The organism is Enterobacter sp. WP_7_1 (genome assembly GCF_003688535.1).
Taxonomy (GTDB): domain Bacteria; phylum Pseudomonadota; class Gammaproteobacteria; order Enterobacterales; family Enterobacteriaceae; genus Enterobacter; species Enterobacter asburiae.
The window spans coordinates 979,230-1,036,040 of the sequence record NZ_REFK01000001.1 but is presented as its reverse complement, the minus strand read 5'-3'; the positions used below and the strand labels follow the sequence as shown (position 1 = coordinate 1,036,040).

Below are 56,811 nucleotides of genomic sequence, written 5' to 3'. Positions count from 1 at the left end.
ACGTCATCACCGATAACCTCGATTATCTGCTGTGGGGACGCGCGGCAACGGGTGAACCGGGGGGCGTATTGCTCTCGTTAATGATGGCTGCCGGGGCCGCCATCATCGCTCTGCCCGGAGGGATAGCGCTCGCGTGTCTGGCCTGGCGCTTTACCGGGCTTGTGCGAAAGGCCCTCTTTTTGTGGGCAGAGCTGATTCGCGGTATCCCGCTCATCTTCGTGATTTTCTGGATGTGGTATCTCCTGCCGCTTATGACCGGAGGCGATCTGCCGGGGGCGCTGACCGTCACGCTGGCCCTGGCCTGGTTTACCGCGGCAACGGTGATGCACTCGGTACTGGCAGGGCTTAACGCGCTACCGTCCGGACAATATGAGGCCGCACTGTCTCAGGGATTCAGCACGCAGCAAACCCTCCTGCGCGTGCTGCTGCCGCAGGCGCTGAGGAATATTCTGCCGTCGCTGGTGGGGATTTTTATCAGCCTGCTGAAGGATACGTCGCTGGCGTTTATCGTGAACGTACCGGAGCTGACCACGGTGGCGGGACAGGTCAACAACCGGGTGCAAATCTACCCGGCGGCCATTTTTATCTTTACGGGCGTGGTCTACTACCTGCTCTGCTGCTCGCTCGAACAGCTTGCGAAACGCTGGCGCATTACCCGGCCAGCGCTTTAACCACCGTTTCCATCGCTTCGGTTGTCAGTTCACTGCGTTTAACGCGCTGGTTCGCCAGCGCGGTACGCAGGACTCCGGCAATGACAATATGCTTTGGCTCCTGCCCTAAATCACGCATCTCAAGCACCACCTTCCCGACCACCCGGCACATCTCCTGGTACAGCGCTTCATCTTTGGTCACGTTACCCATCGTCATCACTCCATTGCCTTTTAAACGTTGAGCTTAAATGATTCTCCTGCCGGATACAAAAAAGAAGCCCGGCGAGAGACTCGCCGGGCTTCATCTGAAAAATCAGTAAATTAGTTGTTTACTGGGATGACCGCGCCTTTGTACTTAGTGCGGATCCAGTCCTGAATCTCTTTCGAGTGCAGCACGTTCACCAGCGCAACGATATCTTTCTTCTTCTCGTCACCGCGATGCACGGTAATGATGTTGGCGTACGGGTTATTTTCACCGCTCTCTACCGCAATCGGGTCGTGAACCGGATCCAGACCGGCGTCAATCGCGTAGTTGGCGTTAATCACCACCGCGTCGCCTTCGTTGTTGTTGTACATCTGCGGCAGCAGAGAGGCTTCCACGTTCGGCGTGAACTTCAGCTTTTTCGGGTTCTCAACGATGTCGCTGATGCGCGCGGTCACTTTATCGATGCCCGGCTTCAGCTTGATCACGCCCTCTTTCTCAAAGATGGAGAGAATACGCCCCTCTTCAGAAACCGCGTCACGCATGATGATCTTGCCACCTTCCGGCAGGTCTTTCAGCGACTTGTATTTTTTGGAGTAGATGCCGATTGGCTCAATGTGGATCGCGCCCGCGCTGACAAAATCGTAGTCTTTATCGCCCGCATGATCCTTCAGCACGCTGTTCAGGTAAGGAATGTGCTGGAAATAGTTCGCGTCGATGTCATGACCCGCCAGCGCGGTGTTCGGCAGAATGTAGTCCTGGAACGGTTTAATCTCCAGGTCGATACCCTGCTTCGCCAGAATCGGCTTAGCCTGCTCCAGAATTTCAGCGTGCGGCGTATTGGATGCGCCCACGGTCAGGGTGTCGGCCCAGGAGGCGAAGCTCAGTGCGCTCAGGGTTGCGGCGGCGATCAGTGTCAGTGTTTTTTTCATGAGGTGGTTCCTGTGTGTATTTATTAGCGTTTATCTAACAGTGAAGTAATGACATCGCCGCAGAACTGGATAATGAAAACGATGATCAGAATGGTCACCGTTGCCACCAGCGTGACGTCACCATGGTTGCGCTGGAATCCTTCCAGATAAGCCAGATTTCCCAAACCACCGGCGCCAATCACCCCCGCCATTGCGCTGTAGCTCACCAGCGCAATGAGCGTCACCGTAATACCCGATACCAGTGCGGGTGATGATTCCGGCAGTAAAACCCGAAACACTAACGTGCTCAGTCGTGCGCCCATCGAGCGCGTTGCTTCGATGACGCCTTTATCCACTTCACGCAGGGCGATCTCCACCAGGCGTGCGTAGAACGGTGCCGCGCCCACAATCAGCGCCGGCAGCGCCGCGTTGGCGCCAAGAATGGTGCCGACGACGGTCTTGGTGAACGGGATCAGCAGGACAATCAGAATGATGAACGGAATAGAGCGGAACACGTTCACCACAATCGAAATCACGCTGTAAACCGTGCGGTTGTGGAACAGCCCGCCGCGTGCGGTTAAAAACAGCGCCAGCCCCAGCACGATGCCCAGCACAAAGGTCGCCACGCCGGACAGCGCGGTCATGTACAGCGTCTCCAGCGTCGCCGCCCAGAGCTGATCCCACTTGAGATGCGGAAAGAGATTCTCAGCCATGTTTAATCACCTCGCCTTCAATATCGCTGTGCTGCAGGTCGGCGAGGATATTGTTCAGTTGTTCATCGGATGCCACGACATGTACCCAGAGCTGACCAAACACCCCGTGGGCGGTTTGCGTCATTTTCCCGTGCAGGATGTTAAACGGCAGGCCGTAGCGCAGGGTCAGTTCACCCACAATCGGCTTATGGGTGCTGTGCCCGGTAAAGGTCAGCCTGATGACCGTGCCTTCCAGATCCTTTGCCAGTTCGGTATTGAAGGTTTCCTCCTCGGCGTACTGGCTCACCTGGCGGACAAACTGCTGCGTAATCGGCTGCTGCGGATGGGTAAAGACGCTCAGCACGTCGCCTTCTTCAACCACTTTACCGTTCTCCATCACCGCCACGCGGTCGCAGATTTTACGCACCACGTGCATCTCGTGGGTGATCAGCACGATGGTCAGCCTGAAGCGGCGGTTAATATCCAGCAGCAGATCGAGGATCTGATCGGTGGTCTGCGGGTCGAGCGCGGACGTGGCTTCATCGCAGAGCAGCACGTCAGGGCTGTTAGCCAAAGCGCGCGCAATACCCACGCGCTGCTTTTGCCCGCCGCTCAGCTGGGACGGGTACGCATTCTCGCGCCCCTTCAGGCCGACCAGATCCACCAGCTCGGCGACGCGCGCCTTGATGCTGGCTTTTGGCACACCGGCGATTTGCATCGAGAAAGCGATATTCTCGCTCACCGTGCGCGACCACAGCAGGTTGAAGTGCTGGAACACCATGCTGATTTTCAGGCGCGCCTGGCGCAGCGCTTCACCCTTTGCCGCAGAGATATCCTGCCCGTTAATGGTCACGCTTCCGGCGCTGGGTTTTTCCAGACCGTTCAGCAGACGAATCAGCGTGCTTTTCCCGGCTCCGCTGTAGCCAATAATTCCGTAAATCTGTCCCTGCTCTATCGTCAAATTGACGTTATCAACGGCAGTCAGCGCGACCTTTCCGTTGTCAAAAACCTTCGAAATATTCCTGAGTACGATCATTCTTATTCTTTATCCGTTTCGCGCATGGCTGTTTAGCAGTATGGATGTCCAAACGATAGTAAACAGGCGTTATCAGCTTTCAAATGAACAAAAAAGAATTTGTTATAACTTTGGGAAATAAACAGCGGATTTACAGGGTGGGAAGCATTTAGATCAATTTCAGCAATGATTATCTGCCGGATGCATATCTGCTGATAAATGCCCGCTAAAAACGGTCATTTTTTCAGCATTTCATGCCGATATAGCCATCCTCACATCCAGACAACTTTACGTCTTGCTGTCCTGACATCCAAATATGGCATTTATATTCTTTTCTGTTCTAAAGAGCAGTGAATGGTTCTTTATTGCGAAAATTTCGCCGCTCTATCATCCCGTCATGACATCCAGAAAGGAAAACATCATGACGATTTACCACTCCGTCACCGAACTGATTGGCCGTACTCCGCTTATCCAACTGCACAAGCTTGATACCGGCCCCTGCTCGCTGTTCCTGAAGCTGGAAAACCAGAATCCGGGCGGCTCTATTAAGGATCGCGTTGCGCTGTCGATGATTAACGAAGCGGAGCGTACCGGCCAGCTGAAGCCGGGCGGCACGATTATTGAGGCAACGGCGGGAAATACCGGTCTCGGCCTGGCCCTGATTGCCGCCCAGAAAGGCTACTCGCTGATCCTGGTGGTGCCGGACAAAATGAGCCGCGAGAAGATTTTCCACCTGCGCGCGCTGGGTGCCCAGGTGGTGCTGACCCGCTCCGACGTTAACAAGGGCCACCCTGCCTACTACCAGGATTACGCCCAGCGCCTGGCCAACGAGCTGCCCGGCGCGTTTTACATCGACCAGTTCAATAACGAAGCCAACCCGCTGGCGCACCGCACCACCACGGCACCGGAACTGTACGAGCAGCTTGACGGCCAGATCGACGCCATCGTGGTGGGCGTCGGCTCAGGCGGTACCCTGGGCGGCCTGCAGGCGTGGTTCGCCGAGCACTCTCCGCACACGGAGTTTGTCCTGGCAGACCCGGCCGGATCGGTTCTCGCCGACCAGGTGGAAACCGGACGCTACCACGACGCGGGCTCCTGGCTGGTTGAGGGTATTGGCGAAGACTTTATTCCGCCGCTGGCCCACATCGAAGGGGTGAATCGCGCCTGGCGCATTACCGACCGCGAGGCCTTCACCACCGCGCGCGATCTGCTGAAAACGGAAGGCATTCTGGCGGGCTCCTCCAGCGGCACGCTGCTGGCGGCCGCGCTGAAATATTGCCAGGCGCAGACCGCGCCGAAGCGCGTGGTGACCTTCGCCTGCGACAGCGGCAATAAGTATCTCTCGAAGATGTTCAACGACGACTGGATGCGTCAGCAAGGGCTCATTACGCGCCCTCAGGCCGGCGATCTCTCCGACTACATCGCCCTGCGCCACGATGAAGGCGCCACCGTTACCGCCGCCCCGGACGACACGCTCTCCACCGTACTGGCACGCATGCGCCTGTATGACATCTCCCAGCTGCCGGTGCTGGAGAACGGCAAGGTGGTGGGCATTATCGACGAGTGGGATCTCCTGCGGCATATCGGCGGCGACGGCGATCGCTTCTCGCTTCCGGTGACGGCAGCCATGACGCGCCAGGTGGAGTTTCTTGATAAACACGCCCCGGAAAGCGCCCTGAACGCCATCTTCGACCGCGGTCTGGTGGCCGTGATTAATGACAACGACCGTTTTCTCGGTCTGATTACGCGCAGCGACGTTCTGACCGCCTGGCGCAACCGTCTTCAGCAATAAAGGAATAGATGATGAAAAACCTGGCTACCCTGAGCGTACACAGCGGCGAGTTCAACGACCAGCACGGCGCCGTCATGCCGCCGATTTACGCTACCTCAACGTTTGCGCAACCGTCACCCGGCGAGCATACCGGCTATGAGTATTCCCGCAGCGGCAACCCTACCCGCCACGCGCTGGAAACCGCCATCGCCGAACTGGAAGGCGGCACGCGCGGCTACGCCTTCGCCTCCGGTCTGGCGGCCATCTCCACGGTGCTCGAACTGCTGGATAAAGACAGCCATATTGTCGCCATCGATGACGTTTACGGCGGGACGTACCGCCTGATTGAAAACGTGCGCAAGCGCAGCACCGGCCTGCAGGTCAGCTGGGTTAAACCTGACGACCTGGCCGGGCTTGAGGCCGCCATTCGCCCGGATACCCGAATGGTATGGGTCGAAACGCCAACCAACCCGCTGCTGAAGCTGGCAGATCTGGCGGCCATTGCGGCGATCGCCCGCCGTCATAACGTCATCAGCGTGGCGGATAACACCTTCGCGTCACCGGTGATCCACCGTCCGCTGGAGTCGGGTTTCGATATCGTGGTGCACTCCGCCACCAAATACCTGAACGGCCACTCTGACGTGGTGGCCGGGCTGGCGATTGTCGGGGACAACAGGGAACTGGCGGATAAGCTGGGCTATCTGCAAAACGCGGTGGGCGGCGTCCTGGATCCGTTCAGCAGCTTCCTGACCCTGCGCGGTATTCGCACGCTTGCGTTGAGGGTAGAAAAGCACAGCACCAACGCGCTGGCGATTGCGCAATGGCTGGATCAGCATCCTCTGGTCGAAAAGGTGTTCTATCCCGGCCTGGAATCGCATCCACAGTATCAGCTTGCCCGCACGCAGATGGCCCTGCCCGGTGGGATGATTTCCGTCGTGGTAAAAGGCGATGCGCAACGCGCCACCGAGGTGATTCGCAACCTGAAGCTGTTCACCCTCGCGGAAAGCCTCGGCGGCGTGGAAAGTCTGGTGAGCCAGCCTTACAGCATGACGCACGCCTCGATTCCGCTGGAGCAACGCCTGGCAAACGGCATTGTGCCGCAGCTGATCCGTCTGTCAGTCGGGATTGAAGATCCCAAAGACCTGATTGCCGACCTCAGCCAGGCGCTGCAAAAATAAGCAAAGTGCGGCAGGTCAATCACCTGCCGCCATAAGTTGTCATCATGGCTTAACGCCTTGATAACAATATTATGTGAAACTGCACAGAATATTTCTGAAACACCGTTTCCATTTTCCTTTTATCTTAAAATCAGCGTATAATGCGCGCCTAATCCCTGGTGAATGGTTTCAGCGCTTGGAATACAAAAAACAACGTACAACTTCTCCTCTCCTTCGTTGGGCTGTCACTCAGGCACACTTTCTTCTGCACGCTCATTTGATGTCTCCTATCCTTAGTGCGTGTCATATACTCTTTTGCAACACAGGTTTGACTCCGCGGCGGTGCGCCCCCGGAGCGAGATTTCCATATCCTTCCCAACTTAAAGACTAAGACTGTCATGAAAAAGACGAAAATTGTTTGTACTATCGGCCCGAAAACCGAATCTGAAGAGATGCTGACCAAGATGCTGGACGCCGGCATGAACGTAATGCGTCTGAACTTCTCCCACGGTGATTACGCAGAACACGGTCAGCGTATCCAGAACTTGCGCAACGTAATGAGCAAGACCGGTAAAAAAGCGGCCATCCTGCTGGACACCAAAGGTCCAGAAATCCGTACCATCAAACTGGAAGGCGGTAACGACGTCTCTCTGAAAGCGGGCCAGACCTTCACCTTCACCACCGACAAATCCGTTGTCGGCAACAGCGAAATCGTTGCAGTGACCTATGAAGGCTTCACCAACGACCTGTCAGTCGGTAACACCGTGCTGGTAGACGATGGTCTGATCGGTATGGAAGTCACCGCGATCGAAGGTAACAAGGTTATTTGTAAAGTGCTGAACAACGGCGACCTTGGCGAAAACAAAGGCGTTAACCTGCCGGGCGTCTCTATCGCACTGCCAGCACTGGCTGAAAAAGACAAACAGGACCTGATCTTCGGCTGTGAACAAGGCGTTGACTTTGTTGCGGCATCCTTCATCCGTAAGCGTTCTGACGTGGTTGAAATTCGTGAGCACCTGAAAGCGCACGGCGGCGAGAAGATCCAGATCATCTCCAAAATTGAAAACCAGGAAGGCCTGAACAACTTCGACGAAATCCTCGAAGCGTCTGACGGCATCATGGTTGCACGTGGCGACCTGGGCGTAGAAATCCCGGTTGAAGAAGTGATCTTCGCGCAGAAGATGATGATCGAGAAATGTGTTCGCGCGCGCAAAGTGGTTATCACCGCAACGCAGATGCTGGACTCCATGATCAAAAACCCACGCCCAACCCGCGCAGAAGCAGGCGACGTGGCTAACGCCATCCTCGACGGTACTGATGCCGTTATGCTGTCCGGCGAATCCGCAAAAGGTAAATATCCGCTGGAAGCGGTGTCCATCATGGCCACCATCTGCGAACGTACCGACCGCGTAATGAAAAGCCGTCTGGACTACAACAACGACAGCCGCAAGCTGCGCATCACCGAAGCGGTTTGCCGCGGTGCAGTAGAAACGGCTGAGAAGCTGGAAGCACCGCTGATCGTGGTTGCCACCCAGGGCGGTAAATCTGCTCGCGCGGTGCGTAAATACTTCCCGGATGCGACTATCCTGGCGCTGACCACCAACGAAACCACGGCTCGTCAGCTGGTGCTGAGCAAAGGCGTGATCCCTCACCTGGTGAAAGAGATCGCCTCTACGGATGATTTCTACCGTCTGGGTAAAGAAGTGGCGCTGGAGCTGGTTGATCGTGGTCTGGCACAGAAAGGTGACGTTGTGGTCATGGTTTCTGGCGCGCTGGTACCAAGCGGAACCACCAATACCGCATCTGTTCACGTGCTGTAATAATTCCCGAACGAATTAATTTTGATAAAAAGCGCCCTCAGGGCGCTTTTTTTATTCCTGGCATTAGCCAAAGTCATTCAAATTGCAAATCGGGTTTCTCTATTTAATTGCGAATTATCTAAGATGAATCCGATGATAAATGCCTTTTTTTACATAGATTTTTGCACAAAAAGGGCCGATTCGATGCTTCTTTGAGCGAACGATCAAAAATAGGTGTATTCCCATCAAAAAAATATTCTCAACCCAAAAAACTTTGTGTAATACTTGTAACGCTACATGGAGATTAACTCAATCTAGAGGGTATTAATAATGAATCGTACTAAACTGGTACTGGGCGCGGTAATCCTGGGTTCTACTCTGCTGGCTGGTTGCTCCAGCAACGCTAAAATCGATCAGCTGTCTTCTGACGTTCAGACTCTGAACGCTAAAGTTGACCAGCTGAGCAACGACGTGAACGCAATGCGTTCCGACGTTCAGGCTGCTAAAGACGACGCAGCTCGCGCTAACCAGCGTCTGGACAACCAGGCTACTAAATACCGTAAGTAATAGTACCTGTTAATAAAATGGCGCACATTGTGCGCCATTTTTTTTGCCTGCGTTAAACGGCTACTGCGTCACCTTCTCCCCTTCATCTTCCGCTACCGCAGCGGACACCCGGCTGTTCTGCACCGACAATACGCTATTGCTGGCCGACGGGCCGCTCCCTGACGACACGATAACCGGGATCCCGGCGCGGCGTGACAGGGCTTTCTCAATCAGCGCCTTATCGCTTCCCGACTGAGAAACAAAGGTCGCAAAGTCTGCGGAATGGGTAATGGGCGAGACCTGCGGGTTTTCTCCCTCAGCCTGCGCCAGCGGGCGATGGACTTCAATATAGCGTTTACCATCCGGCTCCACGGAGAACTTCACGGGTTCATTGATAATCTGTACCCGCGTGCCAACCCGCACCTGTTCGAACAGGGCTTTAATGTCCGGGGCATTCATCCGCATACAGCCGGAGCTGACCCGCAGGCCTACGCTGTCCGGCGCGCTGGTGCCGTGGATGAGGTATTCCCCGTTGCCTATCCCTAAACGCAGTGCGAAGCGTCCCAGTGGGTTATTTGGCCCGGCAGGTACCACCGGAGGTAATTTAATTCCCTGCTCCAGAGAGCGTGCTCTGATGCCCGGCGTGGGTGTCCAGGTGGGATTCGGGATTTTCTGGCTTACGCGCGTGGTCGTGACCGGCGTTTCCAGCCCCAGCTGTCCGATGCCGAGCGGGAAGACCTGAACAATGTTTTCTCCCGGCGGGAAGTAATAGAGCCGAAGCTCTGCGAGGTTTACCACAATGCCCTCGCGCGGCGTGTCCGGCAGCAGCATCTGCGACGGAATGGTAATGACGGTTCCCGGGGCAGGGTTTACCGGCGCAATGGTATTGTTTGTTTCCAGGATTACCTGTGCCGCCGTGTTAAACCGACGGGCGATGGTCTGCAGCTTATTATCCCCTTCCTGTATCGTGTAGGTTTGATTTTGCCCAATCAGGCGACTGCCTGCGGGCGGCAACGGATAGTCCATCGCGCGGGCCGAATTAAGTGCGCCGAGCGAACTGAGGAGTAATAGAGTTATTAGAGACGCGCGCTTCATGCTGAGATTCCTTATTCACTGACAGGACGCCAGAAAGCTGAAAAACCAGCGAGGCGGGAACCACCTCGCGAAACAGAATGAATGCTGTTCTGTAAGTCTAGCTAAGGATTGCAGCTTTGGCGCGAATAGCGCGAATCATCGCTTCCAGACCCTGGGAACGAGACGGAGTGAGGTGTTGGGTCAGGGCCATTTTTTCAAACCACGGGCGGACATCAAACGCGACAATATCCTGCGCCGACATCCGGTGGTAAAGAATAAAGACGACCGCAATGAGACCTTTTACAATGGCCGCATCGCTGTCGCCGTGCAGTGCTATCGTGCCGTCGTCAGACTGTTCCATCACAATCCACACCTGGCTCTGACAGCCCTGAATAATATTTTCCGGGTTGTGCGCCTCTTCAGCGAGCGGCGGCAGACGCTGCCCCAGCTCGATGATATACAGGTACTTCTCTTCCCAGTTTGCGCAACGCGAGAAGTTGCGCAGCAATTTGTCTCTGTCCGGCAGTTCTGCCATCTTTTGCCTCTCCGTTAGCCCAGCAGCTGGTGAATACGCTTAAGCCCCGCCACCAGCCTGTCGACCTCTTCCGTTGTGTTGTACATCACCAGCGACGCGCGGCACATTGCCGGCACCTGGTAAAACGCCATCAGGGGCATGGCGCAGTGGTGCCCGGTACGGACCGCTACGCCGTAGTTATCGAGGAAACTGCCCACGTCATAGGCGTGATGTTTCCCGAGATTGAACGCAATCACCCCTTGCCGGTCGGCGGGCCCGTAGAGGGTCAGATCCGGCACGCTGGCAAGCTCGGCAAGCGCATAGTGCATCAGCAGCTGTTCGTACTCCTGAATGCTATCAAGGCCGATTGCCGAGACATAAGAAACCGCCGCACCCAAACCGATAATCCCGCCGGTGTTGGGCGTACCCGCCTCAAAACGCCACGGCGCGCGCGCGTAGGTGGTGCCTTCCGTCAGGCTTACGGTGGCGATCATCGATCCGCCCCCTTCCCACGGCGGCATCGCCTGCAGGATGTCTTCCTTCACGTAGAGCACGCCAATCCCGGTCGGCCCATAGAGCTTGTGGCCTGAAAAGACGTAGAAATCGCAGTCCAGCGCCTGAACGTCAACCGCGTGGTGCATTACCGCCTGGGCGCCGTCAATCAGCACCTTCGCGCCGGCCTGATGGGCTTTTTCGACAATCTCTGCCACCGGGTTTTCAGTCCCGAGCACGTTAGAGACCTGGGTGACCGCCACCAGCCGCGTGCGGTCATCAAGCAATGCGTCGAGCTGCTCGAGCTGCAGCGTCCCGTCAACGTTGAGCGGAATGACCCGCAATTGCGCACCAACGCGCTCGCAGAGCATCTGCCACGGCACGATATTGGCGTGGTGCTCCATCTGGGTGATGATGATGTTATCCCCCGCGTGGACCTGCGCGTTGCCCCAGCTGTTAGCGACAAGGTTGATCCCTTCGGTGGTTCCGCGCACGAAGACCAGCTCTTCAGGCGAACGTGCATTGAGGAAGGCGGCCAGCTGCGTGCGCACGTTTTCCATACGCTGGGTCGCCTCGGCGCTCAGGGTATGGATACCGCGATGCACGGCGGCGTAGCCGTGGCGATAAAACTCGGCTTCCGCATCCACCACCTGATTCGGCTTCTGCGCGCTGGCTGCGCTGTCCAGATAGGCCAGAGGGAGACCGTTTACTTCACGGGTCAGAACCGGGAAATCTGCCCGTACTTTCTCGACGGGAAAACTCATGCTTCGCCTCCAGGCAGACGCTGGCCGATACGCGCCAGCACCTGCTGTTTTAACTGACCATCGTGCAGCGCTTCCGTCAGCTCGGCGGCAAACGCATAGATAATCATTTTCTGCGCCGCCTGCTCGTCGATGCCGCGGGAACGCAGGTAGAACATCTGCTCGTCGTCGATCCGCCCGACCGTCGCACCGTGGCTGCACTTCACGTCGTCGGCGTAGATCTCCAGCTGCGGTTTGGTGTCCACCTCCGCCAGGCGCCCTAACAACAGATTGTTGTTGGTCATCTGCCCATCGGTTTTGATGGCGTGCTGCGCCACGTTAATCAGTCCGTTAAACACCGCGCGACCTCTGTCGCTGACGATGGTTTTATGCAGCTGGCGGCTGTTGCAGTAGCCCTTGTTATGCTCCAGCCAGGTGCGCGTGTCGCATACTTCAGATTTGACCGGCATCGCCAGGCTGTTGATGCGCAGCGTGGTGTTTTCACCGTTAAGCTGCGTGCTGGTGTTGTGGCGCAGCACCGACCCGCCGAGCAGGAAGCTGTGGCTGTAGGCTGCGGCATCTTGCCCAAGTAAAATGTCGTTATGGGCAAAGTGGTGGCTCTGCGGGTTCTCAAACGCCAGCTTAACGTGGTGAAGCTGGGCATTGGCGGCAACGTTCATCGTCAGACGGGATCCGGTAAAGTGTCGGATATCGTTGAGGCTGACGTAATGTTCAATCACCGTGGCCTCCGCCCCCTCCGCCAGCTCAAGATGATGGCGATAGTGCGCGGTGTTGATTTCGTCGCCGTCCAGCCCCTGGGTGATGTGCATCAGCAGCAGCGGTTTTGCCGGACGCTGGTTACGCTTCACGCGGATGTGCGTTACGCTGCGGGCCAGGCTCTCGGTCAGGTGCAGGAACACCTCAGGCTGAACCGGGGCGCTAAGGGGCTGGCGATCGTCGTTTATCTCAATCTCAAATCCGCTCCCCTGAAGGGCGTCGCTCAGTTCCGGACGGAACTCACCGTCGACAAACACCAGGCGCACGGCATCCACGTTTACGGCCAGCGCGTCACGCTGCGCCGGGGTGAGATCCGCCAGGCGGGTCACAAACTCGGCGTTCAGCAGGCTATCAAGCGGGGTGTATTTCCAGTTCTCATGCTTACGCGTCGGCAGGCCGAGACGCAGCATCTGCTGCAGATGCTGCTGCGCCTGCTCAGAGCGCGTGCCGCCCTGGGCTTCAAACAGCCTGTGCCACTGCTGGAGCGCATTACTGCTGTTCGGTAAGCCAGCCATAGCCCTGCTCCTCCAGTTGTTTAACCAGCGTGAAATCACCGGATTTCACAATACGCCCCTGGTAAAGCACGTGGACGTAATCCGGCTTGATGTAGTCCAGAATGCGCTGGTAATGAGTGACGATAATGAACGAACGCTTGCCGTCACGCAGGGAGTTCACCCCGTCAGCAACGATCTTCAGGGCGTCGATGTCCAGACCAGAGTCGGTCTCATCCAGTATGCACAGCTCGGGCTCCAGCACCGCCATCTGCAGAATATCGTTACGCTTTTTCTCGCCGCCGGAAAAGCCAACGTTCACCGAACGGGTCAGCAGATCTTCCGGCATTTTTAGCAGCTTGATCTTCTCTTCCATCAGGTCCTGGAAGTCAAAGCGGTCCAGCGCCTCCAGGCCGCGATACTTGCGCACCGCATTCAGCGCCGTCTGCAGGAAAAACTGGTTGCTGACGCCCGGAATTTCGACCGGATACTGGAAGGCCATGAAGATGCCCTCTCCCGCGCGGTCTTCCGGCGACATCTCCAGCAGATCCTTGCCGTTAAACTCGACCGAGCCGTGGGTCACCTCATAATCTTCGCGCCCCGCCAGCGTCGCAGAAAGCGTACTTTTCCCGGAGCCATTTGGCCCCATGATGGCGTGAACTTCACCCGGCTTGACGTCAAAATTGAGGCCACGCAGGATGGCTTTGTCTTCTACGCTAACCTGTAAATCTTTAATGCTTAACATGTGCTTTCCTTAACCGACGCTGTGTTCAAGACTAATGGCGAGGAGTTTCTGGGCTTCAACGGCAAATTCCAGCGGCAGTTCAGAGAAGACGTCCTTACAGAAGCCATTGACGATCATTGAGATGGCGTCTTCTTCGCTGATCCCGCGCTGCAGGCAGTAGAAGAGCTGATCTTCCCCAATCCGCGACGTCGTCGCCTCGTGCTCAAGCTGGGCCGTGTTGTTACGGCACTCGACGTACGGGAAGGTATGCGCCCCGCAGTCTGCGCCAATCAGCATCGAGTCACACTGGGTAAAGTTACGCGCGTTGGTGGCCGTCGGCATGATTTTCACCAGCCCGCGATAGCTGTTCTGGCTATGCCCGGCAGAGATCCCTTTCGAGATGATGGTCGATTTGGTGTTTTTACCGATGTGGATCATCTTGGTGCCGGTATCGGCCTGCTGATGACCGCTGGTCAGCGCCACGGAGTAAAACTCGCCGATAGAGTTATCCCCGCGCAGGATGCAGCTCGGGTATTTCCAGGTGATGGCCGAGCCGGTTTCGGACTGTGTCCACGACATCTTGCTGTTTTCGCCTTCGCACAGCGCGCGCTTGGTGACGAAGTTCAGGATACCGCCGGTATTGCCGTCGCCCGGGAACCAGTTTTGCACCGTGGAGTATTTCACCTCGGCATCCTTGTGGATGATGACCTCCACTACCGCCGCGTGCAGCTGGTAGCTGTCGCGAACCGGGGCGGAGCACCCTTCGATGTAGCTGACGTAGCTGCCTTCATCCGCGACCAGAATCGTGCGTTCGAACTGGCCTGTTTTTTCGGCATTGATGCGGAAATAGGTGGAAAGCTCCATCGGACAGCGCACGCCTTTCGGCACATAGATAAAGGTGCCGTCAGAGGCTACCGCCGCGTTGAGCGCCGCAAAGAAGTTGTCGTTAGAGGGCACCACGGTCCCAATGTACTTTTTCACCAGTTCCGGATGATCGTGAATCGCTTCGCCGAAGGAGCAGAAAATGATCCCCTGCTCTGCCAGCTTCTCGCGGTAGGTGGTCGCCACCGAGACGGAGTCGAAAATGGCGTCCACCGCCACCTCTCTCCCTTCACGCACGGGCACGCCAAGCTGGTTAAAGGCTTCTTCCACTTCTTTGCTGAGGAAGCTGTTCTCCGCACCGGTTTGCTGCACTGCGCCGGGCTGCGAGGCGCAGGTGTCGTCACAGCTGCCGCAGGACGGCGCAGAGTAGTAGCTGTAATCCTGATAGTTCAGCTTGTCATAATGCGCTTTCAGCCAGTGCGGCTCTTCCATCTCCAGCCAGGCGCGGAAGGCGCTCAGGCGGAACTCCAGCATCCACTCCGGCTCGTTACGTTTCGCCGAGATCGCCCGCACGACATCTTCGTTAATGCCTTTCGCCAGCTCATCGGTCTGCAGCTGGGTGAAGAACCCCTCTTTATAGTTGAGGTGCCCACCGCTCCAGGTATTTACATCACTCGTTGCTTCAGTATTACGAGACATAGTTCCGCCTATACCCCAAAGCTTTCGCCGCAGCCGCATTCGTTCTGGGCTTTCGGGTTATGAAATTTGAATAACTGGTTTAAGCCTTCGCGGACGTAGTCCACTTCGGTACCGTCAATAAACGGCATGGCCTGCAGCGCGACGTAAAGTTTCGCGCCGTCCGTCTCGAACACCAGGTCATCTTTCTCGGGTTCGGTGACGGTATCGAGCACGTAGCCGAAACCTGCGCAGCCGGTCTGTTTGACGCCCAACCGCACGCCGAGGATCTCGGGCTTTTTCGCCACCAGCTCGTGAATATGTGCCGCCGCCGCTGGCGTGAGCGTTAAGCCGCGCCAGGCAAAATCGGCAGGATTAAAGGTTTCTGAATGCAGTTCCATAGGTCCACCTCATCTGATAAGCCATCAGGGCATAACACCATGTTAGTGATAACGATTATCACTTCAACCCTCTGTCAGCAGGGGCATTCGGCTAAACCGCCCTTTTTGCCTACTTTTATTAAGCATAGACCCTGTGAGAGGATGCAGTCAGGATGGATGTATTTGTTCAATGCATTGATTAATAATGCATTTCATCGCGGCATTTATGACGGGGAAGAGAAAAGTAAAATATGCATCGGAAATGCCTATTTTTGAGATAGCTTTTGCTCAGAAAATGACTAAAACAAAAAAAGGCCCTCTGGGCCTCTGACGATCAGTGATGAAATGAGACAGCAAACCCCTGTTCACGCCAGTGATCGAGCTGTTCCTGTTGGCGAGGCGTTGGGGATTTCCCCGTCCATACGAAGATTTTTTGCCCAGGAAACAGTTCAGGGCGCGGCGAATCAATGGGTTCCGCAAGGACGTCAATGTGCCAGCCCTTCTGCGATAAGCGCGCGGCTTCCAGCCACAGGTGGGTGCGGTCATCGCATTCCCAGCCTATCAGCAGCGCGTCTTTACCGATTTTTTTGCGGGATTCCGCCAGGCTTGCAATGGCGAATTCGATCAGTACGCCGTCAAACAGGCTCGCCATGTGGCGCACGGTGTTTTGGTCCTGGTTCATGCGCTGACGAACGGGAGAGATAATATTGTCAATCAGCGCGTCTATCGCGTGATCGCGGCGGAATTCGCCCATTTTGGCGCGCAGCTTTGCCGGGCTGGCGTAACGCAGAACGGTCATCATCTCTTCCTGGAACGAAACCCAGTTGCCCTGAGTCAACACTTCTTTGTTTTCCAGCAAAGCTTTGACTTTTCCGACCGAGACGCCGCTTTTCATCAGGCGCTTGATCTCTTCAATGCGCAGGATATCTTCATCGTCAAACTGACGATGACCCCCTTCGCTTCGCTGCGGCTTCAACAATCCATAACGGCGCTGCCAGGCACGCAGCGTAACGGGGTTGATACCGCATCGTTCGGCCACTTCGCCGATACTGTAATAGGCCATTAACTCCCTCACGCTCAGAACTTCCATACCTAACTGCACCAACCTTATCAGATTGTACACACCATTTGTATAACTAAGACCGCATTTTGAATGGGTGAACGGGGTTCTTTCCCATCCACCTGTTAATACATTGTTGTATAAAATTTACCATTCGTACAGTTAACTCTGCCGGAATGTGTACAGCTTTATCAGAAGTCGAACTTTTTCTCCGGCCACGCAATCGCGGGAATACCGCCGTGTCGCGGGCTGGCAAAAAGATGTCCCTGGAACTGGGAAATCCCCGCGGACTCCAGCCACATCCACTCTTCAGCCTTCTCTACCCCTACCGCGCAGAACTGGATCTCAAGCGAGGAACAGCATTTGATAATCGCCTGAATAATGGCCTGCCGGGGGCCACTTTTATGCACGTTCGCCACCAGATCGCGATTAATCTTAATTCTGTCCGGCTGGAACTGCGCCAGCAGCTGCAGACCGGCAAAACCGGCGCCAAAGTGATCGATCGTCACGCTGATGCCCGCGCTTTTTAACTGCCTGACCGAATCCGTGAATTCATCAAAACGGGAAATGGCTTCGCTCTCGGTGAACTCCACCACAATTTGCTCGGGTACAAACCCATTGGCTTCAATCGCGGTGAGCAGGAAATCCACGGCGTTGGGAATGTTGACCAGCGTCATGGGCCGCAGGTTGAGGGATAACGTCTGGTCCTGGAGCCCCAGCGCGCTGGCCATGGACAGCGCCACCTGCTTGCTGTGTAGATCAGAGGCGTACACCTCGTCACGCGGCAAATTGGCAAAGTAATCTCCCGGAGCGCCGCCGTCAGGCGTGCGGAGAAGCGCCTCCCAGGAGACGACCTGCTGCATAAACGGATCGACTATAGGCTGGAACGCAAAGCTGCAATCCGCCCCTTTCGCGACTACCTCGGGCTGAGCGGACAGGCGCGTTTCCTCGCGAACAAACTCCCAGGAATCCGCAGGCGGCAGTTCAAAATAGTTCGCTTTTTCCGTGGCCTCGACAAAGGTGCGGAAAAACTGCAGCGGGCGGTCGTTATACGTCAGCTGATAGCGTGTCGTCCCCCTGTTGAGCACCTGCTGCAGCACTTCGTCCCTGTCGAAGTGGCGCAAATCAAAAAGCTCCATGCCCACGTTGCCAAAACGCCGGACAGGTCCGTGATCGCGCATCAGCTCCACCACGTTATGGTGGCGCGGGTCGTTGCAGATCTGCTCATAGATAGCAGTGACGTGTTCCACTGGCCCTTCAAGCAGCTGAAAAAAATGTGTGCCGTTAAACAGCAGGATCCCCGTGACGTTGGATTGCCGGTTTTTACTATTTGCTGCAGCGACCATGGCTTCCAGCGCTTTCACTGGAACGTCCTCGCAGATATGACTGCGGTAAATGATGGTTGTGAGCATGCGATTCCTGGGGTTAGGGTTTTGGCCACAAAAAAGGTGGATAAGTATCATTTATAGCACATTCATTGCCTGACAAATAATTTACATCTCAATCATTTACGGCAGTTAATGAAACATTTTTCTGCGCTGTACAACTTACCAGTGTCAGACCTTTTTGTACAATATATCCTGTAACATTACCGATTCATGACAACCAAACAACATATTGAAAATAAAGCATTTTATAAAATATATCATAAAAATATTAAAAATCTGTACATTTTGTATGTACAGATTTAGGAATTGTGTATACCTTAATTGTAACGTTAGTGATTACAAAATTTTACAGGAGCGAAACATGCAGCAGAAAGGTTACGCCACAGATTCCGCAGCAGCGATCGCACAGTACTTCGAAAAGGCGGCACTTCCCACCCAGCAGGAGACGCTGGGCCAGGTGGTTGTCGAAATCCTCAGCGACGGGCGAAACCTGAATCGCAAATCGCTCTGTACCAAACTGCTCAGCCGCCTCGAAAGGGCCGATGGTCCGGAAGAGGAAGAGCACTACCACATGCTGCTTGGTCTGCTCTTCGAACGGTAACGTGATGAATAGCAGTGACGCAGACCGACTGATCGACACGCTTATCGGTGAAGCCGTTCTCTCTCTTCTGAAAGAGCGGGGGCCAGTGACAACCGAAGGATTGCTGCAGCGTCTGCGGGTAATGAAAGAACATGAAAAGGATCCCCGGCGGCGGGAGACACTTGCGGTGGTGATTGCCGAGATCGGCTCAAACAGCATCGCCTTTAAACGTCGCAGAACCGCGCAAGGACGAACGAACAGAGAGGGACCTCTCAACGATAACAGAGACAATGTAGTGCCTTTATTTGGAAGTGGAAAACCGTCCGACCCCAAAAAAATACATTGACTGCAATTTAACAGCTACGGTGAGAACAAATGAGACAAAATATTCAGCTTCAACCCGAATACCACTCTGCTTTTTTAGACAGTGCGCTGTCGGAATATTTCCGTCACGCAGGCGATCGTTTTGCTGAAGAGTCCGCTGTTTTTTCTACTGCAGTACGCTGTGTTCTGGCCTCCGAAGGCCATCTGTCCAACAAAGCGATAATCCTCTGGCTCATTCAGACGCTGGAAGCGACCCACGATGTTGTCCAGGCGGATGTGATTCGCAAGACGCTGGAAATTGTCGTGGGCTACACCATGGACGACCTGTAATTTCACGGCCACTCATCCTGCTTTCGTGTCATCGTCAAAACTGACGAACAGCCTGACGATGACACGCGCCTTCCCCGCTTGACACCCTGTTAAACCAGCAAAGCCAACCTGGCACGGTTCCTGCTTAGCTCTGCTTACGGGACTGGGTTTTCCAGTCAACTTTGCTTCATTTCTTAACAGGTCTGTTATTGATGAAAAAGATCGCCAGCGTCTGCCCCTACTGCGGTGCAGGCTGTAAATTAAACCTTGTCGTTGAAAATAACCGTATCATCCGTGCCGAAGCCGCAGAAGGCGTCACAAACCAGGGCACCCTGTGTCTGAAAGGCTTTTACGGCTGGGACTTCCTCAACGATACCCGTCTGCTCACCCCGCGCCTGACCCAGCCGATGATCCGCTACCGCAAAGGCGAGGCATTCACTCCCGTTACCTGGGAAGAGGCTATCCGCTACACCGCCCACAGGCTCAGCAGTATTAAAGCGCAGCAAGGGCCGCGGTCGATCATGACCACCGGTTCCTCTCGCGGAACCGGCAATGAAACAAACTATGTGATGCAAAAATTTGCCCGCGCGGTGCTGAACACCAACAACGTGGACTGCTGCGCGCGCGTCTGTCACGGCCCTTCCGTAGCCGGTTTACAGGAAACGCTCGGCAACGGCGCGATGAGCAACTCAATCAACGATATTGAAAACTCAAAATGCCTGCTGGTGTTTGGCTATAACTGCGCGGACTCCCACCCTATCGTCGCCCGGCGCGTGCTGAAAGCGCGGGAAAACGGCGCAAAAATCATCGTCTGCGATCCTCGGCGCATTGAAACGGCGCGCATCGCCGACCAGCATCTGCAGCTGAAAAACGGCAGCAACATGGCGCTGGTGAACGCCTTTGGCTACGTGCTGCTGGAAGAGGAGCTCTACGACAAAAGCTACGTGGCGCGCTTTACGGAGGGGCTTGAGGCCTATCGCCAGACGGTGAAAGACTATGCGCCGGAGAAGGTTGAGCATCTTACCGGCATTCCCGCCCGCGACGTTCGCCAGGCAATGCGTACCTTCGCGGCGGCCCCTTCCGCCACCGTGATGTGGGGGATGGGCGTGACCCAGTTTGGTCAGGCCGTGGATGTGGTCAAAGGGCTTTCCAGCCTGGCGCTGCTGACCGGCAACCTCGGCCGCCCTGCCGTCGGCGTCGGTCCCGTGCGCGGGCAAAACAACGTTCAGGGCGCCTGCGATATGGGCGTTCTGCCGAATATGTTCCCGGGCTATCAGGATGTGACCGATCCGGCGGTCAGGCAGAAGTTTGCCGATGCATGGGGAATTGACGTCAATAAAATGGACGATCGGGTCGGGACGCGCATTACCGAGGTGCCCCATCTGGCGCTGAAAGGCAAGGTCAAGGCCTACTACATCATGGGGGAAGATCCGCTTCAGACCGAAGCCGATCTCGGTCTCGTTCGCAGCGGTTTTGAGGCGCTCGACTTTGTCGTGGTTCAGGACATCTTTATGACCAAAACGGCAGAAGTGGCGGACGTCCTGCTTCCTGCCACCTCCTGGGGTGAACACGGCGGCGTCTTTACCTGTGCCGATCGCGGGTTCCAGCGTTTCGGCAAAGCCATTGAGGCCAGCGGCAACGTGAAGCGCGACTGGGAGATTATCAGCCTGCTCGCCACCGAGATGGGCTACCCGATGCATTATGACTCCAACCAGCAGATCTGGGATGAGATGCGCGAGCTGTGCCCTCTCTTCTACGGCGTGACGTATGAAAAAATGGGCGAGATGGGCCACGTGCAGTGGCCGTGCCCGACGCTGGATCATCCGGGAACGCCGTACCTGTACAAAGACAATCAGTTCGACACCCCAACCGGTAAAGGCCAGCTCTTTGCCGCACCGTGGCGCGCACCGGCGGAAACTCCGGACGCAGATTTCCCGCTGGTGCTGTGTACGGTACGTGAAGTGGGGCACTACTCCTGCCGCTCGATGACCGGGAACTGCGCCGCGCTGCAGAGCCTGGCCGATGAGCCGGGCCGGGTGCAAATGAACCCAGCCGATGCGGAAAATCTGGGCATCAGGGAAGGCCAGCTGGTCTGGGTGCGCTCGCGTCGCGGCAAAGTTATTACCCGCGCCAGCATCAGCGAGCGTATCAACGCCGGGGCCGTCTATATGACCTATCAATGGTGGATTGGCGCCTGCAACGAGCTGACCCAGGATAATCTCGATCCCATCTCCAAAACGCCGGAAACGAAGTACTGCGCGGTGCAGCTGGAGGCGATTGAGGACCAGCGCTGGGCGGAGGATTTTGCGGCGTCGGCGTATCAGTCCATGAAGTCGCGGCTGATTAACGCCGTCAATGTCTGAGGAAAATATCGGGTGGCTTCACCGCCGCCCGATACTGAATTTCAGACACAAAAAAGGCCGCACTCGCGGCCCTTTTACTCTCATGTACTCAATGGACGTGAACGCCCAACCGCCAGGCAAAGTAGATCTCTTCTTTTAGTTCATTCGAAGAGAGCGCCAGCAAATCTGTAAATTCCAGCTCAAGCTGTTTCAGCTTTTTCAGGTACTGTGCCGGAGACAGGTTGCTCTTATCGCGACGTAAAAATTCAATTGCCAGCTGTGTTGGGGTTATTTCAGTATCCATGATGTCCTCGCTTATGTACAAAACCTGACCAGTATATCACAACGGACTGGCTAGTTTTTGACCAAAGGCAAAACATCTGAAAACTTTACACAACCGCCGTGGTCAGCCGCGACGAGCAGCACAGGCGATCCTGCTCATCGAGAATATCTATTTGCCACACCTGATGGCGGCTTCCGGTATGCAGCGCGCGGCACACACCGCGCACGCGCCCGCTGCGCACCGAGCGAATGTGGTTAGCGTTCACCTCGAGCCCGACAACCTTCTGCTCCCCTTCGGTACAGAGATACCCCGCCACCGAGCCCAGCGTTTCGGCCAGCACGACGGACGCTCCGCCGTGCAATAAACCAAACGGCTGGTGGGTGCGACTGTCGACCGGCATGGTGGCCTCAATCTCATCGTCGCCAATTCGGATGAACTGAATATCCAGCAGCCCCACCATATTCCCCTCGCCCATGGCGTTCAGCGCCTGCAGCGTCACGGCACGTTTCCAGATCATCCAATTATCTCCAGTAAAGCCTGCAATGGGTGACGTACGCCGTTACCCTCTACCCGTTTTACCTGGCTGCGGCAGGAGTAGCCCGTTGCCAGGCAGCGGTTTCGCGGCAAACGCTGCATCGCCTGATGCCAGGACAGCTCATAGATGCCGAGCGAGTTGGCGTGGTTTTTCACTTCGTGTCCGTAGGTTCCGGCCATCCCGCAGCAGCCTACGTTGACGCTCTCCAGCTTCGCACCGAAGCGGGCAAAAACGGACGCCCACTGCGCGGGGGCACCCGGCAGCGCGGTCACTTCCGTGCAGTGGCCGAACAGATACCAGGGTTCGCCGCTGACATCCTGAACAGCCTTATCTGCCAGCGCCATCGGCAGCCACTCGTGCACCAGCATCACGTTGAAATCGCCGCGCTTATCGCCCAGAGTCTGCTTGTATTCATCGCGATAGCAAAGCACCAGCGCCGGATCGACGCCGACCATCGGTATCCCGAGCTGCGCCACGCGGTTTAAGAAGTCAGACGTTTTCTGCGCGGTTTTTGCAAAGCGGTTCAGGAAACCTTTAATGTGCTGCGCCTTGCCGTTCGGAGAGAACGGCAGCACAACCGGCTGGTAGCCCACTTTCTCCGCCAGACGGACGAAATCGGCCACCACCTGCGCATCGTAGTAGCTGGTGAATGGATCCTGCACCACCAGCACTACATTCGCTTTTTGCTCCGGAGCGAGCGCCTCCAGCTGTTCCAGGGTCATGTTTGCCGAACGGTGGCCAACAAGCTGGCGCTGCAGAGACGGGACCGACAGCAGCGGCAGATCGACCATGCCGATGTGTTTTTCGGAGAGCTTGCGCACCAGCGGCTGGTTGATAAAGAAGTTGAAGGTCTTTGGCGCTCGCGCCATCAGCGGCGCGTAGCTTTCCACCGTCGCCACCAGATGGTCGCGCACCGGGCGGAGGTATCGGGTGTGATAAAGCTGCAGGAAACGCGAGCGGAATTCCGGCACGTCGATTTTAATCGGGCACTGGGTGGAGCAGGCTTTACAGGCCAGACAGCCGGACATCGCCTCTTTCACCTCATGGGAGAAATCGTACTCGCCCTTGTTGGCATGCCAGCTGTTGCGGGTGCGCTCAATCAGCGAGCGCAGGCTGGCCCGTTTTTCCGGCAGCTCCTGCTCCAGCTTGAGCGGATCCACCCCGCGGTCGGCCAGCAGACGCAGCCACTCGCGCACCAGCGTCGCCCGCCCTTTCGGCGAGTGGATACGGTTGCTGGTGATTTTCATCGACGGGCACATCGGGCTTTTCACATCAAAGTTAAAGCACAGGCCGTTGCCGTTGCACTCCATCGCGCCGCGCCAGGACGAGCGCACCGCAATCGGGATCTGCCTGTCGTACGTGCCGCGCTTGACGGCATCCACCTGCAGCATCGGGGCATCAACACCCTCAGGCGGGCAGATTTTACCCGGGTTAAGGCGGTTATGCGGGTCGAAAGCCGCTTTCACCTTACGCAACTCCGCGTAAAGCTGTTCGCCGAAGAATGCCGGGCTGTACTCCGCGCGGAACCCTTTCCCGTGCTCTCCCCACAGCAGACCGCCGTATTTGGCGGTTAAGGCCACCACGTCGTCGGAGATCTGCTTCATCAGGATCTCCTGCTGCGGGTCGCACATATCCAGCGCCGGACGCACGTGGAGTACCCCGGCGTCGACGTGGCCGAACATGCCGTAGCTCAGGCCGTGGCTGTCCAGCAGGGCGCGAAACTCAACGATATAATCCGCCAGATGCTCGGGCGGCACGCAGGTATCTTCGGCAAAGGGAATGGGCTTCGCCGCCCCTTTCGCATTGCCGAGCAGGCCCACGGCTTTTTTACGCATCCCATAGATACGCTCAATCCCGGCCAGATCGTTACAGAGCTGCCAGCCGATCACGCCGCCTTCCCCCTGCGCAATCAGCTCATCCAGACGCTGGCAGAGCGTGGTAACCTGGCGCTCAATCAGCTCCGCATCATCGCCGGCAAATTCCACAATGTTAAGACCGAGCATCTCTTTATCCGGCACGTCGGTAATGAGATCACTCACGGAGTGCCAGACAATATCTTCCCGGGCCAGATTGAGCACCTTAGAGTCGACGGTCTCCACCGACAGCGCCTGCGCTTGCACCATAAACGGCGCATTGCGCAGCGCGGAGTCGAAGGAGTCATATTTGACGTTCACCAGACGGCGCACTTTCGGCAACCGGGTGATATCCAGCCGCGCTTCGGTAATAAACGCCAGCGTTCCCTCGGAGCCGGTCAGCACGCGGGTTAAATCAAACTGGGTCAGGTCATCGTTAAAGACGTGACGCAGATCGTACCCGGTCAGGAAGCGGTTCAGCTTGGGGAATTTATCGAGAATGAGCTGGCGGTTGTCGCGGCAGCGTTCCAGCACGGTGCGATAGATGCGCCCGCTGGCGGTGTTGTCTTTGCCCAGCGTTTCCGCCAGTTCGACCGGCATCGGCTGGGTGTCGAGGATATCGCCGCCCAGCAGCACCGCACGCACGCCCAGGACATGATCGGAGGTTTTACCGTAGACCAGCGAGCCCTGCCCGGAGGCATCCGTGTTAATCATCCCGCCAAGGGTCGCGCGGTTGCTGGTGGAGAGCTCAGGGGCAAAAAAGTAGCCGTACGGCTTGAGATACTGATTAAGCTGATCTTTGATGACGCCCGCTTCGACCCGCACCCATCCCTCTTCCGGGTTGATCTCAATGATGCGGTTCATATAGCGCGACATATCAACAATGATGCCCTGGTTCAGCGCCTGACCGTTGGTCCCGGTGCCGCCGCCGCGCGGCGTAAAGACCAGCGAGGCAAACCGCTCCTGCGTGGCCAGCCGGGCGATAAGCGCGACGTCGGCCGTTGAACGGGGGAAAACCACGGCATCGGGAAGAAGCTGGTAGATACTGTTATCGGTCGCCATCGTCAGCCTGTCGGCATAGTTCGTGGCGGTATCACCTGTAAAACCCTGTTGCTCCAGTGCCTGCAAAAAATTAAGCACCAGCTGAACGACGCCAGGTGCCTGAGAAATCTGTGGGATCATGACCGTCGACCCTAATTAGAGTTGTATGAAATCGTTTGCGTGTATCTTAAAAGTTTTATCACATTTTTTTCTTATAATCTCTGCTGAATTACAGGCAGAATTCGCCTGTTAAAAACCGCTGAGATCATTAATGATTAAAGAGACGCGGTTTTCCGTTCCCGCCAGTGGTACTGGCGTTCTTTTAAGGAAAGTTTCATTTATGGTCAATCTTCGCCAGCCCAGGGATGTTGCGCAAATTTTGCTGTCGGTGCTGTTTCTGGCCCTCATGATTATTGCGTGTCTGTGGATTGTTCAACCCTTTATTCTCGGCTTTGCGTGGGCTGCGACCGTTGTCGTCGCCACGTGGCCTTTGCTGCTGCGCCTGCAGAAGCTGCTGTTTGGCCGTCGCGGGCTCGCCGTGCTGGTCATGACGCTCCTGCTGTTCCTGCTGTTTATTATTCCTATTGCCCTGCTGGTGAATAGCCTGGTGGATTCCAGTGGTCCGGTTATTCGCGCCATTAGCAGCGGCGACCTGACGCTGCCGGATCTCGCCTGGCTGAACAGCATTCCGGTGGTGGGCTCAAAACTCTACAGCGGCTGGCATAGCCTGCTGGAGATGGGCGGCAGCGCGCTGATGGCAAAAGTCCGCCCGTACATTGGCACCACCACCACCTGGTTTGTCGGTCAGGCGGCGCATATCGGCCGCTTTATGATGCACTGTACCCTGATGCTGCTCTTCAGCGCCCTGCTCTACTGGCGCGGCGAGCAGGTAGCTTTAGGCGTTCGTCACTTTGCCACCCGCCTGGCGGGCAAACGCGGTGACGCGGCGGTGCTGCTGGCCGCACAGGCCGTACGCGCGGTTGCGCTGGGCGTGGTGGTCACCGCGCTGGTGCAGGCGGTGCTGGGCGGGATCGGTCTGGCGATTTCCGGCGTACCGTACGCCACCGTGTTCACCGTTGTCATGCTGATGACCTGTCTTGCGCAACTGGGGCCGCTGCTGGTGCTGGTCCCCTGCATTATCTGGCTCTACTGGACGGGTGATACCACGTGGGGAACGGTGCTGCTGGTCTGGAGCTGCGTGGTCGGCACCATGGATAACGTCATTCGTCCGATCCTCATCCGCATGGGTGCAGACCTGCCGCTGATCCTGATCCTCTCCGGGGTCATTGGCGGATTGATTGCCTTTGGCATGATTGGCCTGTTTATTGGCCCGGTGCTGCTCGCCGTCACCTGGCGTCTGTTCTCTGCCTGGGTGCATGAAATTCCGCCGCCGGGAACTGACCCGGACGTCATTTTGAGCGAACTGGAAGAGCTGGAAGAGAAGAACACGCATTAAGTTTTTTTGCCGGGTGGCGCTAACGCTTACCCGGCCTACATTTCTCCTCACGATACTTTAATGCTGCTAAAGTATTTATTCGTTAATCACTGGTCAGACCCGCCCATTCAGCAGTAAGTCTGCTATTACCCTCAAGAAATCTTTACGTCTCTTAAACTATTGAGACGAATCCGATCGACGCTAAATAACACAATGCCTACTATTAGCACACGGTTATAAATCAACACCTTGATTTATAAGCATGGAAATCCCCTGAGTGAAACAACGAATTGCTGTGTGTAGTCTTTGCCCATCTCCCACGATGGGCTTTTTTTTATCCTGATTGCAGGCATCAGACCAGCAATGACGGAGTTTCAGGGATTTTAGTACGTTGAGGGTATGCGATTACCTGTGTGCCGTTGGTGTACCATTTGTGTGCAATAGGCGTAAATCAGGCGAGTGTTACAACAATTTTCTGACTGCGGATTTTTGCGGGATGATGTGATGATTACCCTCGAAAATCCCCTCATGCCTAAAGGTCATGAAGGGCTGGTGTTGATACTTAACGTGTCGACCAGTTCCCCATTGTTTTGTTTAACCCGCCCTGACGGTTGGATGTTTGTGAGCAATGGCTTCACAGGAAGCGATGAGAGGTGATGACACACAAAGGCACGCAATCGCCTTATACAGAATGGTTATCCCTGCTGTGATGGCGTCAGTAGACCAAGATTACCCAATTCTTTCAATATTGATCTTCTTAAAAATGATCTTGCCATATATAACATCCCTTTATCTTTTTCAGAAAGAAAATTCCTAACACCATGAATAATTTTCGATCTAATCTGATAAATTTCGCGAAATATCTTTTTAATCTCATTTCTATCTTTGATATTTCTACCTATTAAATATGCGCAACGATCAGAAAGGATAGTTGTTAAACTTCCTTCATAATCATCATCTCCAAAAATTGATTCCAGTCCCATGCAAGTTTGAATAAATGACATCGTATCATCCTCTGTGATATTTGATTGTATCAACCAATCAATTGCAGCCTTTATTCTTAGTGATTCTTTAGACTCATCACAGACAAGTGTATTAGCAACATCGAATGCATTATACAAACCTAATTGAGTAAATTTATTATCATTGATAGAATACTTATCATAAAAAGCCTCAATATAATCACTAAGCTTTGGGTATAACTTGAGTTGTGTGTATTCATTGTTAAGAATCTGTAGTTTAACTTCTTCCCCACCACTCCATTTTAACAAAGAAGACAATGTTTGGCCGCTATTTTTATATGAGTATTGAGTGATTATTGAATTTTCCTCTAAAAGAAATAATAAAACATTCAATTTTTGAATAACTATCTTCATGAACGATTCAGGGTACCATCCTGAGTAATATCCTGTTGAACTTATATTTATAATCACATACTCAATGCATTCATCAGGCAATAAAAAGGAAGCATTCTCCTTTCCAACTTCTAAATTTATGGTAGAAAAGCACTTCAATTTTGGAAAATCAACTAATCTCCTGAAATGAAACAGAACATTGTATTCCATAGGGGTTTTTTCGTAAAAAATAAAAATACTTTCAATGAGTCTTGCAATACCTTCATCAGATGAAATGTCATTATTTTTTAAAAAGTCATTTTTGATATTTTCGAAGATTATCGAACAAGATACATGATCTATTTTAAAATCAATCTTTCGTTTATTCAGTTCCTTTTCAATAATAAAGAAGACATTTTCCTCATGTGTCCTGTACGAAAATTTTTCTGTTAATTCAGGATTGCGAATAGCCTTTTCGATTAAATCTTTAATCTTATTTGCTGATGAAGGATGCATCTGATTTGTCATGGAAAAGCCCCCTGCTTTTTTCCCGCTATTCTACTGAGCTTTTTTTGAAAATGAAAGTCGTTAACCATATATCAATTACATTAAACAGGTTCGCTACGCTCACGCCCCTACGGGGCTGGTGGGTGAAGAAAAGGAAGCTTAGAAACCACATTCTTTCAACCCACCAGCATGGAGCGCGTGAATGAAGTGAACATAATTAGCTAGCGTCATTCAGCGCCTTTAACATTTTCTGCAATGGGATGCGCGTTATATAAATCCTATCCGTAACTCAATGCGATGCATGACCTAAAATAAATGCTCGTATACCATCATCAGCATTTGCATCAATTAATCTGTTAGACAAACTGTAGCAGTCACAATGGCTTGAGCGCATTAGTCGAATAAATTTATACGCTTTGCTGATTTTATCCATAACACTCTTTAATCCATTCCCCATCATGTGCTTTTCTATCCATCCGTCAAGCGCTATAAGTGCATCGCAAATTGGTATGTTTCGTTTACTTGATTCTGTTTTAGTTGTTTTCCCTTCATCATGCGTATTGAAGCTAATGCATTTAACCCCCCTTCTATTTCGATGTAATCATCCTTTATTATTTGCCGTAATTCGCTACCCCGCATCGCTTTATCTGTATACATTAGCCCAATGATTTTGAGTGTTTTTAGTTACTGCTGCTTGCTCCATTATTCCTCTGGATTAGATGATGTAACTTCTTCTTTAGGTTTCTCAGCGCAGACCTTTTTAGAATGCATCTCCCGGTATGGATTTTTATCAATCCATTCTTTAATGTCCAATATAAACACAAATATGCATACCCAATGCTGTAATAATTTTTTGTTTAGTAATGGAGGTTAATTTTCCTTAACCCATACAAGATTTAAATAAACAACATGCTCTTTAGTTATTTCTTCCACAATCTGAATATTTTCCGATGTACACTAAACAATAAATCTATGTATGCAACCAAAATATGCCTTAATAATTTTCAGTGTTAGCGTCAAAGTACGCTTTTTTGGCGACCGCTAAGGATGCCCCTCCGTGATCTCTTAAGGCGGTTTAGTGCTTGAGGCAAGGGATTGCATTGGCGAAGCGGTAGCAACAGCGTGTGGCGCTTCATGTGAGGCCGTCGCAAGATACCTCAATCGTTCAATCTCGTCGGAGGCAACGAGGCCATCACGAAACTTTTTCAGCATTTCCCGCATTGAAGTAAATGGAGCTTCAAGGGCTTTTAGCTCCATATGCCTGATTCTTATAGATGCCGTTTTTTTATGGTGATTGATTTATCACAGGTGCGCAGAATGATTTCAATCGTGCGTTTTTAATAAAGCTTGCGCCATACAAACCCCTTTTTATTTGTGTGCGATATGTGTGCAAATTGTGTGTCCATTCACAAGCCTTACTTAATTTTGGTTATGCTAAGAAATCGCATACCCATAAATCAATGATTTCCCACCTGAGTGAAACAACGAATTGCTGTGTAGTCTTTGCCCATCTCCCACGATGGGCTTTTTTTTATCCTGACTACGCGCGCCTGACCTCACAGGTACTGAGCATCCGCCACTCAGCAGGCAGCACCCGCATTTCCCCTGTCGCATTGACCGTCACCGCCTCGCGAATATCCGCCGACGATGCGCCAACCTGCAGCTCAAACTCGCCCGGCTCAACGATGCGTTTTCCGTCTCGACGGGTGAAGTTGAACATCTCAACCGGCAGCGTAAAGGCGAGCGTGGCGGTTTCACCCGGCGAGAGGGTGACACGCTGGAAGGCCTTCAGCTCCTGAAGCGGCCGCACCTGCGTGGCGACCTTATCTCTGACGTAAACCTGCACCACCTCGCTGCCGCTGCGCTCTCCTGTATTGGTGATATCCACGCTCAGCGTCACCTCACCGTCGACCGGCACGCTGCTTTCGGCGACGCGGACAGCACCCCAGCTAAACGTCGTCCAGCCGAGGCCGAAGCCAAACGGGTAACGCGAACCGAAATGGAACGCAAACGGCGTACCGCCGCTTTTGAGCTTGTGATTGTAGTAATACGGCATCGCCCCGGCGCTTTTCGGCACGCTCACCACCAGGCGACCCTGCGGCTCCGCCCGCCCCGTCAGCACGTCCGCAATCGCCCAGCCCCCTTCCTGTCCCGGCGCCCAGGCCATCATCAGCGCCGCGACCTTGTCTTCCAGACCCTGCAGGTTGTATGGACGCCCCCCGGTCATGACCACAATCACCGGTTTACCGGTGGCGACCAGCGCTTCCAGCAGCTGTTGCTGCACGCCCGGCAGGTTCAGGGAATCGGTATCGGAACCTTCCCCCACGGTACCGCTCTGGAACAGCCCGGCGAGATCGCCCACGCAGGCCACCACCACGTCACTCTCCCGCGCGGCGTTCACGGCCTCGGGGATCAGGGCGGTACTTAGTGAAACCGGCGACTGCTGCATCGGTTTGCCGCCGCTGTCGCCAGGGAAGACCGGCGCGCCCGCCATCCGTTTTTCGATGATGTGGCACCCTTTGGCATAGCGGACGTTCGATGCACCGAGATACTGCTCCAGCGCCGCGCGCGGGGTCGTGACCTGCGAGGTCTCTTCCACCATATCGCTGATGATCAAATGCACCGGGAAGCTGTAGCCGCTCAGTAACGCCAGCGGATCGTCTGCCGTCGGCCCCACTACCGCCACCCGAGGTTTGCCGCCGAGCGGTAAAATTCCGTTGTTTTCCAGCAGCGTGAGCGATTTCGTCGCCACCTCCCGCGCGGCCTGGCGGGTCATATCGTTTTGCAGATCGATACCATTTTCATCCGCGTACGGGTTTTCAAACAGGCCAAGGCGGAATTTTTCAGTCAGCGTACGCGCCACGATCTCATCGACCTTCGACATAGAGATCAGCCCGCGCTCTACCGCTTCCGCCAGATGCCGCGCGCAGTCGTCTTTCGGCAGCTCAACGTCCAGCCCGGCGTTGAACGCCAGCGCGGCAGATTCGGCCGCGTCGTGGGAAATGCCGTGGTGCTGGTGCAACAGGCTGACGCCGCCGTAATCCGCGACAATAATCCCGTCGAACCCCCACTGCTCGCGCAGGACGGTGGTCAGCAGGAAGCTGTCGCTGTGCCCGGGCTGGTTATCGATATCGTGGTACGCGGGCATCACCGAACCGGCGTTTGCCAGCTTGACCGCCATTTCAAACGGCAGCAGGAAGGTGTCGTTCAGCTCGCTGAACCCCAGGTGTACCGGCGCGTGGTTGCGCGCCCCCTCGCTGAACGAGTGCCCCACGTAATGTTTCAGGGTTGCCAGCAGGTCGCGCTTATCGCCCTGTAAGCCCTTCACGTAGGCGGTCGCCATTACGCCCACCAGCCAGGGGTCTTCCCCGAAGGTCTCTTCGGTTCGCCCCCAGCGCACGTCGCGGGACACGTCCAGCACCGGCGCAAGCCCCTGCTGGCAGCCGACGGAGCGCGCCTCTTTGCCAATCTGCTCTGCCGCCCGCTGCACAAGCTCCGGATCCCAGGTCGAACCGTAGTTCAATGACGACGGGAACAGGGTGGCGTCTTTGCACAGCAGCCCCACCAGACACTCCTCGTGGAACAGCGCCGGGATGCCGAGTCGCGTCTCTTCCATCATCATGCGCTGCAGGCGGTTCGCGGCGCGCACGCCGGTTTTCGCGTCAACGATGTGGGTGCCCAGCGGCCGCGTGATCTGCCCGACGCCCAGCTTAAGCCGTTCGCTGAGCGCAGCCTGCTCGCTCACGCCGGCGAATTCGTCGCTGAGGTCGCTGCGCTCGCGGTGGTTACCGTTTTCATCGAGGATCAGCCAGTACGCGTGCATCTGGGCGAACTTCTCCTCCGGGGTCATACGCGCCAGTAAATCGGCGACGCGCTCGTGCACGGGACGTCCCGCGTCCTTATAGATAGTCGTCATGTTTTACTCCTGTAGTGCGGAAGGGGTTGCCGGGCTGAGCTGCCCCGCTTCGGGTCTGACTTCACGCTTGCTGGCCAGCTCCCGGGCGATGGAATCCACCAGCCGGCTGTTTAGCTTGTAGATGGCAAGCAGCGCGACCATGCAGAGGAACAGCGCGCACGGGATAAGGGTGAACAGCGCGTTGATGGTCGAAAGAACGCCTGGCGCCTGGGTTGCCTGGCCCGGGACGTAATCCACCATGCCAAGCACCCAGCCGACGACCGCCCCGCCCAGCGCCAGACCAAACTTGATGGCAAACAGCGCGGTGGAGAAAACCAGCCCGTCCAGACGACGGCCGCTGCGGTGCTCTTCGTAGTCGACCACATCGGAGAACATGGTCCACTGCAGCGGCGTGGTGAGGTTTTGAATAAAGCTAAAGACGATGTTAAGGCCAAAGATGAGCCACACCTGTGAAGGAGGCAGGAAGAAAATCAGCGCGCCGAAGATAACAAAGGAGATAATCGTCCACTGGTAGGCGCGAACGCGGTCAAATTTCCCCAGCAGCCGTTCAGATAATAATGCGCCGCTTAAGGAGGCCACCATGCCGGAAACAATAAAGGCAAAAACCAGATCCGGACGCAGCAGCACATAGTTTACGTAATACAGGGTGGCGGAACCGCGCGTCACCACCGCCGTTAACAGCAAAATATTAAACAGGAACACAATACGCCACTGGCTGTTCCCGGCCAGCAGTTTTAAATCGGTGAGCATGGAGCCGGAGGTATCATTGCGAGGAGAATAACGCTCGCGGGTCATCAGGAAACAGCAGAAGAACAGCACAATTCCCAGTAGCCCCATCAGGCTCATGGCATAGAAATAGCCTTTCTGCACGTTGCCCTGGCCTAACAGTGAGACTAGCGGCAGGGCAATAACCGTCACGATCAGCCCGCCGATAAACGACAGGCCAAAGCGCCACGACTGCAGAGAATGACGCTCTCGCGGATCCAGCGTCAGCGCGCCGGGCATGGCGCAGTAAGGCACGTTAATCGCGGAGTAAATCAGGCTTAAAATCGCGTAGGTCACGCAGGCGTACACGATTTTCGCCGTCGGCCCAACGTCCGGCACATAGAAGGTAATGAGACAGCTCACGCCAAACGGGATGGCAAACCACAGCAGCCAGGGACGGAAACGTCCGTGACGCGTCCGGGTGCGGTCAACCAGTGCGCCAATGCACGGATCGACAAACGCATCAACCACGCGCACCACTAAAAACATGGTGCCCATAATCGCGGCGGGTAGCCCAAAAACATCTGTATAAAAATAAGCGAGAAATAACGTTGCCGTTTGCCAGACCAGCGCGCTGGCCATATCGCCTAAGCCATAGCCTATTTTATCTTTGGTACGCAATACAGAGGAAAGTGTCATTGTTATTTGCCTTTTTATCAGGTTAAAACGTATTTCAACCAGTTGCGCATCTTCTTAAGGGAAATGCGCAGTAAGGCTCAAGTATTAGCAACGGTTTGCGCGCTAACAATTGTCTAAATTGACAGACAAATTATGATATTTGGTTTTTTACTTTATTTGTGATGGGGAGCAAATAAGAAATGAAATAAAAAAGGCGAGGAATAATATCCTCGCCTTTTCGGGTCAGCATGGCGTTACTTGTTCAGTTCTGCCAGGCTCAGCCAGGTTTGCACCACGGTGTCCGGGTTAAGGGACAGGCTATCGATCCCCTCTTCCATCAGCCATGCGGCAAAGTCTTCATGGTCGGATGGACCCTGACCGCAGATCCCGACGTATTTACCCTGCTTCTTCGCCGCGCGGATGGACATGGAGAGCAGCGCTTTCACCGCCTCGTTGCGCTCGTCGAACAGCTCGGAGACCACGCCGGAGTCGCGGTCCAGACCCAGCGTCAGCTGCGTCATGTCGTTCGAGCCGATAGAGAAGCCGTCGAAGTGCTCCAGGAACTGCTCGGCCAGCAGGGCGTTGGACGGGATTTCGCACATCATAATGATCTTAAGCCCGTTCTCGCCGCGCTTCAGACCCTGACGCGCCAGCTCGTCCACCACGGCTTTCGCCTGATCTACGGTACGCACGAACGGGATCATGATTTCAACGTTGGTCAGCCCCATGTCGTTGCGCACGCGTTTCACCGCCTCACACTCCAGCGCGAAACAGTCGCGGAAGCTGTCGGACACGTAGCGTCCGGCTCCGCGGAAGCCCAGCATCGGGTTCTCTTCTTCCGGCTCGTAGCGCTCGCCGCCGACCAGGTTGGCGTATTCGTTAGACTTAAAGTCAGACAGACGCACGATCACGCGTTTCGGATAGAAGGCGGCGCCCAGCGTCGCGATCCCTTCGGTCAGACGGCCGACGTAGAACTCTTTCGGTGAGTCGTAGCCTTTCATCATCTCGCGGATTTCGTTCTGCAGCTTCGGATCCTGGTCGTCAAACTCCAGCAGCGCGCGCGGGTGAACGCCGATCATACGGTTGATGATAAATTCCAGACGCGCCAGGCCAACGCCTTCGTTCGGCAGGCAGGCGAAGTCGAACGCACGGTCCGGGTTACCGACGTTCATCATGATCTTCAGCGGCAGGTCCGGCATGGTATCCACGCTTGAGCTCTTCACGCTGAAGTCGAGGATATCGGCGTAGACGTAGCCGGTATCGCCTTCGGCACAGGAGACGGTCACGTTCTGCCCGTCCTTCATGCGCTCGGTGGCGTCACCGCAGCCGACAACCGCAGGAATACCCAGCTCGCGGGCAATGATCGCCGCGTGACAGGTACGACCGCCGCGGTTGGTGACGATAGCCGCCGCTTTCTTCATGATCGGTTCCCAGTCCGGGTCGGTCATGTCGGTTACCAGCACGTCGCCTGGCTCAATACGGTTCATCTCGCTGATGTCGTGGATCACTTTGACCGGACCGGCACCGATGCGGTGACCGATGGCGCGGCCTTCCGCCACGATTTTACCCTGCGCGTGCAGCGTATAACGCTCCATCACCTGACCGCGAGAGCGGACGGTTTCCGGACGCGCCTGCACGATAAACAGCTTGCCGGTGTTCCCGTCTTTCGCCCATTCGATGTCCATCGGACGGCCGTAGTGTTTTTCGATCTGCACCGCCTGCTTCGCCAGCTCCTGAACTTCGGCGTCGGTCAGGGAGAAGCGGTCGCGCTGCTCCTGCGGTACATCTTCAATTTTAACCTGCTTGCCATGCTCCTGGGTCGGGGCATAGATCATGCGGATTTTTTTCGAGCCCATGGTGCGGCGCACCACCGCCGGACGGCCAGCGGCCAGCGTAGGCTTGTGGACGTAGAATTCGTCAGGGTTTACCGCGCCCTGCACCACCATCTCACCCAGACCCCACGCGGAGGTGATAAACACCACCTGGTCGAAGCCGGATTCGGTATCAATGGAGAACATCACGCCGGATGAACCCACGTCCGAGCGCACCATGCGCTGCACGCCAGCGGAGAGCGCCACGCCGCGATGGTCGTAGCCCTGGTGCACGCGATAGGAGATGGCACGGTCGTTGAACAGGGAAGCAAACACGTGCTTCACCGCCACCAGCACCGCATCGTAACCCTGGACGTTCAGGAAGGTTTCCTGCTGCCCGGCGAACGAGGCGTCCGGCATATCTTCTGCGGTCGCAGAGGAACGTACGGCAAAGGAGGCCTGCGCATCGTCAGCAGAGAGCTGGTTGTACGCGTCGTGAATGGCTTTTTCCAGTTCCGGCTGGAAAGGTGTGTCGATGATCCACTGGCGGATCTGCGCCCCGGCTTTGGCAAGCTCGGTAACGTCATCAATATCCGTTTTATCCAGCAGGTCGTAAATGCGCTGGTTAACACCGCTCTGGTCTAAAAACAGGTTAAAGGCATCGGCGGTGGTGGCAAACCCGTTCGGTACGGAGACACCCATACCCGACAGATTTGTAATCATTTCACCCAGGGAGGCATTTTTGCCCCCAACTCTGTCTACATCATTCATGCCGAGTTGGTTATACCAAAGCACCAGCGGTGACGAGCCATTGTTGGACATCGAAACAATCCTTTTGTGATATTTGATCGGAGTAAGTAACACCTGACTACGTATTTATACTGGCATATTTATTTCCGCTAAAAAAACGGTGAATCGTGTAAGCAATTTAAATTTTCAACTTTTCGGATACTTTCCCATCAACGATTAACCCGATGATTCCTCTATATTCAGCCAGAAACCCCAAAAATAAAGTCGCTATTTGAAAAATGAAATCCACTTTTCAGGAAAATCAAAAACACCGTTTCATTTATAATTAAGATAAGTTCTTTGCTGTGTAATTTACTTTTTTAATTTATGCTTTCAGGCAATTAGGTCTGATATTCAGGGTGAGTAAAATGGATAGTGCTGTCGATCGCCACGTTTTTTATATTTCCGATGGTACGGCGATCACCGCCGAGGTGCTGGGCCACGCGGTGATGTCGCAGTTTCCCGTTTCGATTAACAGCATCACGCTGCCGTTTGTCGAAAACGAAAGCCGCGCCAAAGCGGTGAAGGACCAGATTGACGCCATCTACCAGCAGACCGGCATCCGCCCGTTGGTGTTCTACTCTATCGTGATCCCCGAGATTCGCGCCATCATTCTGCAAAGTGAAGGCTTCTGCCAGGATATCGTGCAGGCGCTGGTGGCTCCGCTGCAGAGCGAGCTTAAGCTCGACCCGACGCCTATCGCCCACCGTACCCACGGGCTTAACCCCGGCAACCTGATTAAGTACGACGCGCGTATCGCCGCCATTGACTACACCCTCGCACACGACGACGGTATCTCTCTGCGTAATCTCGATCAGGCGCAGGTGATCCTGCTTGGCGTGTCGCGCTGCGGCAAAACCCCGACCAGCCTCTATCTGGCGATGCAGTTTGGCATTCGCGCTGCAAACTACCCGTTTATCGCCGACGATATGGATAACCTGGTCCTGCCCGCCGCCCTTAAGCCGCTGCAGCACAAGCTGTTCGGCCTGACGATCAACCCGGAACGCCTTGCCGCCATCCGCGAGGAGCGACGCGAGAACAGCCGCTACGCCTCCATGCGCCAGTGCCGGATGGAGGTTTCCGAAGTGGAAGCGCTGTACCGCAAAAACCAGATCCCGTGGCTGAACAGCACCAACTATTCGGTTGAAGAAATTGCCACCAAAATTCTCGACATCATGGGGCTTAATCGCCGCATGTACTAATATGCTAGTACATTGGCTCAGATTCAGGTATCATCATCTGCAACCACGGGGCGGTGTCGCCCCGAACTTGAAATCAGCAGGGATTGGTTTAAGGTGATGCCCATCACTTCCCGGTAGTCTGCCGATGAAGCAAAAATTTTCTGAGACATTCCATGAATAAAACCGATGAACTCCGCACTGCGCGCATTGACAGCCTGGTCACGCCGGCTGAACTGGCACAGCGGCATCCCGTTTCCGCCGCCGTCGCGGAACATGTGACGGCCTCCCGCCGCCGCATTGAAAAAATCCTGAACGGTGAAGACAAACGTCTTCTGGTGGTGATTGGGCCTTGCTCCATCCACGATCTGGATGCCGCGATGGATTATGCGAAACGACTCCAGGGTCTGCGGGATAAGTACCAGCATCGCCTTGAGATCGTGATGCGCACCTACTTTGAAAAACCGCGGACCGTGGTGGGCTGGAAAGGCCTGATTTCCGACCCTGACCTCAACGGCAGCTATCGCGTTAACCACGGTATCGAGCTGGCGCGGAAGCTGCTTTTACAGGTCAACGAGCTGGGCGTGCCGACGGCGACCGAGTTTCTCGATATGGTGACCGGGCAGTTTATCGCCGATCTGATCAGCTGGGGCGCGATTGGCGCGCGCACTACCGAAAGCCAGATCCACCGTGAGATGGCCTCTGCCCTCTCCTGCCCGGTCGGCTTTAAAAACGGGACCGACGGCAACACCCGTATCGCGGTTGATGCCATCCGCGCTGCCCGTGCCAGCCACATGTTCCTGTCGCCGGATAAGAGCGGTCATATGACCATCTACCAGACCAGCGGTAACCCTTACGGGCATATCATTATGCGCGGCGGGAAGAAACCCAATTACCATGCACAAGATATTTCGGCGGCCTGTGAAACGCTGGCCGAGTTCGACCTGCCGGAACATCTGGTGGTGGATTTCAGCCACGGCAACTGCCAGAAGCAGCATCGCCGCCAGCTGGACGTCTGCGATGAGATCTGTCAGCAGATCCGCAGCGGCTCGACCGCCGTTGCAGGGATTATGGCTGAGAGCTTTATCAAAGAAGGCACGCAGAAAATCATTGCCGGGCAGCAGATGGTTTACGGCCAGTCGATCACCGACCCGTGCCTGAGCTGGGAAGACAGCGAACTGCTGCTGGAAAAATTGGCCTCTGCGGTAGATACCCGCTTCTGAAGCAATCGGGTCGGCCGGGTCACTCCGCCTGACCCGGCTGGTAAAAATCCTTCAGCGTTTCCAGCAGGGCATGCGCCGCTTTAGAGAGCTGCGTATGCCCTGGATGGATCGCCCCGATGCACTTTTCAATGGGCGGGTTATCCAGCGGAATACAGACTGCGCCCAGCGCCGTCATCTGCGCCTCGCAGAGCGCCGGAACGGCGCTGCCGCCCAGCCCGCTCGCGACCATTCGCCCGACCGTCACCAGCTGATGACTCTCCAGCGCCACGTCCAGCTTTCTGCCGCTTCGCGCCAGCTCCTCCTCCATCATCAGACGTACCGCCGACGGGCGCTGCAGGGTGATGAAATCCAGCGTCAGCAGATCATCCCATGACAGGCGCTTCTTGCCTGCCAGCGAGGAATCTTTCGGCACTATGGCAACAAACCTGTCGAGGCCCAGCGGAGTAAACAGCAGGTTGTGCGTTGGCGCGGGCTCAAAGGCGATGCCCATCTCGACCCGCCCTTCCCGCACCATCTCTATCACCTGCTCGTTAATGACATCGTGCACGGTGACGTTGATCCCGGCATGACGATCGCGAAACGCTTTTAGCACCTCGGGCAGGACATTCGCGGCAAACGACGGCATGGCCGCAACCGAAATTTTACCGCGCTGCAGGGTAAAGCACTGGTGCATCGCCTCTTCGACGTTATCCCAGTCGGCAAGCAGCTGACGCGCCATCGGCAAAAACGTCTCTCCCTCCTGCGTCAGCGCGACTTTGCGCGTGCTCCGCTGCAGCAGCGGTCCGCCGAGCGCATCCTCCAGCGCTTTAATCGTCAGGCTCAGGGCCGGCTGGGAAAGATTCAGCCGTTCGCTGGCGTGCGCGAAATTGAGAGTGTGAGCTACCGCTAAAAACGCGCGTAACTGTTTGACACTCATTCTCATTTTTCATCCTGTTAACTAATTGAAAAAATTTAGTTAACAGGAAATTAATAAAAAAACCAAATGAGTGGGTCACAAATTCAAAATTAACAAATGAGTCGCCGCCCCTAATGATACCGGCACGGATAACGGGAGGGATGACTATGGCGGGACTGGATAAGCGCGTCGGCAGCTATGCGCAGGCGCTGGATGGGCTGACGGACGGAATGACCTTGCTGGCGGGCGGCTTCGGCCTGTGCGGGATTCCGGAGAACCTGATTGCAGAGGTCAGACGCCGTCAGGTGAAAGATCTGACGGTGGTATCAAACAACTGCGGCGTGGACGGTTTCGGTCTCGGGATACTGCTCGAAACGCGGCAGGTTCGCAAAGTGGTGGCCTCTTACGTCGGCGAGAACGCCCTGTTCGAACAGCAGGTGCTGAGCGGCGAACTGGAGATTGAACTCACGCCTCAGGGCACGCTGGCGGAAAAGGTGCGCGCGGGCGGCGCGGGCATTCCGGCATTTTACACGGCCACCGGCTACGGCACGCCCGTGGCTACCGGCAAAGACGTGCGCCAGTTTGCGGGGAAGCACTACATCCTCGAGGAGGCCATTACCGGCGATTTCGCGCTCATTAAGGGCTGGAAAGCGGACTGGTACGGCAACGTTGTCTATCGGCATACCGCGCAAAATTTTAACCCGCTGATGGCAACGGCGGGCCGGATAACGGTCGTCGAGGTGGAAGAGATAGTTCCCCCCGGCGAGCTGCCCCCGTCGGCCATTCATACCCCGGGAATTTACGTCGACAGGCTGATTGTCGGCCAGTTTGAAAAACGCATTGAACAGCGCACCCTGCGCGCGGAAGGAGTCTGACAATGTTGACCCGTGAACAGATGGCCATGCGCGTCGCCCGCGAGCTGCGCGACGGGTATTACGTCAACCTGGGGATCGGCATCCCCACCCTGGTGGCGAACTACATTCCGGACGGGATGGACGTGATGCTTCAGTCGGAAAACGGGCTGCTGGGGATGGGGGCTTTTCCTGACGAGCAGAGCCTTGACGCCGACATGATCAACGCCGGTAAACAGACCGTGACCGCGCGCACTGGCGCGGCCATTTTCGACTCGGCCCAGTCGTTTGCCATGATCCGCGGCGGTCATGTGGATCTGACCGTGCTGGGCGCGTTTGAAGTGGACGTCGAGGGCAATATCGCCTCGTGGATGATCCCCGGAAAGATGGTGAAGGGCATGGGCGGCGCGATGGATCTCGTGGCCGGGGCGCAGAACATCATTGTAGTGATGACCCACGCGTCGAAAAGCGGTGAATCAAAGCTGCTGCCGCGCTGCACGCTGCCGCTCACGGGCGCGGGCTGTATCCGTCGGGTCTTAACCGACCTCGCATTGCTGGAGATCGAGGACGGCACGTTCATCCTGCGGGAATACGCCCCCGGCGTCAGCATCGACGAAATTGCGGCTAAGACAGCCGGGAAAATGATTGTGGCGGACGACGTTCGCGAGATGCGCTTCAACTGAGGACTCACGATGAAAGAAGTCATGATTGTCGGGGCAACCCGAACCCCCATTGGCAGTTTTCGCGGCTCGCTATCGTCCCTTTCGGCGGTTGAGCTGGGGGCCGTAGCGGTGCGGCACCTGCTGGAGAACAGCGGTCTTCGCGAAGAACAGGTAGATGAACTGATTTTCGGGCAGGTGCTGACGGCGGGATGCGGGCAAAACCCGGCGCGTCAGACGGCCATCACCGCCGGATTACCCGTCAGCACGCCGGCGACAACGGTCAACCTGGTGTGCGGCGCGGGCCTAAAAGCGGTGCAGCTCGCCGCGCAGGCGATCCGCTGCGGCGACGCGGTCGTGGCCATCGCTGGCGGTCAGGAGAGCATGAGCAACGCCCCCTATCTGCTGGACGGCGCGCGTTCAGGGCTGCGTTTTGGCCATACGGGCCTGCAGGACAGCATGATTACCGACGGGCTGTGGGACGCGTTCAACGATTATCACATGGGGATCACCGCTGAAAACGTCGCCCGTGAGAATGCCATTTCCCGCGAGCAGCAGGACGCCTTTGCCGCCCGGTCGCAGCACAAAGCGGCCTCCGCCATCGAAGCGGGTCGCTTTGACGACGAGATAGCGCCGGTGACGGTAAAACAGGGCAAAAAACCGCCGCTTATCGTCAGCCGTGACGAACAGCCCCGGCCAGGCACTACCGCTGAGCAGCTGGCGCAACTGCGCCCCGCCTTTCTGCAGGTGGAAGGCACGGTCACTGCCGGAAATGCGTCAACGCTCAACGACGGTGCCGCCGCGGTGCTGCTGATGAGCGGCGAAAAGGCGCGGGAAAGTGGTTTGCCGATCCTCGGTCGCATCGTGAGCTACGCCGTGACGGGCGTTGACCCGTCGGTGATGGGCATCGGACCGGTCAGCGCCTGTCGGACGGCGCTGGCGCGGGCGGGCTGGACGCTCGATGACGTGGACCTCATTGAAGCCAATGAAGCCTTTGCCGCCCAGGCGCTGGCGGTGGGCAAGCAGCTCGGCTGGGATGAGCGCAGGGTGAACGTTAACGGCGGCGCTATTGCCCTGGGTCATCCGATTGGCGCCTCCGGCTGCCGCATCCTCGTGACGCTGCTGTACGAAATGCAGCGCCGTGACGTCAAAAAAGGGCTCGTCACCCTGTGCGTGGGCGGCGGGCAAGGCATTGCTCTGACTGTCGAGCGTTAAGCATCTCGTTGATACCCGAAAAATAATTCAAGTGAGGAGTCGTAATGAGTGTGTTAATTGCCCTGGCGGCGCTGGCGCTGCTGATGCTGGCGGCCTATCGCGGATACAGCGTTATTTTGTTTGCGCCGATTGCGGCGCTCGGCGCCGTGCTGCTGACCGATCCGGGTGCCGTCGGCCCGACGTTTACCGGTCTGTTTATGGAAAAGATGGTGGGCTTCGTCAAGCTCTACTTCCCGGTGTTCCTGCTGGGGGCCGTTTTCGGCAAGCTGATTGAGCTTTCCGGTTTCTCACGCTCGATCGTCGCCGCCGCGATTCAGATCCTCGGTCGTCGCCACGCTATTCCGGTGATCGTCCTGGTATGCGCGCTGTTAACCTACGGCGGCGTGTCGCTGTTCGTGGTGGCGTTTGCGGTTTACCCTTTCGCCGCGGAACTGTTCCGCCAGAGCGGCATCCCTAAGCGGCTGATCCCGGCCACCGTGGCGCTGGGGGCGTTTTCGTTTACCATGGACGCCCTGCCCGGCACGCCGCAGATCCAGAATATCATCCCCACCAGCTTCTTTGGCACGAACGCCTGGGCCGCGCCGTGGCTGGGGCTTATTGGCTCTCTGTTTATTATCGTCTTTGGCCTGCTCTGGCTGGAGCGCCAGCGTCGTAAGGCGTTCAATAACAACGAAGGTTACGGCACGGATCTGAAAAATGAGCCCGAAACGCCGGATAACATTAACCTTCCGCACCCGCTGATTGCTATCTCCCCGCTGCTGGTGGTGGGCATACTTAACCTGCTGTTTACCCGCTGGATCCCCGGCTGGTACGGCACGACCCACGAGCTGACTCTGCCAGGACTGGCGAAACCCATTGTGACCGAGGTGGGAAAGATCACCGCCATCTGGGCCGTGGAAGCGGCGCTGATCTCCGGTATCGTGCTGGTGCTGATTTTTGGCTTTCGCAATATCCGGGGGCGTCTGGCTGAAGGCAGCCGGACCGCGGTGAGCGGCGCCATTCTGGCGGCGATGAATACCGCCTCGGAATACGGTTTCGGCGCTGTGATCGCCGCCCTACCCGGGTTCCTGGTGTTATCCAAAGCGCTGGCGGCCATCCCCAATCCGCTGCTGAATGAAGCCATCAGCGTGACGGTGCTTGCGGGGATCACCGGCTCTGCGTCCGGCGGGATGAGTATTGCCCTCGCCGCCATGTCCGACGCGTTTGTCGCCGCCGCTCACGCCGCCAATATCCCGCTTGAGGTGCTGCACCGCGTGGCCTCAATGGCGAGCGGCGGTATGGATACGCTGCCCCATAACGGCGCGGTGATTACCCTGCTGGCGATTACCGGCCTGAGCCATCGTCAGGCCTACGGCGGCATTTTCGCTATCACCATCATTAAAAGTCTGGCAGTGCTTTTTGTCATTGCCGTGTTCTATCTGACCGGCATTGTGTAAGGAGAGAAAGATGAATCTGAACGGTAAGACCGCGCTGGTGACGGGCTCAACCAGCGGCATTGGACTTGGGATCGCCCGCGTACTGGCGAAGGCCGGGGCGCAGCTGATCCTCAACGGTTTCGGCGACAGCGAATCAGCAAGAGAAGAGATTGCGCAACTGGGCAAAAAGCCGGGCTATCACGATGCGGACCTGCGTGACGTGCTGCAAATTGAAGCCATGATGCGCTACGCCGAATCGCAGTTTGGCGGCGTGGACATTCTTGTCAACAACGCCGGGATACAGCATGTCGCCCCGGTTGATGCGTTTCCGGTGGAGAAATGGAACGACATTATCGCCATTAATCTCTCCTCGGTATTTCACACCAGCCGGCTGGCGCTGCCCGCCATGCGCGAGAAAAACTGGGGGCGCATCATCAATATCGCCTCCGTTCACGGGCTGGTCGCGTCAAAAGAGAAGTCAGCCTACGTGGCCGCCAAGCATGGCGTAGTGGGCTTTACGAAATCGCTGGCGCTGGAAACCGCCCGCACCGGTATTACCGCCAACACCATCTGCCCCGGCTGGGTACTGACGCCGCTGGTGCAACAGCAAATCGACAAGCGCATCGCTGAAGGCGTCCCGCCGGAGCAGGCTCGCGATCGGCTTCTCGCGGAGAAACAGCCTTCGGGCGAGTTTGTTACCCCGGAGCAGCTGGGTGAACTGGCGCTGTTTTTGTGCAGCGAGGGCGCCGTGAACGTTCGCGGCGCCGCGTGGAATATGGATGGCGGCTGGGTTGCGCAGTAATTTTTGCCGGGTAAGGCGACGCCGCCACCCGGCAAAATTTCTAACTTGAGCAGCTGACCTCCAGCCGCTTGCCCCAGTCGGGCGGGCGGCTGACGTAGTCATCATCCCGGTAGGCAAACGGCGTGCGCAGAGCCAGGTTCAGGCGGTGTAGCTCGTCATACTCCCCCTGCTCTGCCTGCTCAATCGCCCGCTGCGCCAGCCAGTTGCGCAACACCATCGCTGGATTCTTCGCGTTCATTTGCGTCTGGCGAGTGGCGTCGTCCACCTGCTCCTGCTGCAGCCGCGCGCGGTAAGTGGCAAACCAGTCGTCAAACGCCTGTCTGTCAATAAACTCGTCGCGCAGCGGCGAGGCCGCACTATGCTGCTCCGTCTGGCTCAGCATCCGGAAGGTACGGGTATAATCGCTGCCCTCGCGCGCCATCAGGGCAAACAGGCCGTTGAGGATGTCGTTATCGCCCCTCTCCTGCGTCATCAGCCCCAGCTTGTTGCGCATCAGCATGCCATATTCTCGCAGCAATATGTCCTGATAGCTGTCGAGCGCATCGTTGAGGGCATCTACGTCGATGAACGGCGACAGGGTTTGCGCAAGCCGCTGCAGGTTCCACAGGCCAACCGCTGGCTGATTATCAAAGCTGTAACGTCCCTGATAGTCGGAGTGGTTGCAGATATAGCCAGGCTGATAATCGTCCAGGAAACCAAACGGACCGTAATCAAAGGTCAGCCCGAGGATCGACATGTTGTCCGTATTCATGACGCCATGCGCAAAGCCCACCGTTTGCCAGCGGGCAATCAGGCTTGCGGTACGGGCAACCACATCCCTGAACCAGAGAACGTATTTATCCGCCTCGTCCTGCAAATGCGCCCAGTGGTGACGAATGGCAAAGTCAGCCAGCTGGCGAACCTTGTCCGGCTCGCGGCGATAGTAAAAGTGCTCGAAATGACCAAAGCGCAAATGGCTTTGCGCAATACGCATCAGCATTGCCCCTTTTTCCACCGTTTCGCGCGCTACCGGCGTATCGCTGGTGACAATCGACAGCGCGCGCGTAGTGGGAATACCCAGGGCGTGCATCGCTTCGGACGCCAGGCACTCGCGAATCGTTGAACGCAGCACCGCGCGCCCGTCGCCCATTCTCGAGTAGGGAGTCAGACCCGCGCCTTTCAGGTGCCAGTCGACCGTCTCCCCGTTGGGAAGCTGTTGTTCGCCGAGCAGGATCCCCCTGCCGTCGCCAAGCTGTCCCGCCCAGACGCCAAACTGATGTCCGCTATAGACCTGAGCCAGAGGTTGCATACCGGCGAGAAGCGTTTCCCCGCCCCAGACGCCTGCGCCTTCTGAAGGCTGAAACAGCTCAGGCGGAATGGCCAGTTCTTCTGCCAGCAAATCGTTATGCCAGATAAGGCGTGAATTTTGTAAGGGTGTTGGTTTGAGTGCGGTGTAAAAGCCAAGCAACTCATCATGCCAGTGAGCAGTAAAAGACAGGGTCATAAGTCCTCCTGCTTTTAGTGTAGAGGGTTTACCCGGACTTAAACACGGGCGAAAGCAAGGGTTATCGCTGCTGAACCAGCGATGTAACGTGCTCCGCAGAGACGGCTGGCCAGAGTGCGCCCTGCATGGCGCCAAAATTGAAGGACAAAACGCGTTGCAACAGGCCGTGGTCGTCAATGCCCGAGACGATCACTGACTGGCAGTGCGGTGTGATTTGCCAGAGGATGGCGCGCATAAAAGGCTCAAAAGAGAGCTCCGGGGCACGCTGCTGAATGAAGCCTTTGTCGAGAATTACCCGTTTAAATAATCCATCATAGACCGCTTTGAGCGATGCGGCGCCTGCGCCAAAGTTTGCCAGGACCAACGGGAAATGGATTGCCATTCTCGCCAGCTGCAGATCGTCCTTTCCGTTATTTAAACCTGGATAATTCTCATTAACAGTAAACTCAAGAAACGGGTAACGCTCAAGGATTGAAACAGCGTTTCCATTACTTAATAAAAATTCAACTATTGCAGGTGTAATATTGATCCATGCAATTAACTGATGCTGAATAAAAAACAGTTTACAGGTATCAAGCAATTGCAATTTTTCGTTAAACAGCACTAACTCTTCAGCTGCTGAAAGCCGAGGGATAACAAGCTCAGTGGGGATCCGCACATCGCTGCCGACGCCAGTAAAGTTAACCAGAACCTCTAAACCTTTAAGCTCCCCTGCGCTATTACGGGCAGGCAGAAGCAGCAGTTCAGACTGGTAAGCATTATCTAGCGTAATAATCATTGCACTCGCTCCACATTAAAGATGAGAGAGGACATCCTGGAGCAATTGCCGACACAATTCCACTGTCTTGATTTTAATAAGATTAATTTCATTAGTTCCGTATTTATTTTCAGATTTATCCCTGAATCTAAATTAATTTTATCCTGGTTGTCGAATAATAGCCAGTTTTAGATAAAACAGACACATGCAGGATTCGCTAATTTTAGATAAATTTAACTTTAAGCATCTTATTTGAGAAAAAACGGCATGATTTATTAGATACCATGCCGTCATAAGAGAAGTGTCTGACAATGACTATATACGTCGAGCCTGCCAGAAATTTTTACGCCAGTAAACATTATCAAGAGAAGAGCGCATCACGCCGCGGCTTGTCGAGGCGTGAATGAACTGATTGTCTGTATCATATATCCCCACATGAAGACCGCTTTCACCCGATCCGGTTTTGAAGAAAACCAGGTCTCCGGGCAGAAGATCGTCTTTATCAATTTCAGTGCCTATTTCTGCCTGTTTACGCGTTTCGCGCGGAAGCTGTAAATCAAACTTATCGCGGAACGTCATCAGAACGAAACCGGAGCAATCCACGCCGCCGCGGCTCATTCCGCCGTAACGATAAGGCGTACCGCGCCAGTTGCTCAGCTGATCGTTAAGGCTGGCAATTACGGTGATCGAATCTGAAAGCCGTGGGTTAGGCGGCGGCGCACGATGGCTACTGCATCCCGCAAGAAAAAGTGTGGCCATCAGGAGAAACCAGAATCGCATTTTCAGACGAATCCTCTGCTTTTTTTGTTCTTTTCGTAATTTAGCGTGCAATTGTGCTAAGAGGCAAGAAACGGTTACGTCTGCCCGGTAGAAATCAGCATCTTATGTCCCTCTATATCAAGCCTGCGGAACGACATGTTGTACGCGCGGGCAAGATGGGGCGGCGTAAGAACCCGATCCCGCGCGCCGCTGGCGATCATCTTTCCCTGCGACAGCAGCCACACCCGGTGGGCATGACGCAGGGTGTGGTTGAGGTCATGACTGCTCATCACCACGGCGATACCTTTTCGGCTCAGGGTGCTTAACAGCGTATCCAGTGCCGCCTGCTGCGCCACGTCCAGACCGCTCATAGGTTCATCGAGAAGCAGCATTCGCCCGTGAGGATTACCTGCCGGGTGGATCTGAAGAATGACGGCCGCCAGACGCACCCGCTGCCACTCTCCGCCGGAAAGCTGGCTGGCATGCCGGGACAGTTTATCTTCCAGCCCCAGGGCCGCGGCAACATCCGTCAGCAGTGCCGTTTGTTGTTTGTCGTGCAAATGCAGCATCAGATAGTGCCAGACCGGCATCGCAAAAGGCGGCACCTGCTGCTGCACAAGGTAACTGCGCCGGTGCGCCAGCGAGACCGGTGACCAGTCGGCGAGCGTATGCTCCAGCAGCGTTATCTGCCCTTCTCCGTCGGTCATGCCTGCCATCCGTGCCAGCAGCGTGCTCTTCCCTGCACCGTTTGGCCCGACAAGATGCAGGATTTCTCCCGCATTGATGGTACCGGTTATCGGCTCCAGACGTCCCCTCTCGGCGACGTCCGTGAGCTGCATCAGCAACGACATTATTTCGCCAGCGCCAGCTTGATCGATTTCATGACGATCGGATCCTCAGGGGTCATATCCGGCGAAAAACGCTGAACGACCTGGCCGTCGCGGCCAATCAGGAATTTTTCAAAATTCCACAGGATATCGTCCGGGTAAAGCGGCGCGCGGCCTTTGCTGGCCATGCGTTCATAAAAACCGCTTCCTTCAGGCGCAACGGCCTTCGGCGCGGCAGCGATCAGCTTCGCATACAGAGGATGGCGGTCTTCGCCGTTGACATCGATTTTGCTGAACATCGGGAACGTCACGCCATAGGTGGTGCTGCAGAAGGTTTTAATCTCCTCTTCGCTGCCCGGCTCCTGGCCCAGGAACTGGTTGCACGGGAAGCCCAGCACGGTGAAACCGTCTTTCTCCCAGGCCTTCTGAATGTTTTCCAGCTGCTCGTACTGCGGCGTCAGGCCACATTTCGATGCTACGTTGACGATAAGCAGCACGTTGCCTTTGTAGCCTTCCAGCGTGGTGTTATCGCCGTCAATGGTGGTCACTTCAGTATTCAGGATATCTGACTGCATAGCATTCCCTCAGGTTGTCTTACGGCTTATTGATTTAACGTCCAGCTTTTAATAGTAGCCAGATAAATACCGGCGCGCCCAGCGTGGCGGTCACCACGCCAATCGGCAGCTCTGCGGCCGTCAGGGCAAGCCGGGCGATGATATCAGCCACCAGCAGCGTGACGGCCCCGGCAACCGCCGAGGCCGGAAGCAGGGTCCGATGGTCCGTGAGGCCACACAGGCGCAGCATGTGCGGAATAACCAGCCCGATGAATCCGATCGCGCCCGCCAGAGCCACGCTGACGCCGACCAGCCAGCCAATGGCTATTACCAGCACATTACGCCAGAACCCAATCGGCATGCCGAGCTGGCGTGCAGAGGTTTCACCCAGCGCGAGCATATTAAGCGGCTGCGCCTGCAGGGCAGCCCAGACGATGACCGGCACCAGCAGCGCCATCAGCCAGCCCTGGTGCCAGTCAACGCCTCCAAAGCCGCCCATCATCCAGTACATCAGCTGACGCAAGTCAAAGGATGTTGAGAAGTAGACCGCCCAGGTCATCAGCGCGCTACAGATGATCCCCAGCGCCACGCCGGCAAGCAGCAGGCGGCTGGTCGATAAGTGCCGTCTGGCGAAACGAAGAAGGATCGCGGTGATTAGCAGCGCGCCGAGGATAGCGCTCAGGCTAATACTCCATCCGGAGAGTTCTCCTCCGCCGAGCATTACCGCCGCAATCAGGCCTACGCCTGCGCCGTTTGACACGCCGAGCAGCCCGGGCTCCGCCAGAGGGTTATCAAACAACGCCTGCATTATGGTACCGCACAGCGCCAGCGCGGCGCCGACCAGAACCACCGCGACGGTGCGCGGCAGGCGAATTTGCCAGACGAAGAGCTGCCCGTCCGGCCCCAACCAGCTTTCAGGCCCGATCCATCTGTCGCCCGCGCAGAGGCTTACGCCTGCGGCGACAATGAGCAACAGCACCAGCAAAAACAGGCGACGCTTATCGGAACGGTGCTGGCGATGAGCATAATCAAGCATGTGTACGGTTTTAGTAGCGTGAGATGTAATTGATTTTACGGCGGGTTTGCCGGAGAGCGCAAAGAAAAAAGGCCGCGTGGGCGGCCTTTTTAGTTAGTTCATATTACTCTGCTTTGGGCGTTGCGTTTTCGACACGGCTTTTCAACTTCTGGCCGGGTCTGAAGGTCACCACGCGGCGGGCTGTAATGGGAATATCTTCCCCCGTCTTCGGGTTGCGGCCCGGACGTTGGTTTTTGTCTCGCAAATCAAAATTGCCAAAACCGGAGAGTTTTACCTGCTCACCATTTTCCAGAGCACGACGGATCTCTTCGAAAAACAGCTCTACCAGCTCTTTGGCATCCCGTTTGCTAAGCCCAAGCTTATCAAACAGATATTCTGACATTTCAGCTTTTGTAAGCGCCATAGGTTCAATCCCTCAATGATGCCTGGAATCGCTCTTTTAATGCCTCTACACATTTGGCGACGGTAGCGGCAATCTCCTCTTCTTCGAGTGTACGGCTGGTATCCTGAAGGATAAGGCTAATAGCGAGGCTCTTGAAACCTTCTGCTACGCCCTTGCCGCGGTACACGTCAAATAAGTTTACGCCAACTACCTGATTTACGCCAACTTTCTTACATTCGGCCAAAATATCTGCTGCGGGCACATTTTCCGCGACCACAACCGCGATATCACGGCGGTTTGCCGGGAAGCGGGAGACGTCCTGAGCCTGAGGAATAACGCGGTCAGCCACCGTGTTCCATTCCAGCTCGAACACGATGGTACGGCCGTTCAGGTCCAGCTTGCGCTCCAGCTCAGGGTGAACAACCCCAATAAAACCAACGCGTTTGCCGTCTAAATAGATGGCTGCGCTCTGGCCCGGATGCAGAGCCGGGATGGCTTCTGCGCGGAATTCAATTTCAGATAATTTACCGGTCAGATCCAGAATCGCTTCCAGATCGCCCTTCATATCGTAGAAATCAACCGTGCCTTTTGCCAGGTCCCAGTGCTCTTCATAGCGGTTGCCGCTGATGGCGCCAGCCAGCATGAGATCCTGACGGATGCCTAAATTTGCCTGATTATCCGGTACAAAGCGCAAACCGCTTTCGAAAATTCGCACGCGGTTTTGCTGGCGATTCTGGTTATAAACGACAGTACCCAGCAGGCCCGTCCACAGAGACAGACGCATCGCGGACATTTCGCTGGAGATTGGGCTTGGCAGGATCAGCGCCTCCTGACCCGGATGGATCAGTTGCTGCAGCTTTGGATCAACGAAGCTGTAGGTGATCACTTCCTGGTAGCCTTTGTCGTTCAGCATGGTTTTCACACGCTTCAGGGACAGGTCGGCTTCACGGTGGGTACCCATCACCAGACCCGCCTGGACAGGCTCGTCAGGAATGTTGTTGTAGCCGTAAACGCGGGCCACTTCTTCCACCAGATCTTCTTCAATTTCCATGTCGAAACGCCATGATGGCGCAACGGCTTTCCACTCGTCCTGCCCTTCGGTTACTTCACAGCCCAGACGTTTCAGGATGTCGGTTACCTGCGCATCGGCAACGTGATGGCCAATCAGGCGATCCAGCTTGCTGCGGCGCAGGGTGATGGTCGCACGCTTCGGCAGCGTTGCTTCGTTGGTGACGTCAATAACCGGGCCCGCTTCGCCGCCGCAGATGTCGATCAGCAGGCGGGTCGCACGTTCCATCGCTTTATACTGCAGAGCAGGGTCAACGCCGCGCTCGTAGCGGTGAGAGGCATCGGTATGCAGGCCGTGACGGCGTGCGCGACCGGTGATGGAGAGCGGGCTGAAGAACGCGCATTCCAGCAGAACGTTTTGCGTCTCGTCGTTGACGCCTGAGTGCTCGCCACCGAAGATACCGCCCATTGCCAGCGCTTTGCTGTGGTCAGCAATCACCAGGGTGTCGGCGTTCAGTTTCGCTTCGCTGCCGTCCAGCAGAACCAGGGTTTCGCCCTCTTTCGCCATGCGCACAACGATGCCGCCGTCGATACGGTCTTTATCGAACGCGTGCATTGGCTGGCCCAGCTCCAGCAGAACGTAGTTGGTCACGTCGACCACTGCATCGATAGAGCGAATACCGCAGCGGCGCAGCTTCTCTTTCATCCACAGCGGAGTTGGCGCTTTCACGTTGATGCCTTTCACCACGCGACCGAGGTAGCGCGGGCAAGCATCCGCAGCGTCAACCTGAATAGGCAGCACGTCACTGATGGTCGCTTCAACCGGCGCGATTTCCGGCGCATTCAGTTCAGTCTGGTTCAGCACGGCCACGTCGCGCGCCACGCCGATGATGCCTAAGCAGTCGGCACGGTTTGGCGTGACGCTGATTTCAATGGTGTTGTCGTCAAGCTTCAGGTATTCACGGATATTGGTGCCGATTGGCGCATCGAGCGGCAGCTCAATGATGCCGTTGTGATCGTCGGAAATACCCAGTTCGGAGAAGGAGCACAGCATGCCTTCAGACGGCTCGCCGCGCAGCTTAGCCGCTTTAATTTTGAAATCACCTGGCAGCACCGCACCGACGGTCGCCACGGCCACCTTCAGGCCCTGACGACAGTTTGGCGCACCGCAGACGATATCCAGCAGACGGTCACCGCCCACGTTTACTTTTGTTACGCGCAGTTTGTCAGCGTTAGGGTGCTGACCGCACTCGACTACTTCGCCGACGACCACGCCGTTGAAGGCTCCGGAAACCGGCTCAACACCGTCCACTTCCAGACCCGCCATGGTGATCTGGTTAGAAAGCGCGTCGCTGTCCAGCGTGGTGTTCACCCACTCGCGTAACCACAGTTCACTGAATTTCATTGTTCTGTCCTGCCCTTATTTAAACTGTTTGAGGAAACGCAGATCGTTTTCGAAGAATGCACGTAAGTCGGTCACGCCGTAACGCAGCATGGTCAGACGCTCCATGCCCATGCCGAAGGCAAAGCCGGAGTAAACTTCCGGATCGATACCCACGTTGCGCAGTACGTTTGGATGCACCATGCCGCAGCCCAGCACTTCCAGCCATTTGCCGTTTTTACCCATCACGTCAACTTCCGCAGACGGTTCGGTGAACGGGAAGTAGGACGGGCGGAAACGAACCTGCAGATCTTCCTCAAAGAAGTTGTTCAGGAAATCGTGCAGCGTGCCCTTCAGGTTGGTGAAGCTGATGTTTTTATCAACAATCAGACCTTCCATCTGGTGGAACATTGGGGTGTGGGTCTGATCGTAGTCGTTACGATAGACGCGGCCCGGCGCGATAATACGAATTGGCGGCGCCTGATCCTTCATGGTACGGATCTGAACGCCGGAGGTCTGAGTACGCAGCAGACGCGTAGCGTCGAACCAGAAAGTGTCGTGGTCAGCGCGTGCCGGATGATGGCCAGGAATGTTCAGGGCGTCGAAGTTATGGTAATCATCTTCGATTTCCGGGCCAGTCGCCACGGTAAAGCCGAGCTCACCGAAGAAACTTTCAATGCGATCGATGGTGCGGGTAACCGGATGCAGACCACCGTTTTCGATACGGCGACCCGGCAGAGAAACGTCGATCGTCTCTGCGGCCAGACGCGCATTCAGCACCGCGCTTTCCAGCTCGGCTTTGCGCGCGTTCAGCGCCTGCTGTACCTGCTCTTTAGCTTCGTTAATCACCGCACCCGCTGCCGGGCGTTCTTCTGCCGGCAGCTCACGCAGGGTTGTCATCTGAAGGGTCAGGTGCCCTTTCTTCCCAAGATATTCGACGCGGACATTGTCTAACGCGGCAACATCTGAGGCCTGATTAATGGCGGCTGTTGCACTGGCAACCAGCTCTGCGAGATGTGACATGATTTTCCTCATTATGTCGGTGCAGACACCGATTTGGTGGAGTTATTCTCTCAAATTCAGGCACAAAAAAAGCCTCCATCGGGAGGCTTATCTGGCGCTGTTTTTCGTTTCATCTTTCACGCGCTAGCCTCCTGAAATCAGGTGCTAAAGTAAAAGAAGAAGCGGAAAATAGCAGCATTCATGCTTGCGTTACCTTGTCTGGTAAAACCGTTAAGACCTTATTGAAAAGCCTGGACGGATAAATGTCAATCTTCTGATGGTGTTAAATGAAAAGAGGGAGCAAAGCCCCCTCTTTCAACTGGCTTATGCCAGTGCTGCTTTCGCTTTTTCGACCAGAGCGGTGAACGCTACTTTGTCGAATACTGCGATGTCAGCCAGGATCTTACGGTCGATTTCAACAGAGGCTTTTTTCAGGCCGTTGATGAATTTGCTGTAAGAAATACCGTTCTGACGTGCTGCTGCGTTGATACGCGCAATCCACAGTTGACGGAACTGACGCTTACGCTGACGACGGTCACGGTAAGCGTACTGACCTGCTTTGATAACAGCCTGGAAGGCAACGCGGTAAACGCGTGAACGCGCACCGTAGTAGCCTTTAGCTTGTTTCAAAATTTTCTTGTGACGTGCACGTGCAATTACACCACGTTTTACGCGAGCCATATGTGCTCTCCTGTATCTATATTCTTAGTAAAAAAATTAAACGTTAACGGCTTATGCGTAAGGCAGGCACGCGATAACCAGACCCAGATCGCCTTTAGAAACGAGGCCTTTTGGACGCAGGTGACGTTTACGCTTAGTAGATTTTTTGGTCAGAATATGACGCAGGTTTGCGTGCTTACGCTTAAATCCACCACCACCGGTTTTTTTGAAGCGCTTAGCAGCACCGCGTACGGTCTTAATTTTTGGCATCTTAATAACTTCCACTTCGCATTGTTAAATAAACGAAACATAGGCGAACAAAACCTATGAAACCCGAAGGCTCCACAGATTTTGCTGCTTGAAGGCCTTACTGTTTCTTCTTAGGAGCGAGCACCATGATCATCTGGCGGCCTTCGATCTTCGTAGGGAAGGATTCGACTACTGCCAGTTCACTCAGATCGTCACGGACGCGGTTAAGCACTTCCATACCAATCTGTTGGTGGGCCATCTCACGACCGCGGAAACGCAGTGTGATCTTGGCCTTATCGCCATCTTCCAGAAAGCGAATCAGGCTGCGGAGTTTTACCTGATAATCGCCATCGTCGGTACCAGGACGGAATTTGATTTCCTTAACCTGGATAACTTTTTGCTTCTTCTTCTGTTCCTTAGAAGACTTACTCTTTTCATAAAGGAACTTGCCGTAGTCCATGATACGACAAACTGGCGGTTCGGCGTTAGGGCTGATTTCAACTAAATCTACTCCAGCTTCTTCAGCTTTTTCGATCGCTTCTCTCAGACTCACAATCCCCAGTGGTTCACCTTCAAGATCTGTTAAGCGAACTTCCTGGGCGCGAATCTCGCCATTGATACGATTCGGACGTGCCGTTTGAACTCGTTTTCCGCCTTTAATACCTTATTCCTCCAGTTGTTGAAGACTGCGGCTGCGAATCTCTTGTTGCAGCTTCTCAATCACTTCACTTACGTCCAGGCTGCCCAGGTCTTTACCACGGCGGGTGCGAACGGCAACTTTGCCTGCTTCCACCTCTTTATCACCACAGACCAACATATACGGGACACGACGTAAAGTGTGCTCGCGGATTTTAAAGCCAATCTTCTCATTTCTCAAGTCTGCTTTTACGCGAATGCCCGCATTTTGTAGTTTCTGCGTCAATTCTTTAACGTAATCCGCCTGAGAATCGGTAATGTTCATCACCACGACCTGCACTGGCGCAAGCCAGGTTGGGAAGAAGCCAGCGAACTCTTCGGTCAGGATGCCGATGAAGCGCTCCAGAGAACCGAGAATTGCACGGTGAATCATTACCGGTACCTGACGCTCGTTGTCTTCGCCAACATAAGAGGCGCTTAAACGCTGCGGCAGGGAGAAGTCCAGCTGTACAGTACCGCACTGCCATGCGCGATCGAGGCAGTCATACAGGGTAAATTCAATTTTCGGACCGTAGAATGCGCCCTCGCCCAGCTGGTATTCGAACGGAATGCCGTTCTCTTCCAGCGCCACGGCGAGATCCGCTTCTGCGCGATCCCAGGTCTCATCGCTACCGATACGTTTTTCCGGACGCGTTGAGAGTTTGACGACGATCTTCTCGAAGCCAAAGGTGCTGTACATATCGTAGACCATACGAATACAGGCGTTAACTTCGTCACGGACCTGATCTTCAGTACAGAAGATATGCGCATCATCCTGAGTAAAGCCACGAACGCGCATCAGACCGTGCAGCGCACCTGATGGTTCGTTACGGTGGCAGCTACCGAACTCCGCCATACGCAGCGGCAGGTCGCGGTAGGATTTCAGACCCTGGTTGAAGATCTGAACGTGGCCCGGACAGTTCATTGGCTTGATGCAGTATTCACGGTTCTCAGACGAGGTGGTGAACATCGCATCTTTGTAGTTGTCCCAGTGGCCGGTTTTTTCCCACAGCACACGGTCCATCATGAACGGGCCTTTCACTTCCTGATACTGGTACTCTTTCAGCTTGGAGCGTACGAAAGTTTCCAGTTCACGGAAGATAGTCCAGCCGTCGTTATGCCAGAACACCATACCCGGCGCTTCTTCCTGCATGTGGTACAGGTCAAGCTGCTTACCGATTTTACGGTGGTCACGCTTCGCCGCCTCTTCCAGGCGCAGCAGGTACGCGTTCAGGGCTTTTTTATCGGCCCACGCGGTACCATAAATACGCTGCAACATTTTGTTGTTGCTGTCGCCACGCCAGTAGGCGCCCGCGATCTTCATCAGCTTAAAGTGATGACAGAAGCGCATGTTCGGCACGTGCGGTCCACGGCACATGTCGACGTATTCTTCGTGATGGTACAAGCCAGGCTTGTCATCATGCGAAATGTTTTCGTCAAGAATAGAGACTTTATAGCTCTCGCCGCGCTTCACGAAG

53 protein-coding genes, 2 other RNA genes and 1 other annotated feature (3 of these 56 only partly in view) are annotated in these 56,811 nt (G+C 55.5%); of the genes, 20 read left to right on the top strand and 35 right to left on the bottom strand.

What is annotated here, in order from left to right; all coding sequences use genetic code 11:
* Position 1: a 1-nt sliver of an amino acid ABC transporter permease gene (locus BJ885_RS05150; RefSeq protein ID WP_121931326.1), read on the top strand. It extends 776 nt beyond the left edge of the window; a 1-nt sliver of its 777-nt coding sequence is all that appears in the window; its start codon lies beyond the left edge, outside the window; its stop codon straddles the left edge of the window (only 1 of its three bases is visible, at position 1).
* Positions 1 to 671, top strand: the 3' portion of a protein-coding gene (locus BJ885_RS05145) for an amino acid ABC transporter permease (protein WP_121931325.1). It extends 16 nt beyond the left edge of the window; 671 of the gene's 687 nt are visible here — the last part of the coding sequence; the start codon falls outside the window, past its left edge; it ends in the stop codon at positions 669 to 671. The genes BJ885_RS05150 and BJ885_RS05145 overlap by 17 nt, the downstream gene beginning before the upstream one ends.
* On the opposite strand, the gene fumD is transcribed toward BJ885_RS05145, so the two are convergent.
* The 4 genes from fumD to BJ885_RS05125 form a co-directional block, all read right to left on the bottom strand.
* The gene (fumD, locus tag BJ885_RS05140; protein ID WP_008500615.1) at positions 652 to 861 is read right to left on the bottom strand and encodes a fumarate hydratase FumD; all 210 of its coding nucleotides are present in this window, start codon (positions 859 to 861) and stop codon (positions 652 to 654) included. The genes BJ885_RS05145 and fumD overlap by 20 nt on opposite strands.
* A gap of 110 nt (positions 862 to 971) precedes the next feature.
* Positions 972 to 1,784: a MetQ/NlpA family ABC transporter substrate-binding protein gene (locus BJ885_RS05135; protein ID WP_008500616.1), complete on the bottom strand. Its 813-nt coding sequence runs from the start codon at positions 1,782 to 1,784 to the stop codon at positions 972 to 974.
* A gap of 23 nt (positions 1,785 to 1,807) precedes the next feature.
* Positions 1,808 to 2,476 carry a methionine ABC transporter permease gene (locus tag BJ885_RS05130; RefSeq protein WP_008500617.1) on the bottom strand — a complete coding sequence of 223 codons (669 nt, stop codon included), beginning with the start codon at positions 2,474 to 2,476 and terminating at the stop codon, positions 1,808 to 1,810.
* Positions 2,469 to 3,491, bottom strand: coding sequence for a methionine ABC transporter ATP-binding protein (locus BJ885_RS05125; protein WP_058840761.1), 1,023 nt, complete (start codon positions 3,489 to 3,491; stop codon positions 2,469 to 2,471). The genes BJ885_RS05130 and BJ885_RS05125 overlap by 8 nt, the downstream gene beginning before the upstream one ends.
* A 400-nt stretch (positions 3,492 to 3,891) precedes the next feature.
* On the opposite strand from BJ885_RS05125, the gene BJ885_RS05120 reads away from it, so the two are divergent.
* The 4 genes from BJ885_RS05120 (at position 3,892) to lpp (ending at position 8,764) form a co-directional block, all read left to right on the top strand.
* Entirely contained in the window at positions 3,892 to 5,262 is a 1,371-nt protein-coding gene (locus BJ885_RS05120) for a cystathionine beta-synthase (protein WP_121931324.1), read from the top strand.
* Positions 5,263 to 5,273: 11 nt separating this feature from the next.
* On the top strand, positions 5,274 to 6,419 hold the full coding sequence (locus BJ885_RS05115) for a PLP-dependent aspartate aminotransferase family protein (RefSeq protein WP_045401427.1): 1,146 nt from the start codon (positions 5,274 to 5,276) through the stop codon (positions 6,417 to 6,419).
* Positions 6,420 to 6,796: 377 nt separating this feature from the next.
* A complete protein-coding gene (pykF, locus tag BJ885_RS05110; protein WP_029739779.1) occupies positions 6,797 to 8,218 on the top strand; it encodes a pyruvate kinase PykF in 1,422 nt (473 codons plus the stop codon).
* A 309-nt stretch (positions 8,219 to 8,527) separates the two neighbouring features.
* Positions 8,528 to 8,764 (top strand): murein lipoprotein Lpp, encoded by a 237-nt coding sequence (gene lpp / locus BJ885_RS05105; protein WP_001082307.1) that lies wholly within the window; start codon positions 8,528 to 8,530, stop codon positions 8,762 to 8,764.
* A 60-nt stretch (positions 8,765 to 8,824) separates the two neighbouring features.
* On the opposite strand, the gene BJ885_RS05100 is transcribed toward lpp, so the two are convergent.
* From BJ885_RS05100 to BJ885_RS05055, 9 genes are all read right to left on the bottom strand, one after another.
* Positions 8,825 to 9,838, bottom strand: a complete 1,014-nt coding sequence (locus BJ885_RS05100) for a L,D-transpeptidase family protein (RefSeq protein WP_054829558.1) — start codon at positions 9,836 to 9,838, stop codon at positions 8,825 to 8,827.
* Between the two features lie 97 nt (positions 9,839 to 9,935).
* On the bottom strand, positions 9,936 to 10,352 hold the full coding sequence (gene sufE, locus BJ885_RS05095; protein WP_047648025.1) for a cysteine desulfuration protein SufE: 417 nt from the start codon (positions 10,350 to 10,352) through the stop codon (positions 9,936 to 9,938).
* A 14-nt stretch (positions 10,353 to 10,366) separates the two neighbouring features.
* The gene (sufS, locus tag BJ885_RS05090) at positions 10,367 to 11,587 is read right to left on the bottom strand and encodes a cysteine desulfurase SufS (RefSeq protein WP_121931323.1); all 1,221 of its coding nucleotides are present in this window, start codon (positions 11,585 to 11,587) and stop codon (positions 10,367 to 10,369) included.
* Entirely contained in the window at positions 11,584 to 12,855 is a 1,272-nt protein-coding gene (gene sufD, locus BJ885_RS05085; protein ID WP_121931322.1) for a Fe-S cluster assembly protein SufD, read from the bottom strand. The genes sufS and sufD overlap by 4 nt, the downstream gene beginning before the upstream one ends.
* The gene (sufC, locus tag BJ885_RS05080; RefSeq protein ID WP_014831592.1) at positions 12,830 to 13,576 is read right to left on the bottom strand and encodes a Fe-S cluster assembly ATPase SufC; all 747 of its coding nucleotides are present in this window, start codon (positions 13,574 to 13,576) and stop codon (positions 12,830 to 12,832) included. Before sufC ends, sufD begins: the two co-directional genes overlap by 26 nt.
* 9 nt (positions 13,577 to 13,585) lie before the next feature.
* Positions 13,586 to 15,076 (bottom strand): Fe-S cluster assembly protein SufB, encoded by a 1,491-nt coding sequence (gene sufB / locus BJ885_RS05075; protein ID WP_010430231.1) that lies wholly within the window; start codon positions 15,074 to 15,076, stop codon positions 13,586 to 13,588.
* An 8-nt stretch (positions 15,077 to 15,084) separates the two neighbouring features.
* Positions 15,085 to 15,453 carry a Fe-S cluster assembly scaffold SufA gene (sufA, locus tag BJ885_RS05070; protein WP_008500631.1) on the bottom strand — a complete coding sequence of 123 codons (369 nt, stop codon included), beginning with the start codon at positions 15,451 to 15,453 and terminating at the stop codon, positions 15,085 to 15,087.
* A gap of 313 nt (positions 15,454 to 15,766) precedes the next feature.
* Positions 15,767 to 16,495: a MerR family transcriptional regulator gene (locus tag BJ885_RS05060; RefSeq protein WP_029739773.1), complete on the bottom strand. Its 729-nt coding sequence runs from the start codon at positions 16,493 to 16,495 to the stop codon at positions 15,767 to 15,769.
* 188 nt (positions 16,496 to 16,683) lie between these two features.
* Positions 16,684 to 17,904 (bottom strand): diguanylate phosphodiesterase, encoded by a 1,221-nt coding sequence (locus BJ885_RS05055; protein WP_121931321.1) that lies wholly within the window; start codon positions 17,902 to 17,904, stop codon positions 16,684 to 16,686.
* A 337-nt stretch (positions 17,905 to 18,241) separates the two neighbouring features.
* On the opposite strand from BJ885_RS05055, the gene ycgZ reads away from it, so the two are divergent.
* From ycgZ to fdhF, 4 genes are all read left to right on the top strand, one after another.
* On the top strand, positions 18,242 to 18,481 hold the full coding sequence (ycgZ, locus tag BJ885_RS05050; RefSeq protein WP_029739771.1) for a regulatory protein YcgZ: 240 nt from the start codon (positions 18,242 to 18,244) through the stop codon (positions 18,479 to 18,481).
* Positions 18,482 to 18,485: 4 nt separating this feature from the next.
* The gene (locus BJ885_RS05045; protein ID WP_029739770.1) at positions 18,486 to 18,806 is read left to right on the top strand and encodes a hypothetical protein; all 321 of its coding nucleotides are present in this window, start codon (positions 18,486 to 18,488) and stop codon (positions 18,804 to 18,806) included.
* Positions 18,807 to 18,835: 29 nt separating this feature from the next.
* Positions 18,836 to 19,114 (top strand): biofilm/acid-resistance regulator YmgB/AriR, encoded by a 279-nt coding sequence (locus BJ885_RS05040; RefSeq protein WP_023311323.1) that lies wholly within the window; start codon positions 18,836 to 18,838, stop codon positions 19,112 to 19,114.
* Between the two features lie 191 nt (positions 19,115 to 19,305).
* On the top strand, positions 19,306 to 21,456 hold the full coding sequence (fdhF, locus tag BJ885_RS05035) for a formate dehydrogenase subunit alpha (protein WP_121931320.1): 2,151 nt from the start codon (positions 19,306 to 19,308) through the stop codon (positions 21,454 to 21,456).
* Positions 21,457 to 21,544: 88 nt separating this feature from the next.
* Here the strand turns inward: fdhF and BJ885_RS05030 are convergent, their stop codons facing one another.
* The 3 genes from BJ885_RS05030 to BJ885_RS05020 form a co-directional block, all read right to left on the bottom strand.
* Positions 21,545 to 21,739, bottom strand: a complete 195-nt coding sequence (locus BJ885_RS05030; protein WP_147449209.1) for a YdiH family protein — start codon at positions 21,737 to 21,739, stop codon at positions 21,545 to 21,547.
* Positions 21,740 to 21,824: 85 nt separating this feature from the next.
* Positions 21,825 to 22,235: a 1,4-dihydroxy-2-naphthoyl-CoA hydrolase gene (menI, locus tag BJ885_RS05025; protein WP_121931318.1), complete on the bottom strand. Its 411-nt coding sequence runs from the start codon at positions 22,233 to 22,235 to the stop codon at positions 21,825 to 21,827.
* Positions 22,232 to 25,288 (bottom strand): FAD-binding and (Fe-S)-binding domain-containing protein, encoded by a 3,057-nt coding sequence (locus tag BJ885_RS05020; RefSeq protein ID WP_121931317.1) that lies wholly within the window; start codon positions 25,286 to 25,288, stop codon positions 22,232 to 22,234. Before BJ885_RS05020 ends, menI begins: the two co-directional genes overlap by 4 nt.
* Positions 25,289 to 25,487: 199 nt before the next feature.
* Between BJ885_RS05020 and ydiK the strand changes: the two genes are divergently transcribed.
* Positions 25,488 to 26,603 carry an AI-2E family transporter YdiK gene (gene ydiK, locus BJ885_RS05015; protein WP_029739766.1) on the top strand — a complete coding sequence of 372 codons (1,116 nt, stop codon included), beginning with the start codon at positions 25,488 to 25,490 and terminating at the stop codon, positions 26,601 to 26,603.
* 209 nt (positions 26,604 to 26,812) lie between these two features.
* Positions 26,813 to 26,920, top strand: an RNA gene (rprA, locus tag BJ885_RS05010) — antisense sRNA RprA.
* A gap of 357 nt (positions 26,921 to 27,277) precedes the next feature.
* On the opposite strand, the gene BJ885_RS05005 is transcribed toward rprA (BJ885_RS05010), so the two are convergent.
* Entirely contained in the window at positions 27,278 to 28,444 is a 1,167-nt protein-coding gene (locus tag BJ885_RS05005; RefSeq protein ID WP_052194047.1) for a HEPN domain-containing protein, read from the bottom strand.
* A gap of 1,407 nt (positions 28,445 to 29,851) precedes the next feature.
* Here BJ885_RS05005 and rprA (BJ885_RS04995) point away from each other — a divergent pair.
* Positions 29,852 to 29,958: antisense sRNA RprA (gene rprA, locus BJ885_RS04995), an RNA gene on the top strand.
* 5 nt (positions 29,959 to 29,963) lie between these two features.
* Here the strand turns inward: rprA (BJ885_RS04995) and BJ885_RS04990 are convergent.
* From BJ885_RS04990 to ppsA, 3 genes are all read right to left on the bottom strand, one after another.
* Positions 29,964 to 32,339, bottom strand: coding sequence for a glycoside hydrolase family 3 N-terminal domain-containing protein (locus tag BJ885_RS04990; protein ID WP_121931316.1), 2,376 nt, complete (start codon positions 32,337 to 32,339; stop codon positions 29,964 to 29,966).
* Between the two features lie 3 nt (positions 32,340 to 32,342).
* Complete coding sequence (locus BJ885_RS04985; protein ID WP_121931315.1) at positions 32,343 to 33,743, bottom strand: MFS transporter; 1,401 nt, start codon at positions 33,741 to 33,743, stop codon at positions 32,343 to 32,345.
* Between the two features lie 233 nt (positions 33,744 to 33,976).
* Complete coding sequence (ppsA, locus tag BJ885_RS04980; RefSeq protein ID WP_023311316.1) at positions 33,977 to 36,355, bottom strand: phosphoenolpyruvate synthase; 2,379 nt, start codon at positions 36,353 to 36,355, stop codon at positions 33,977 to 33,979.
* 335 nt (positions 36,356 to 36,690) lie between these two features.
* On the opposite strand from ppsA, the gene BJ885_RS04975 reads away from it, so the two are divergent.
* Both BJ885_RS04975 and aroH read left to right on the top strand, forming a co-directional pair.
* Entirely contained in the window at positions 36,691 to 37,524 is an 834-nt protein-coding gene (locus BJ885_RS04975; RefSeq protein WP_029740422.1) for a pyruvate, water dikinase regulatory protein, read from the top strand.
* A gap of 152 nt (positions 37,525 to 37,676) precedes the next feature.
* Positions 37,677 to 38,723, top strand: coding sequence for a 3-deoxy-7-phosphoheptulonate synthase AroH (aroH, locus tag BJ885_RS04970; protein WP_121931314.1), 1,047 nt, complete (start codon positions 37,677 to 37,679; stop codon positions 38,721 to 38,723).
* 19 nt (positions 38,724 to 38,742) lie between these two features.
* Here aroH and BJ885_RS04965 read toward each other — a convergent pair whose 3' ends face one another.
* A complete protein-coding gene (locus BJ885_RS04965; protein WP_059346564.1) occupies positions 38,743 to 39,645 on the bottom strand; it encodes a LysR family transcriptional regulator in 903 nt (300 codons plus the stop codon).
* A gap of 140 nt (positions 39,646 to 39,785) precedes the next feature.
* On the opposite strand from BJ885_RS04965, the gene BJ885_RS04960 reads away from it, so the two are divergent.
* The 5 genes from BJ885_RS04960 to BJ885_RS04940 are packed head-to-tail and all read left to right on the top strand — an operon-like array spanning position 39,786 to position 44,560.
* Positions 39,786 to 40,493 carry a CoA transferase subunit A gene (locus BJ885_RS04960; RefSeq protein ID WP_121931312.1) on the top strand — a complete coding sequence of 236 codons (708 nt, stop codon included), beginning with the start codon at positions 39,786 to 39,788 and terminating at the stop codon, positions 40,491 to 40,493.
* 2 nt (positions 40,494 to 40,495) lie between these two features.
* Positions 40,496 to 41,152, top strand: coding sequence for a CoA transferase subunit B (locus BJ885_RS04955; RefSeq protein WP_121931311.1), 657 nt, complete (start codon positions 40,496 to 40,498; stop codon positions 41,150 to 41,152).
* Between the two features lie 9 nt (positions 41,153 to 41,161).
* The gene (locus BJ885_RS04950) at positions 41,162 to 42,343 is read left to right on the top strand and encodes an acetyl-CoA C-acetyltransferase (RefSeq protein ID WP_121931310.1); all 1,182 of its coding nucleotides are present in this window, start codon (positions 41,162 to 41,164) and stop codon (positions 42,341 to 42,343) included.
* A gap of 44 nt (positions 42,344 to 42,387) precedes the next feature.
* The gene (locus tag BJ885_RS04945) at positions 42,388 to 43,779 is read left to right on the top strand and encodes a GntP family permease (RefSeq protein ID WP_121931309.1); all 1,392 of its coding nucleotides are present in this window, start codon (positions 42,388 to 42,390) and stop codon (positions 43,777 to 43,779) included.
* 10 nt (positions 43,780 to 43,789) lie between these two features.
* Positions 43,790 to 44,560, top strand: a complete 771-nt coding sequence (locus BJ885_RS04940) for a 3-hydroxybutyrate dehydrogenase (protein ID WP_033145282.1) — start codon at positions 43,790 to 43,792, stop codon at positions 44,558 to 44,560.
* Positions 44,561 to 44,600: 40 nt separating this feature from the next.
* Here BJ885_RS04940 and selO read toward each other — a convergent pair whose 3' ends face one another.
* The 14 genes from selO to thrS all read right to left on the bottom strand — a co-directional run.
* A complete protein-coding gene (selO, locus tag BJ885_RS04935; protein WP_121931308.1) occupies positions 44,601 to 46,043 on the bottom strand; it encodes a protein adenylyltransferase SelO in 1,443 nt (480 codons plus the stop codon).
* 61 nt (positions 46,044 to 46,104) lie between these two features.
* Complete coding sequence (locus tag BJ885_RS04930; protein WP_032657851.1) at positions 46,105 to 46,821, bottom strand: EAL domain-containing protein; 717 nt, start codon at positions 46,819 to 46,821, stop codon at positions 46,105 to 46,107.
* A gap of 294 nt (positions 46,822 to 47,115) precedes the next feature.
* Positions 47,116 to 47,580, bottom strand: coding sequence for a C40 family peptidase (locus tag BJ885_RS04925; RefSeq protein ID WP_023335377.1), 465 nt, complete (start codon positions 47,578 to 47,580; stop codon positions 47,116 to 47,118).
* A 74-nt stretch (positions 47,581 to 47,654) separates the two neighbouring features.
* A complete protein-coding gene (gene btuD, locus BJ885_RS04920; RefSeq protein WP_121931307.1) occupies positions 47,655 to 48,410 on the bottom strand; it encodes a vitamin B12 ABC transporter ATP-binding protein BtuD in 756 nt (251 codons plus the stop codon).
* Entirely contained in the window at positions 48,410 to 48,961 is a 552-nt protein-coding gene (locus BJ885_RS04915) for a glutathione peroxidase (RefSeq protein ID WP_121931306.1), read from the bottom strand. The genes btuD and BJ885_RS04915 overlap by 1 nt, the downstream gene beginning before the upstream one ends.
* Before the next feature lie 34 nt (positions 48,962 to 48,995).
* Positions 48,996 to 49,976 (bottom strand): vitamin B12 ABC transporter permease BtuC, encoded by a 981-nt coding sequence (btuC, locus tag BJ885_RS04910; protein WP_121931305.1) that lies wholly within the window; start codon positions 49,974 to 49,976, stop codon positions 48,996 to 48,998.
* A 103-nt stretch (positions 49,977 to 50,079) separates the two neighbouring features.
* Entirely contained in the window at positions 50,080 to 50,379 is a 300-nt protein-coding gene (ihfA, locus tag BJ885_RS04905; RefSeq protein ID WP_003857805.1) for an integration host factor subunit alpha, read from the bottom strand.
* A 4-nt stretch (positions 50,380 to 50,383) separates the two neighbouring features.
* Positions 50,384 to 52,771, bottom strand: coding sequence for a phenylalanine--tRNA ligase subunit beta (gene pheT / locus BJ885_RS04900; RefSeq protein WP_121931304.1), 2,388 nt, complete (start codon positions 52,769 to 52,771; stop codon positions 50,384 to 50,386).
* Positions 52,772 to 52,786: 15 nt separating this feature from the next.
* Positions 52,787 to 53,770, bottom strand: coding sequence for a phenylalanine--tRNA ligase subunit alpha (pheS, locus tag BJ885_RS04895; RefSeq protein ID WP_029740434.1), 984 nt, complete (start codon positions 53,768 to 53,770; stop codon positions 52,787 to 52,789).
* A 62-nt stretch (positions 53,771 to 53,832) separates the two neighbouring features.
* Positions 53,833 to 53,957 (bottom strand) — a sequence feature (Phe leader region).
* Entirely contained in the window at positions 53,908 to 53,952 is a 45-nt protein-coding gene (gene pheM / locus BJ885_RS04890) for a pheST operon leader peptide PheM (protein ID WP_001386830.1), read from the bottom strand. (Overlaps the previous feature by 45 nt.)
* Before the next feature lie 116 nt (positions 53,958 to 54,073).
* Complete coding sequence (gene rplT, locus BJ885_RS04885) at positions 54,074 to 54,430, bottom strand: 50S ribosomal protein L20 (protein WP_000124850.1); 357 nt, start codon at positions 54,428 to 54,430, stop codon at positions 54,074 to 54,076.
* 51 nt (positions 54,431 to 54,481) lie between these two features.
* A complete protein-coding gene (gene rpmI, locus BJ885_RS04880; RefSeq protein WP_003030583.1) occupies positions 54,482 to 54,679 on the bottom strand; it encodes a 50S ribosomal protein L35 in 198 nt (65 codons plus the stop codon).
* 97 nt (positions 54,680 to 54,776) lie between these two features.
* Positions 54,777 to 55,319 carry a translation initiation factor IF-3 gene (gene infC / locus BJ885_RS04875; RefSeq protein WP_014069901.1) on the bottom strand — a complete coding sequence of 181 codons (543 nt, stop codon included), beginning with the start codon at positions 55,317 to 55,319 and terminating at the stop codon, positions 54,777 to 54,779.
* A 3-nt stretch (positions 55,320 to 55,322) separates the two neighbouring features.
* Positions 55,323 to 56,811 carry the 3' portion of a threonine--tRNA ligase gene (gene thrS / locus BJ885_RS04870; RefSeq protein WP_008500657.1) on the bottom strand. Its footprint extends 440 nt past the window's final position, so the window shows 1,489 of its 1,929 coding nt (coding positions 441-1,929); the start codon falls outside the window, past its right edge; its stop codon occupies positions 55,323 to 55,325.

What these genes read in the sequence shown, in the direction of transcription:
- fumD (WP_008500615.1), bottom strand. Translation starts at nt 861, where the DNA reads ATGGGTAACGTGACCAAAGATGAAGCGCTGTACCAGGAGATGTGCCGG.
- BJ885_RS05135 (WP_008500616.1), bottom strand. Translation starts at nt 1,784, where the DNA reads ATGAAAAAAACACTGACACTGATCGCCGCCGCAACCCTGAGCGCACTG.
- BJ885_RS05130 (WP_008500617.1), bottom strand. Translation starts at nt 2,476, where the DNA reads ATGGCTGAGAATCTCTTTCCGCATCTCAAGTGGGATCAGCTCTGGGCG.
- BJ885_RS05125 (WP_058840761.1), bottom strand. Translation starts at nt 3,491, where the DNA reads ATGATCGTACTCAGGAATATTTCGAAGGTTTTTGACAACGGAAAGGTC.
- BJ885_RS05120 (WP_121931324.1), top strand. Translation starts at nt 3,892, where the DNA reads ATGACGATTTACCACTCCGTCACCGAACTGATTGGCCGTACTCCGCTT.
- BJ885_RS05115 (WP_045401427.1), top strand. Translation starts at nt 5,274, where the DNA reads ATGAAAAACCTGGCTACCCTGAGCGTACACAGCGGCGAGTTCAACGAC.
- pykF (WP_029739779.1), top strand. Translation starts at nt 6,797, where the DNA reads ATGAAAAAGACGAAAATTGTTTGTACTATCGGCCCGAAAACCGAATCT.
- lpp (WP_001082307.1), top strand. Translation starts at nt 8,528, where the DNA reads ATGAATCGTACTAAACTGGTACTGGGCGCGGTAATCCTGGGTTCTACT.
- BJ885_RS05100 (WP_054829558.1), bottom strand. Translation starts at nt 9,838, where the DNA reads ATGAAGCGCGCGTCTCTAATAACTCTATTACTCCTCAGTTCGCTCGGC.
- sufE (WP_047648025.1), bottom strand. Translation starts at nt 10,352, where the DNA reads ATGGCAGAACTGCCGGACAGAGACAAATTGCTGCGCAACTTCTCGCGT.
- sufS (WP_121931323.1), bottom strand. Translation starts at nt 11,587, where the DNA reads ATGAGTTTTCCCGTCGAGAAAGTACGGGCAGATTTCCCGGTTCTGACC.
- sufD (WP_121931322.1), bottom strand. Translation starts at nt 12,855, where the DNA reads ATGGCTGGCTTACCGAACAGCAGTAATGCGCTCCAGCAGTGGCACAGG.
- sufC (WP_014831592.1), bottom strand. Translation starts at nt 13,576, where the DNA reads ATGTTAAGCATTAAAGATTTACAGGTTAGCGTAGAAGACAAAGCCATC.
- sufB (WP_010430231.1), bottom strand. Translation starts at nt 15,076, where the DNA reads ATGTCTCGTAATACTGAAGCAACGAGTGATGTAAATACCTGGAGCGGT.
- sufA (WP_008500631.1), bottom strand. Translation starts at nt 15,453, where the DNA reads ATGGAACTGCATTCAGAAACCTTTAATCCTGCCGATTTTGCCTGGCGC.
- BJ885_RS05060 (WP_029739773.1), bottom strand. Translation starts at nt 16,495, where the DNA reads ATGGCCTATTACAGTATCGGCGAAGTGGCCGAACGATGCGGTATCAAC.
- BJ885_RS05055 (WP_121931321.1), bottom strand. Translation starts at nt 17,904, where the DNA reads ATGCTCACAACCATCATTTACCGCAGTCATATCTGCGAGGACGTTCCA.
- ycgZ (WP_029739771.1), top strand. Translation starts at nt 18,242, where the DNA reads ATGCAGCAGAAAGGTTACGCCACAGATTCCGCAGCAGCGATCGCACAG.
- BJ885_RS05045 (WP_029739770.1), top strand. Translation starts at nt 18,486, where the DNA reads ATGAATAGCAGTGACGCAGACCGACTGATCGACACGCTTATCGGTGAA.
- BJ885_RS05040 (WP_023311323.1), top strand. Translation starts at nt 18,836, where the DNA reads ATGAGACAAAATATTCAGCTTCAACCCGAATACCACTCTGCTTTTTTA.
- fdhF (WP_121931320.1), top strand. Translation starts at nt 19,306, where the DNA reads ATGAAAAAGATCGCCAGCGTCTGCCCCTACTGCGGTGCAGGCTGTAAA.
- BJ885_RS05030 (WP_147449209.1), bottom strand. Translation starts at nt 21,739, where the DNA reads ATGGATACTGAAATAACCCCAACACAGCTGGCAATTGAATTTTTACGT.
- menI (WP_121931318.1), bottom strand. Translation starts at nt 22,235, where the DNA reads ATGATCTGGAAACGTGCCGTGACGCTGCAGGCGCTGAACGCCATGGGC.
- BJ885_RS05020 (WP_121931317.1), bottom strand. Translation starts at nt 25,288, where the DNA reads ATGATCCCACAGATTTCTCAGGCACCTGGCGTCGTTCAGCTGGTGCTT.
- ydiK (WP_029739766.1), top strand. Translation starts at nt 25,488, where the DNA reads ATGGTCAATCTTCGCCAGCCCAGGGATGTTGCGCAAATTTTGCTGTCG.
- BJ885_RS05005 (WP_052194047.1), bottom strand. Translation starts at nt 28,444, where the DNA reads ATGACAAATCAGATGCATCCTTCATCAGCAAATAAGATTAAAGATTTA.
- BJ885_RS04990 (WP_121931316.1), bottom strand. Translation starts at nt 32,339, where the DNA reads ATGACGACTATCTATAAGGACGCGGGACGTCCCGTGCACGAGCGCGTC.
- BJ885_RS04985 (WP_121931315.1), bottom strand. Translation starts at nt 33,743, where the DNA reads ATGACACTTTCCTCTGTATTGCGTACCAAAGATAAAATAGGCTATGGC.
- ppsA (WP_023311316.1), bottom strand. Translation starts at nt 36,355, where the DNA reads ATGTCCAACAATGGCTCGTCACCGCTGGTGCTTTGGTATAACCAACTC.
- BJ885_RS04975 (WP_029740422.1), top strand. Translation starts at nt 36,691, where the DNA reads ATGGATAGTGCTGTCGATCGCCACGTTTTTTATATTTCCGATGGTACG.
- aroH (WP_121931314.1), top strand. Translation starts at nt 37,677, where the DNA reads ATGAATAAAACCGATGAACTCCGCACTGCGCGCATTGACAGCCTGGTC.
- BJ885_RS04965 (WP_059346564.1), bottom strand. Translation starts at nt 39,645, where the DNA reads ATGAGAATGAGTGTCAAACAGTTACGCGCGTTTTTAGCGGTAGCTCAC.
- BJ885_RS04960 (WP_121931312.1), top strand. Translation starts at nt 39,786, where the DNA reads ATGGCGGGACTGGATAAGCGCGTCGGCAGCTATGCGCAGGCGCTGGAT.
- BJ885_RS04955 (WP_121931311.1), top strand. Translation starts at nt 40,496, where the DNA reads ATGTTGACCCGTGAACAGATGGCCATGCGCGTCGCCCGCGAGCTGCGC.
- BJ885_RS04950 (WP_121931310.1), top strand. Translation starts at nt 41,162, where the DNA reads ATGAAAGAAGTCATGATTGTCGGGGCAACCCGAACCCCCATTGGCAGT.
- BJ885_RS04945 (WP_121931309.1), top strand. Translation starts at nt 42,388, where the DNA reads ATGAGTGTGTTAATTGCCCTGGCGGCGCTGGCGCTGCTGATGCTGGCG.
- BJ885_RS04940 (WP_033145282.1), top strand. Translation starts at nt 43,790, where the DNA reads ATGAATCTGAACGGTAAGACCGCGCTGGTGACGGGCTCAACCAGCGGC.
- selO (WP_121931308.1), bottom strand. Translation starts at nt 46,043, where the DNA reads ATGACCCTGTCTTTTACTGCTCACTGGCATGATGAGTTGCTTGGCTTT.
- BJ885_RS04930 (WP_032657851.1), bottom strand. Translation starts at nt 46,821, where the DNA reads ATGATTATTACGCTAGATAATGCTTACCAGTCTGAACTGCTGCTTCTG.
- BJ885_RS04925 (WP_023335377.1), bottom strand. Translation starts at nt 47,580, where the DNA reads ATGCGATTCTGGTTTCTCCTGATGGCCACACTTTTTCTTGCGGGATGC.
- btuD (WP_121931307.1), bottom strand. Translation starts at nt 48,410, where the DNA reads ATGTCGTTGCTGATGCAGCTCACGGACGTCGCCGAGAGGGGACGTCTG.
- BJ885_RS04915 (WP_121931306.1), bottom strand. Translation starts at nt 48,961, where the DNA reads ATGCAGTCAGATATCCTGAATACTGAAGTGACCACCATTGACGGCGAT.
- btuC (WP_121931305.1), bottom strand. Translation starts at nt 49,976, where the DNA reads ATGCTTGATTATGCTCATCGCCAGCACCGTTCCGATAAGCGTCGCCTG.
- ihfA (WP_003857805.1), bottom strand. Translation starts at nt 50,379, where the DNA reads ATGGCGCTTACAAAAGCTGAAATGTCAGAATATCTGTTTGATAAGCTT.
- pheT (WP_121931304.1), bottom strand. Translation starts at nt 52,771, where the DNA reads ATGAAATTCAGTGAACTGTGGTTACGCGAGTGGGTGAACACCACGCTG.
- pheS (WP_029740434.1), bottom strand. Translation starts at nt 53,770, where the DNA reads ATGTCACATCTCGCAGAGCTGGTTGCCAGTGCAACAGCCGCCATTAAT.
- rplT (WP_000124850.1), bottom strand. Translation starts at nt 54,430, where the DNA reads ATGGCTCGCGTAAAACGTGGTGTAATTGCACGTGCACGTCACAAGAAA.
- rpmI (WP_003030583.1), bottom strand. Translation starts at nt 54,679, where the DNA reads ATGCCAAAAATTAAGACCGTACGCGGTGCTGCTAAGCGCTTCAAAAAA.